The sequence below is a fragment of the Bacteroidota bacterium genome (assembly GCA_023957335.1).
In the GTDB taxonomy this organism is placed as follows: domain Bacteria; phylum Bacteroidota; class Bacteroidia; order NS11-12g; family UBA955; genus JALOAG01.
Genome location: JAMLHC010000003.1, coordinates 461,371 through 503,854, shown reverse-complemented (window position 1 = coordinate 503,854; position 42,484 = coordinate 461,371). Strand labels below are relative to the sequence as shown.

Here is a 42,484-nt window from a genome sequence, read left to right as displayed (position 1 = left end):
TCTATTTAACATTGGTGCAGGTTGACAGTTTTGTGCTTCTAAGTCCCCCACTGCGCCAAGCGCCAAAACGTTATCGGTCAGGCTAAAAGCCAACTCCAATATTATAACTTAGTAACAAGGATTAAAAAATTGAATGAAAGTACAAATTTATAAAGTCAAAAATCCTAACAGTTGCGTTTCTGAAATCGTAGAAATAAAGTCAGATCTAGCAACTGATACTTTGACACACTTTGTACCACCTTTTGGGAGTCCTGAGATTATTCTTTTCATTGGGCAGCAGCATCAAATAAAAAATGTTTCTATTACTAATGGACTAATCAAAGGAGTGTACAACATTTCTCAAAAAATTGAATTTTCACCAAATTATCATTTTATTGCTATTCGATTAAAACCCTATGGATTAAGGCAATTATTCAACATCAACACAACAGAGTTAAATAATTCCGTAATCGATATTCAATGTCTTCCAATTGGTGAAGTACTATTAAATATCACAAAATCAGAAGACAAACTGGATGTTTTTTTAGCAAAGGACTTAGTTAGTATTATAGAACAATTTTCTATCTATCCTGTATCTTCATCAACAAAAGCATTTATCAAAATTGCTTCTGAAACGAAATACACAACTATAAAAGACATAATTTTTGAAAGTGGTATTGGTCTAAGAACCTTACAACGCAATTTCAAGAAAGAAGTGGGTTTGTCACCAAAAGAATATTTGAGAATAAAACGTCTGAACGCAATTGAGCAAAAAATGTCGCAAAACTTAAATGTTTTTGAAATTATAGCCGATTTTGATTTTACAGACCAAGCCCATTTCATTAAAGATTTCAAGCAACTAAGAAATATCACACCAGCAGAAATTGTAAAAAAGAAATTATTACTCTCCGACCAATTAGCAACTCCTGGAATCATCACAATTTAATGTTGTCGCTTTTATACAATGAAATATCATCTCTTCTCTAGACCTTTGCAACAGAAAAAATAAATCATTGAAATTATGGGAAGATTTCACGCTCTTGAATGGGAAGATTTGCAGTGGTTTCCTGCAAGTTGGAGAGATTATGGCACAGACTACTTAAAGTTTATAGCCACTAAGTTTAACATATACAAACCCATTTTACCCTTAATGCAAAAGTGCATAGATAAAAGCGGTCAAAATCATTGGGTTGATTTGGCATCAGGCGGAGGTAGTGGATTGATATGTTTAGCAAAGGTTTTAAAAGAAAACAATCCAAAGTTGAAAATCACACTTACAGACTTCTATCCCAATATCAAGGCATTTGAAGGCTTAACAGCAGAAGTACCCGATACATTCTCCTATGAAAGGTCATCAGTTGATGCCACACATCCCCCTAAACATTTACAAAATTCGGTACAAACCATATTTGGAGCATTTCATCATTTTCGCCCCGATAAGGCAAAGCAAATTTTACAAAATGCGGTCAATACGAATACAACCATAGCTATATTTGAACCCGTTGGCAGAAACTTCGGCAGTTGGTTTTCTATGATTTTTGTACCTCTAAACGTGTTACTACTTACCCCATTTATTCGTCCTTTTCGTTGGTCTGTATTGCCCTTTATTTATCTGATTCCAATTATTCCTCTGTATATTTTATGGGATGGCATAGCGTCTATTTTAAGAACTTACTCAGAAAATGAATTACAAGAACTTGTTAATTCCTTAGAAAATGCTGATGGCTATGAGTGGGAAATTGGTAAAACACCAGGGGCAATGCCTATCAACTATCTAATAGGTTTCAAAAAAGACAAAAATGAATTGGGTACAAGAAATTGATAAAATAACATTGGATGCGGACTTGCTATTTAGCGAGCTAATCCATGATCAACTAAATTGGAAACCAAATTCCCAAACTTGGAGCATTGCTCAAAATTTGGAACATTTGATAAAAGTTAATGAAACTTATTATCCTGTTTTGAGTGCTTTAAAAAATGGAGTTTACAAAAAGCCCTTTTTGGGGAATTTTGATTTTATAGTTTCATTTTTGGGGAAAACAGTTTTAAATGCCGTAAATCCTGACAGAAAGAAAAAAATGAAAACTTTTTCAATTTGGGAACCAACACAAAGCAGTGTAGGAAATGACATAATATCTCGGTTTAAAAAACATCAGACCGAGTTACAAAAACAATTAAGTGATGCCAATGAACTCTTGACTAATCGAATCGTAATTTCTTCACCAGCAAATAAAAATGTCGTATACAGCTTAGAAATGGCATTTGACATTATCCTAACTCACGAACAACGTCATCTGGAACAGGCTAAAGAAATCCTAAGGGAATTAAAAAAATGAAAAACAATTTATGAAAGCCCGAACCGCTAACATATAAGAACTAAACCGTAGTGTAGCGTAGCGAAACTTCGGCTTTAGTTTCTGTTGACAATTGTGGAGCTAGCCCAGATTTTAGAAGCTATGGAGTTTTAAAGTTGTGGTGTACTTTTTCAGAAATCAGTTGAGTAGTTTTTAGTAGTTTTCATTGAGTTTAGTAGTCTTTTTTCGCTTTATTTTGTCTGTTTCAAACTGAAACATAGGTATTTCTCTCTATTTTTTGTTACAAATCAAGCATTTTTCAAAAGTTTAGGCAATAGTATTTCTGTCCTCCATTAGAAGAAATCACAAAGCATTGTTTTTCATTTGATTACGTTTGTCGTTGAGGATGATAGGTGGAGCATTTGCCCCAAATTGCATCACGATGACCATTCGCCCTGTTTTACAGCACGGACAAGCTGCAATATCAAAGCCTAATCTAGCTTTTGTGATTTCTACGTAGTCGGACTTTGAAAACCGTTGAAAGTTTTCTCTGAATTTCGGAACTAAATCCTTCGCTTTGTCAATGGTGGTATAGTATTCACCTTTCTTTTTAAATGTCATAATTTTAATTTTTAAGATTATGACTTGGTGTACGAAATTTTTTGTAATTTAGTGATGGGCTTGACTGTAGAGGCTAGCGAAGCTTTTGTTCAACAGCATATTTGCAAAAGCAGGGGTTTCGTGTACCGCAAACAGTTTTGTGCTCCGCATAAAGTTCAGTGGTAAAAATCCCGCCCATCGCAAAGCGGCAGAACGTTACAGGTAAGCGTAGAGACGAACGCACCTCAAAGATAATTACTAAAATCAAAATAGTTTTTGTTTTATTTTTTGCCACCGCTCATTTAGCACATTTGGTTTTTGCCAACGCACAAACCACTCACAAAAAACCAAAAGAGCTAAATTTTCCCTTCGCTACAAACTCACAGACACAAAGACCTTTCTATCGTATCAAATTCAAAATAAAATCCGGTATTTTTTAATTTTTCGTTGCTGACTTTTGAACCTTCTAAAATCATAACCGCCATTTCGCCAAAGAGTAAACGAATGACAAAAGCAGGAGCATTGGGTAAGAAACTTTTCTTTCCAAAAGATTTCAATAAGACTTTTGAGAAATCGTTCATTGTAATTTGTTCAGTGGCAACACCATTGAAAATTCCTTTAAGTTGAGTGTTAGAAAGAATAAAATCGTACAATTTGACCAAATCCCGAATGTCTATCCAAGGTAAATATTGTTCGCCTGAACCTAAAGAAACATTTATTCCGAGGTTGGCTAATGGGCTTAGTTTTTTAACCATTCCACCCTCTTTTCCAAGAATAACTCCTTTGCGTAAAATGATTGTCCGAATACCTAAGTCGTTAAATTTTAAAGCAGCATCTTCCCATTTCTGACAAACAGAAGCTAAAAAATCGTTTCCGTTTTCAGAAGTTTCTACAAATGTTTTATCCGTTGTTACCGCACCATAAAACCCAACAGCAGAGGACGAAATAAAGGTGTTGATGTTGAATTTATTTTCCGAAATATATTGATATAATAAGTTAATGGAATTTATGCGACTGTCAATAATTTCCTTCTTTCGTTGTTCTGTCCATCGTTTTTCGCCAATGTTTGCACCGGTCAGATTAATGAGAATTTCTACTCCTTCAAATGCTTTTTTGTCGATGTATTGTCTTTCGATTTCCCATTGAAAAAAGCGAATATTTTTTGATGAATTAGCACTTGGTTTTCGGGTTAAAACATGAATTGAATATCCTTTCTCCACTAAAAAAGGAATGAGCTGTTTTCCAACAAAACCAGTTCCGCCAGCTATTAATATTTTTTTCATTGTCTTTCTTTTACTGCTTCACCATAAACTTTTAAAGCCCTATCTCTTGCAAAACTATGCTCCACTATCGGTTTTGGATATTTTTCAGTTCCAAATTCAGCTACCCATTTTTTGATATAATCTAAATTTTTATCAAATTTTTCGGTTTGTAGTGCCGGACTAAATACCCTGAAATAAGGTGCTGCATCGCAACCACAACCTGCCGCCCATTGCCAGTTTCCATTGTTAGCAGACAAATCGTAATCATTCAACTTTTCAGCGAAATACGCTTCGCCCCAACGCCAATCTAACAGCAAATGTTTACACAAAAAACTGGCAACAATCATCCGAACCCGATTGTGCATATAACCTGTTTCGTTGAGCTGTCGCATTCCGGCATCTACAATCGGATAGCCTGTATTTCCAGTGCACCACAACTCAAATTCCTGCTCGTCATTCCGCCATTGTATAAAATCGTATTTCGTCTTAAAAGAATGACTGACCACCTTTGGAAAATGATACAAAATCTGCATAAAAAACTCCCGCCAAATCAATTCGCCTAACCAAGTTTGATTGTGTTGCAAAGCAAAATCCACACATTTACGAATACTGATGGTTCCAAATCTTAACGCAATCCCTAATTGAGTTGTTTTTTGAAGTGCTGGAAAATCTCTGTATTTATCATATTCATCAATGATTTTTGCTTCTAATTTTGGCGTTTCAAAATGAAATTCTGTTTTCTTAAATCCAATATCTTTTAAAGAATGAATTTCGGTGAAATCTTGTTTCACAAAGTGATTAAAATCTGCTTTGTGAGTGTGATAATCTTTTTCGGTTAAAATCTCTTTCCATTTTTTAGCATAAGGCGTATAAATCGTATAAGGCGTTCCGTCATTTTTTACAACTTCGTATTTATCAAAAATCACCTGGTCTTTAAATGCTTTAAAAGGAATGTTTTGGGTTTTGAAAAAGTTGTAAATTTCGGTATCTCTTTCAATGGTTTGTGGTTCATAATCTCGGTTGCAAAACACCGCTTGAATGTCATATTCTTGGGAAAGTTGTTGAAATATTTCTAAAGGTTTTCCATAAAAGGCATTCAACTTTGAATGATGATTTTTTAATGCTAAGTTAATGTCCGAAAGTGCCTGATGAATATAATCTACTCGCCTATCACTTTTATTTTCTAACGCATCTAAAATAGCTGTATCAAAAATAAAAATCGGCAATACCGGAAATTCCGCAGCCAAAGCCCGACACAATCCAGCATTATCTTCCAATCGCAAATCCCTACGAAACCAGAATATGGAAACTTTAGTTTTCATTCAAATATGGATTATCGGTTTTATCCTGTTTTACCCAAATCAATTTGGAAGTGTCATAACCGATTTCTTCCGCTATTTTCAAGTACTTTGTTTTTATATCCTCGGGAATGGTTTTTGTGCGGGATAAAATCCATAGATAATCCAAATTCTTTCCGGCAATTAAAGCATATTGGTAATTTTCGTCTAAAGCCACCACATTGTAGCCCGAATAAAAAGGCCCGAAAAAACTCACTTTTAAAGCAGCCACATTTTTATCTCCTCTAAATTTTGCCAATCCATCGGCTTTGATCCATTTCTTTTTTACGAAATTGTAACCGCTGTTCAACACAATGACATTTCCTTTTTTATCCAATTCATACTGGGCGGAAGTGTTGTCCAGATCCTTTTCAAATCGGAAATCAAATCGGGCAACTTCGTACCATGCACCTAAATAGCGATTGACATTAAAATTTTCTACTGGTTTTGCATTTTTAGGAATAGATGCACAAGAATTTAAAAGTAAAATCCCGCAAGCGATAAAAGCAGTTACTATGATTGTTTTTGTTTTCATTTTATAATTTTTTTGAAAAAATAAAGCACTAATAAAAATTGAGAGTATCCATAAACTGCATCTTCAATAGGAATGGTAAACATTCGTATTCCCAAAAAATCTTTTGGATTATAATTAACAATCGGATCTTCAATAAAACTACCGGTTAATACCCCATTAACCGGAAAAAAACCAAGCATAAGAAGCGTGAAAACCAAAGATGCTTTAGTAAGCCAATCTACTTTAGCAATAAAATGCAAATAGATCAATGTAAGTATCGTAACTATTGTTGTAATGAGTGTGTAAATTTTGTCTGTATGCAATAAGCCAACAACCGACAAAACAATAATGCTTACAAAAACCAATAAATTATTAAAAGCACTTAAGACTTCCCATTTGTAGTATTTATCAATGGTGTAATAGGTAAAAATGCACGAAAACGGAATACAAATAAAGAATAAAATTTCTTCCAAAGGCAAACCAAAAAACGAAATTCCAAGAGTATAATCTGTATTAAACCACCATACTCCATGAGCCGTAAACCATATATCCCAAGCGATAAAAGGAATAGCTACTAAAATGGCAGCTTTTAGGAATGAACCAAATTGAAGATTGAATTGAATTCTTTTGTCAAAAGATGCTATAAAGCAAATGATGATAGTGAAAAACAATATGAGGGCATAAGTATAAGCCATCATGATTTAGCCGATTTAAAATACATTTTAAAATACTTTAAAGGCACATATAAAAACCCAAAACATTCGCCTTCTTCTTTTCCTAAATGTTTGTGATGCTGCTTGTGTGCTCTGCGAAGTGCTAAAAAATAAGCGTTTTTAGTGTGTGTGAAAAACTTTATCCGTTGATGAATAAAAATATCATGTACAAAAAAATAAGCCATGCCGTAGAGCATAATTCCCAAGCCGATAAAAAACAAATAATTGAAATTTTCTAATGACCCGAAATACATCAGCGCAATAGTGGGTAGTGCGAAAATCACAAAAAACCAGTCGTTTTTTTCTAATTCACCAGCGTTGCTATGGTCATGGTGATCTCGGTGTAAAACCCATAAAAAACCGTGCATAATATACTTGTGAATAAGCCAAGTAGCTCCTTCCATCAGTATAAAAACAAGTATAACAAGTACTATTTTCATTTTAATTTTTGTTGATGAGGTTTTCTAAAACATCAAACCGATATTTAAATATTTTTTCTAATTTCTTTTTTACAAATAAAGAGTGCGCTAAATTTCCTAAAAGTCCGAAAGGCAATTCATAATCAACTTTATCTATCATGAACACACCTTTTTCGTTGGGTATAAATTCGTGGCGATGGTTCCATAATTTGTAAGGACCTTTTTCCTGAAAATCCGTAAAACTCTTATTGGGAATTACCTCTGTAATTCTAGTTTTCCACTTCAAGGGAATACCAAGCAAAGGCGAAACCGTGTAATCGATTATCATTCCTTCAAATATTTTATTTGTTTTTTGTTCAGATAACACGGTAAATGCCATATCTTTTGGGGTTATTTTTGGCAAATTCATCGGTAATGAAAAAAAATCCCAAGCGGTTTGTAAATCACAATTCAATTGTTGTTCTCTGTATAATTCATGTTTCATAACTAATTACTTTAAGAGTGTTTCAATATTTTTTTGAACAAAATCTGAATTGATGTTTTTTTTGTTTTTAACAAGAAAATCCCTGTCTTCTTTTAAGTTGTTGTTGTATCCCAAAAAAGAAGGTGCATTTTTCTGAACCGAAAACCGGATATATCTAATTTCAACATTTTCAGGTTCTTTACTAATGGCTAATTCAATGTTATTCTTTCCTTTCTTAAAAGTAGCAAGTTTACTCAATGGATTGAAAACATGATTTGCCCAGATCGTTTGATAAGCACCAAGATAGGCTAAAGCTATCACCGATTTTTCTTTGGAAAGTTCTAATTCCTCAATCATCTTTTCACACAGTTTTTTATCCAGAACGGCTTTGCTGTAACTCGACCTAACCTCGTTCAAATCTGAACTATTAAAGGAAAAATTCATAAATAAAACACATAAAAGCAACATCAAGATTTTCATTACAAAAACGCTATTTTATACCTTACATAACTTTTAAATGCCACAAAAATTTTTTGAGGATTGGAAACCCGAATCCTATTATTTAATATTTCGGAGGAAGTCTTACTTTTTATTTTCTTAAACAAAGAAATGTAATACTTATACGCCAAATACACACCGAACATAGACGAATTAGGAAGTTTTTTTATACCGATTAAAGCTTCTTTAAATTCCTCCTCTATTTCTTTTTCAATTTGGCATTTTATGTGATTATCAAAGACCGCCATATCAACATTAGGGAAATAAGTCCTACCTAAAATTTGATAATCTTCTTTCAAATCTCTTAAAAAATTTATTTTCTGAAATGCAGAACCTAATTTCATAGCATACGGTTTTAACTCTTGAAATTTCTCTTTGTTTCCTTCCGTAAAAACCTGTAAACACATCAATCCTACGACTTCGGCAGAACCAAAAATGTATTCATTGTACAATGCTGAATTATAATCTACTTTTTGTAGGTCCATTTCCATGCTATTCAGAAATTGTTCAATTAGCTTAGTGTCAATTTGATAAGTATGCACTGTTTCCTGAAAAGATTGCAAAATGGGATTCATTGAAATTCTTTCTTCTAAGGCGTTTTTAGTTTCCGTTTTCAACCTGTTTAACAGTTTTTCTTTGTCGTATTCGTGAAAACTATCTACAATTTCATCTGCTAATCTCACATAGCCGTAAATTGCGTAAATAGCGTTGCGGATAGAAGGCTTTAAAGCCAAAATTCCCAACGAAAAACTCGTGCTGTATTTTTGTGTTGTTATCTTACTTACCGAGTAAGAAAGTTCGTCAAATAGCTGTTTCATATTACTCAGTTTTAGATTTTGTTACTTCATTTGCTACTATTTTACCCGATATAATAGACGGTGGAACACCTGGGCCTGGAACGGTTAATTGTCCCGTATAAAATAGATTAGTTACTTTTTTATTTCTAATTTTCGGTTTCAAAACCGCTGTTTGATTAAGCGTGTTTGCCAATCCATACGCATTACCGCCATAGGCATTGTAATCCTGCACAAAGTCCGTTACGCAATAACTTCTTTGGTACTCAATTTTTGAAGCCAAACCAATCATTCCAGTATGTTTTTCAATTCGCGAAAGCATTTCTGCCAAGTATTTTTCCCGATTTGTTTCATCGTCTTGAATACCAATTGCCAAAGGCATCAACAAAAACAGATTTTCTTTTCCTTTTGGGGCAACACTCTTATCTGTTTTAGAAGGACAACAAGCATAGAACAGTGGGTTTTCTGGCCATTTTTTTTCTCCATAAATACAATCAATATGCTCGTCTAAATCGTTTTCAAAAAATAGTGTGTGGTGCTTGAGGTTCGGAATAGTTTGATTTATACCTAAATAAAATATCAAACTTGACGGTGCAAAAGTTCTGCTTTGCCAATATTCTTCGGTATAATTTCTTAATCGTTCCTCTAAAAGTGTTTCGGTGTGATGATAATCAGAAGAAGCGATTACGGTGTCAAATGTTATATTTTCTCCATTTATTTGCAAAGAAGTTATTTTGTTATGGCTCGTATTGATTTTCTCAACCGTTTTATTAAAATGAAAAATTGCTCCTTGTTTTTCTGCAACCTGCTGCATTGCCAATACCAATTGGTAAAATCCGCCTATCGGATAATGCGTGCCTAAAGCGTAGCCGCCATAATTCATCAAACTGTACAATGCTGGAATGTTTTTGGGCGATGCCCCCAAGAAAATCACCGGAAATTCCATCAGCTTTCGTAACTTCTCATCTTTAAAGTAGCTGTCAACATAGCTTCTGAAATTTGTGAGCAAATTTAATTTCAAGGCACTCTTCGCAATTTTGGGAGATACAAATTCTAACCAACTGTGGCTAGGTTTTGTAACGAAGTCTTTCATACCTACCTCGTATTTGTACTTTGCCGACTGCATAAATTTTTCTAATTGAACGCCTGCACCTTTTTCTTTCGTTTCAAACAGTTTTTTTAAGTCTTCGAAATTTTCAGGAATATTCATTTTCTCATCAGAAAAAATCATTTCAAACTGAGGATTTAAGGAAATTAAATCAAAATAATAGGAAGTTTTGTAGCCGAAATCAGCAAAAAAATTGTCCATAATATCAGGCATCCAATACCAACTTGGCCCCATGTCAAAAACAAAACCTTGTTCTGTGGTGAATTGCCTGGCTCTACCTCCCGGTTGATTGTGCTTTTCAAAAACATGAACTTCATGACCAGCTTTTGCCACATAAGCTGCAGCCGACAAACCAGAAAATCCTGAACCTATTATGGCTATCCTATTTTTCATCTTTTGATATTTTTAAGTGCTTCTCTTAGTAAATTATCCGTTTTAATATTTCTATCATAAATTGGTTGATGGAAATCGTTTAGTTTATTTAAGATTCGTATTAATTCTATTTTCTCTTCATCCGCCAAATCACCTGAAACAATATCTGTGGCATCTCTTACTTTTTCCATTACCGAAGCTAATGCTGTCAAACCCTTAGGAGTAATGCTTATAATCTTACTTCTTTTATCTTCATCGGATTTTTTTTCCGAAACCCAACCATTGGTAATTAACCTTTTAATGATTTGCATACCAGCAGGCTTTTCGTGAACATTTTTTTTGATTAAATCCATTTTAGTCATATTATAGCTGAATTTTAATACAATCAGATAAATCACATCATCAGGTGTTGAAAAATCAGAACCATGAATTGCCGATTTAAAATAATTTTTACCAAACCTATTCATGTGAACCACTAAGCTGGCAATAGCACTCTCAGCAGTCCTTCCTACTATTTTACCTTCCCAATACACCTCCATTTCATTAATTATTGATTGATATTTTCTTATCATCCATATCTTAAAACTTTCTATATTACTTTGATTCTCAATAGCTAATTTATTTTCCAACTCAAATTCCTGAACCAAGTCAAGCACATCTTTAATTAAACCATAATTCATTTTGCCGGATTTTAGAATGCAAATGTACTATTTATTTTTAACTAAATCGCATAATAGACTTTTATTTGAAAATTTAGTTTACTTTTGTACCAATTAATTGGTTTGTAGTATGAAGAAAATACTTTTAGGGTTGGTTTTCCTTTTGACTGGAAACGGCATTTTTGCCCAAACAACGGGTACTATCAACGGTGTAGTAAAAGACAAAAACACACAAGAAGTTTTAATTGGAGTTGTGCTTAAATTTGTCGGAAAAGACACAGTAAATACACTATCCGATGAAAACGGAAACTTTTCGGTTCAACTTCCTGTTGGAAAATATAATTTAGAAACTTCGTATATTGGTTACACATCTTTCACGCTTTACAACATTAATTTGACTTCTGGAAATGCCCAAATTCTACAGATAGAATTGGACGAGAAAAGTCAGGAATTACAGGGAGTGGTTATCAATGCCGGAAAATCGGTTAGGGCTTCGGATATGATTACACCTTTGGCTACTCAAAAATTAACAGCCGAAGAAATAAAATCCAACCCTGGTGGAAATTTTGATGTTTCAAAAGTTATTCAAGTATTGCCTGGAGTAGCAGGAGGAACAACACCTAACCGAAATGATATTATTGTTCGTGGTGGCGGCCCGAGTGAAAATGTTTATTATTTGGACGGCATAGAAATCCCTGTTTTAAATCATTTTCAAACACAAGGTGCAAGTGGCGGAGCTACCGGAATTTTGAATGTTTCTTTTATTCAAGATGTACAACTCACTTCATCGGCTTTTAACGCAAAGTATGATAATGCTTTGGCTTCTACGATTGTTATTAAACAACGAAATGGCAATCCTGACAAATTGAGTGGAAACTTTCGTTTGTCGGGAACTGAATTTGCAGCAATGTTAGAAGGTCCATTGGGAAAGAAAACCACATTTATGGCTTCGGCAAGGCGTTCATATCTGCAATTTTTATTCAAATTATTGGATTTACCCATTCGCCCTGACTACTATGATTTTCAATACAAAATCAATCACAAAATCAACAATAAAACCGAATTGACTTTTATAGGAATTGGAGCGATTGACAATTTTAAATTAGCCGTTCCGAAAAAGAGCGATGCCAATACGGAATACATCAATCGGGCAAATCCTTTAATCAATCAATGGAATTATACCGTTGGAGCAACCTTGAAACGATTGGTAAACAATGGTTTTTTTACTATTGCATTAAGCAGAAATATGTTTTTTAATGGTGCTGACCGTTATGAAAACAATGCTTCAAAAAGTGGAAATAAATTGTTTAGTTTGGGAAGTCATGAAACGGAAAATAAACTTCGTTTTGATATGAATAAATTTAAAAACGGTTGGAAATACAGTTATGGTGTAGATGCACAATATGTAAAATACGATGCCGATATTTTCAATACGATAAAAGAAGAAGTAAAGGATAATAACGGAAACGTCATTAGTCCTGCCGTTAGTTTTTCAAGTAATACAGCAATTGAATTTTTCAAATTTGGTGCGTACGGTCAAGTTGCAAAACGATTTTTTGACGATAAATTCTTAGTGTCGGGAGGTCTTCGTGCAGACATTAATACCTATACAAAAAACGGATTAAATCCATTGAGAACGCTTTCTCCAAGGGTTTCATTTTCTTATGCTTTCAACAATCAATGGAATATTTCTGCATCCGTTGGAAGTTATTACAAACTGCCTGTTTACACCATGCTTGGCTATAAAGACAATAATGGCATACTTGCCAATAAAGAGTTGAAATATACCAATTCTATACACTATACCATCGGAACGGAGTTTGTACCGAAAAACGATTTGAGGGTTACTTTTGAAGCATTTTACAAAGATTACAGAAATTATCCAACTTCCTTAACCAACGGAATTTCTTATGCCAATATCGGCACGGATTATTCGGCAGTTGGTAGCGACAAATACGCATCAACAGGACGAGGACGAGTGTATGGAATTGAAGCATACATTCAACAAAAATTGATTAAAAACCTTTTTTATGTAGCCAGTGCTACGCTTTATAAATCGGAATTTTCGGGAACCGATAATCAATTCAGACCTTCCACTTGGGATTATGGGTTTATTGTTTCGGCTACTTTTGGTTACAAATTCAAAAAGAACTGGGATATCGGCTTGAAATACCGCATTGCCGGAGGACAACCTTACACACCTTTTGACATGAGTACATCAACCGCCCAATACTTGACCTATGGAACTGGTGTTTACGATTACACACAACTCAACAGCAAACGACTTCCCTTTTTCAATCAATTGGATTTGAGAGTAGATAAAAAGTTCAATTTCAAAAAAGTAAGTTTAGATATATTTGTTGATTTCCAAAATATTCTGTTTTATAAAACTCCTTATTTACCCAAATTTACTTTTGAAAGGAATGATGACAATACTGGCTTTAAAACCAAAGACGGACAACCCATCAAAGCAGATGGAAGTAATGCCATTCCATTAATTTTAAATCAGCGTTCAGCAACCATTGTTCCTTCTATTGGATTTATATTTGAGTTTTAAGGACAATAAACCAGACATACACATTGTCAAGCCACACAAGGCACCGCTCAAAGCAAGGCTTGCCAAAGATTATGTCTTCCATTCCACACATAAAAATAAAACAAAAACAACTTTACCGAAAGAACGCCAGCCTGTTACGAGCGGGTTGAACGCAAGCAGGGGTGAATTGCACCGTTTGAACTTTTGTGCTATATTTGAAGTTCGGTTCTCACATCAACAGTAGTGCTAAAATGCCCTGCCTGCGTCAAGCCGCTAAACCGTTACCTGCAACCCTAACAAAGCGGCAGTGCAAATGTTGAACAGACAGATTTATAAATGAAAGTAACAAAACTATTTAAGGAATTTTTTGACAGCGAAAAATCAGGCGGACTCACTCTAATTGTTTGCACAATAATATCACTAATCATAGCAAATTCAACTTTTGGGGCTGACTATCAACATTTTTGGCAAACACAATTTCAAGGACACAGCTTTGAACATTGGATAAATGACGGCTTAATGACTATTTTCTTTTTGCTTATTGGTTTGGAACTTGAACGAGAAATTTATATTGGCGAACTTTCAAAACTAAAAAACGCATTATTGCCAATTTTTGCAGCAATTGGCGGAATGTTGGTGCCAGCAGGAATATTTCTATTGTTCAATTATGGAACAGCAACGCAAGCAGGTGCAGGTATTCCAATGGCAACAGACATTGCATTTGCCTTGGGCATTTTATCATTATTGGGCAACAGAGTTCCAACCTCTTTGAAAGTATTTTTGACAGCACTTGCCGTTATTGACGATTTGGGAGCAATTATCATCATTGCAATTTTTTACACCAAAACTTTACTATGGACAAATTTATTCATAGCGTTAGGAATTTTTGCCTTGCTTTTGGTTTTCAACAGAATGAAAGTAAGAAACCTAATTCCGTATTTAATTGGTGGATTTGCAATGTGGTATTTTATGCTTCATTCAGGAGTTCACGCCACAATTACAGGTGTGCTTTTGGCATTTGCACTTCCATTTGGTAACGGAGATGAAAAATCCACTTCCTATATTTTACAGCACTTTTTACATAAACCAGTTGCATTTATCATTCTACCAATCTTTGCATTAGCCAACACAGCCATAGTTTTTAGTAGCGAAATAACTCAAACTTTGACAGAGAATAACAGTTTGGGTATTGCACTTGGACTAATTGTAGGTAAACCATTGGGAATTTTCCTTTTGACATTTTTAGCCGTTTCATTTGGACTGTGCAAACTTCCGACAGACCTAAATTGGAAATCAATTTTTGGCGTAGGACTTTTGGCAGGTATTGGGTTTACAATGTCTATTTTCATTACACTACTTGCGTTTGACAACGAAACAATCATAAACAACTCAAAATTAGTAATCCTACTTTCCTCATTGACAGCAGGACTTTTGGGTTTTATAACTTTGCGACTAACACTTAAAACAACATCAAACCAATGACGAAGGAAAAAAGGGCAGCAGGTAACAAGGTATTGCCAAAAGCGGGGCTGAACAGCTTCGATTGGACATTTGTGCAAGGTTCAACATTCGTTCTTCGATTGAACTTTTGTGCTAAAAACCCCGCCTTCGGCAATACCCAAACCGTCAAACTGTCTAATAACCTCTTACTTTTTAACACACAGATTGTTAATAAGTTATATCGAAATTAGTTGCTTAACGAATTGATTGTCAGTATATTTACTGCATGAAATTTATACTTGGCAAGGACAGGAATCAAATCAGTTTCTTTTGTTTGGAGGAGCAAATTGAGCATAATCACGAAATCAGGTTGATTGAGTTGTTTGTAAACAGCATCAATTTAGCGGATGCAGGTTTTAAATTGGATTTTATTGAAAATGGGCGTCCCGCTTATCATCCCGGTGATTTGTTGAAGTTGTTTTTGTATGGCTATTTGAACCGCATACGCTCCTCGCGTCAGTTGGAAAAAGAATGTAAACGAAACATAGAATTGATGTGGCTCATGCGTGGTCTTGTTCCTGATCACAATACCATTGCCAACTTTAGAAAAGACAATCCTCAAGCCATTAAAAATGTGTTTCGTTCAACCGTCAAACTCGCACAACATTTTCAGTTGATTGGCGGTAAGTTGATTGCCGGTGACGGAACCAAACTCCGTGCACAAAACTCCAAGAAAAACAACTTTAACGAAAAAAAAATAGAGCGGCACATTGCCTATATCGATAACAAACTTGATGAGTACAACTCTATATTAGCAAGCGAAGACAAGGATTTAAGTGAGGAGAAAAAGCAAGAAATCAACAGCAAAATCAATAAGCATCAGCTGCATAAAAAACAATACCAAGATTTTCAAAAGCAATTAGAGGCAACAGGTGAAGTTCAAATTTCTACTTCTGACCCTGAATCCAGACAAATGATTGTTCGCAACAACATTACCGAGGTGGCTTATAACATCCAAAGTACCGTGGATGCCAAACTCAACATTCCAATTAATTACGAAGTTACCAATGAGAATGATTCCAAAGCCATGGGAAGCATGCTCCAGCAAGCCGTTGAAGTATTAGGAAATAATGAATTTACTGCCGTTTTTGACAAAGGCTACCACACCGGAAGTGAGTTCAAAAAAGCAGATGGACTGGGCGTAGATGTGGTGGTGGCTATTCCCGATATTTCTTCCTCTTCTATGGCTCCTGACCCTTCATACAACGTAGCCAACTTTGTTTTCAATGAAGAAGAAAACGTTTACATCTGTCCGCAGGGAAACGCACTTTCTACCAATGGTAAATGGTACAAAAAAGACCGCAATTATGAAGGAAGAAAAAAGCAGCCACCGATTTTGGTTCAGCATTACAAAACAACAGCCTGCAAAACCTGTCCACTCATCAACTCCTGCACCAAAAACACAAGAGGTAGAGGTAGGGTCATCGAGAGAACAGAATTTGCACCATACATAGAAAAAAACAAACTTCGCATGGAACAAGCCGGTGAACTCTACAGAAAACGACAAGCCATTGTGGAACACCCTTTCGGGATTATCAAACGCCAGTGGGATTTTTACTATGTCATGACCAAACAAGGAATATCAAGAGCCTCTGCCGATGTAGGCTTGATTTTCACCGCCTTTAACCTACGTAGAATCTTTAATCTTCTTGACCCAAATCTGCTTAAAAAGTTCCTCAAAGAACTTGGCTTTATTTTTTCCATTCAGAGGAGTCAATTTAAGGCGTTTTACGACACTTTCTTTTTCAAAAAGTGGGGATCATCTTCTAAAATAAATCTCATTTTAAGTTCCTGAAAGTGGAGTTATTTGCATAGTATTGCGAAAGGATTAATGAGAAATTAGGTTATTAGACAGACTGACGTTATGAATTACCCGGAAACCCCCAGCAACCGCATTCAAATGGACATAGTATAGGTGCGGAAAATGAATGTCGATGAGTATAGGAACCGCAATCACAAATAAATCCTACCGCAATCTGATATGAACAATCAATCTCAGATTGATGTTTCCAATTACATTGGGCATTGAGATTGTGAATACCGAATAAAGACCCCAGTATGAACCATATTGTAACAATATTACTTTGTAAGTTACAAAACACAAAAACAAAATAACAGAAATAAATAATAAAAAACAAATATCAGCATTGCCCAATATACAAACAATGGCATTGATAGATTGAAAAATTATTTTTTATCCAAACTTATGCGTAATGGAGTCAGTACTTGTGCGGTCATATACATAAGTAGGATTGTCTGTTTTTATGATTTTGCAACCTAAATGCAGTGCTTTGGTAAAGAGTTTTGTATCGCTACCATAGTTGATATTTTCAAAGCAGTCAAGTTTGAAAAAAACTTCTTTCTTAATACAGAATGTAGCTCCAATGACACATTCTGTCAGGCTGATTTTCATTGTGGGGTTGCGAATATCAGGCACATATTGGTCGCCAATAATTCTAACTCCGCCATGCAGCAGGTCTGTTTCGTTATTCTTTTCCAGCATTTCTTTTCTTATTTTTAAGTGCTCAGGTTCATAAAAATCATCTGAGTCCAAAAATGTAATATAACTGCCATGGGATAATTTTGCACCATTGTTCTTTGCAATTGCATCTCCCTGGTTGGGTTGTTTGACATATCTGATTTTTGGGCTGAGAAACGCTTGGACTGCTTGTTCTGTATTGTCTGTGCTGCCGTCATCCACAATCACGGCTTCCCAGTCCGTTTCTGTCTGTGCAATGAGAGAGCGCAAAGCCCTAATTAAAAGTTTCTCTCTATTGTATGTAGCAATAATTACTGAGAAAAATGGATTCATTTTATTGTTTCAAAAATAGGGCTTGTATCACTCAAAAATATTGTACTGTTTCTCAATTACTGTACTTGGAACACTGCCCGCACTCAAAATACTATGAAAAAGGAAATCTGTTCTGTATCGCTTTTCCTTATTTGCTTGCAAGGCAGCAAACTTGTTAGGATGCTTGGTAATGTATGAATCCGAGCACCAAATAATACAAGCGGGATTTCGCAAAGCCGGGTTATTACTCGCGTGCAACCAACTTCCATCTTCTCCCAAAGATTCCCCATGGTCAGAAAGATAAATCACAATAGCATTTGAGGAAACTAAGGTTGAAATGACACTGTCTAAAAAGAAATCGGTATAGAGAACCGTGTTGTCATACGAGTTCACCAACTCGTCTTTTGAGTTTTGGCTTACAATTTTACTGCGGGTTACGGGCTTATATTTTTCAAATGCGGCAGAATAATGGTTATTATAATACCAATGACTTCCAATTGTATGCAAAATGAGCAATTTGTTTGGGTAGTTAAGTTTGTGCAAGAAATGATAGCCCTGCAACAAATCCTCATCCAGCCAGCTTGAATATGTATAAACCGATTTTTCGGGATGTGCAAAAATCAGGGTGTCACATTCTTTCATAAAAGTTATATAACTTTTTGCAGGTTCTTGATTGGCTACCCATGCAGTATAGAAACCCGAAGATTTGAACAATGGCACAAAAGAGGTTTCTGACCATGCTCTGCCTGTGTTTGCACTATCCGCTCTTGTCATGATATGGGCAACGCTCGGATTGGTATAGGTATATTGGGAGTAAATATGAGGAAATGAGATGATGTTTTCTCTCTTGGAAAGTCTTGGTGTAGTGTTTCTGTGATATCCGTTCAATGCAAGGTGGTCTGCACGAAGGGATTCGCCCAAAACAAACACAATGGTCAGATTTTCATCCGAACGGTAATCGCGAATAATATCCGGTATCTTTCGCTCTACATCCTGAGCTTGATGAAGTTTGTTGTATTCGCTGAAATTATAATAAAGCGAAAACGGAAAGTGCTGATAGAATGAAGTGATAGTTCTTTCGCTAAGCGAAAACACCGCATAGAAAGCCACTATGAGCACTACCAGATGAACAAAAGGTTGTTTCATTTCAACTGTTTTGAACCTGATAATCACCGCAAAAATAGCTGCTGCCATACTCAACAGTATATACACAAACAGCAAGGCGGGCATTACATCCATTGAAGTACCGATGTCGTTGTGTAGTGCGGCATCTAAAATCATGGGTGTTAATGTGGCTTTATAGAAATAACTGTAAAAACCAATTATACTGCCCAATAAGACCAGCAATGGAAAAATTATCGCAAATACATATTTGTTGATAGCAATCGCATAAAAAATAAGGACCAAAGGCACACAAACCAAAGCCCAATGAGCCATTGTATAAAAAAAACCTTTGAAACCCTTTGTTGGGTATATCAAAAAGTCAGGTAACACAAAAAACAAACTACCCCACAACACCATTAGGATAAGGAAGAAAAAAAACGAGTTCTTTTTGTTAGAAAATAACTTCATAGCCGTTTTTAAGTAGTGCGAAGGTAGTTTTTGTAATCCAAAAAACATGCTATCACAAGCAACAAAGACTCATTTCGGATACCTTGTCAACAATTAATTTTAAATATTCTATTAAGGAAATAGCCGCAAATTACTACTAACTTTGTACCCTCATGAATGTGTTACTGAACATCATACTGCTATTGAACACTGACCCTCATAGCAATGAATTTAAAATTCTGTTAATTGCTTCTGAAATAGGAGTTACGTTCATAGTGTTTTATGGATTCTATTTGGTCTTTAATAAGTTCAACAAAAACCTCAGACAGTACAAGCAGGATAACCCTGAAATAGACCGAAAAAAGTCAACAGGCAATACGGACAAGCCGGAAGAAAAAGACAATACAAATCAATAAATGACTCTATTGTTTAATGAGTTTTCCTGATTCGAGTTTGCCGTTGATATAGATTCTATATAGATAGGCTCCTTGCGACCATCCTGCAAAACCGGGAAATTGGAGTGTATAAAGACCTTTGCTATAGTAGTCATTGGAAGTTGAAGCAATTTTCTTGCCCATAAAATCATATACTTCTAATTGTATATTGCTACTCTCATGCAGATTTAGAATAATCACAGCTTTCTCATTGTCATAGCGCAGTTCATGTATTTTTACGATTTTCTTTTCCTGTCTTACACCCGTTGCGTTACATTCAAACCCAAGAGAAAGTTTTTGATAATCTCCGCCCAACAAAGTATCAGAAGTAAGTTCGTTGACACACAGCCAATCTTGTAATACAGAAGCATACACTTCGCGAAAATCAATTTTGTATTTCAAGTTGCCAAAATTATCAAGGTCGTTCAGATTGACATCGTCACCTACGAAACCGTTTCCGTTTACAGCTGGTCCAAACATCATTAAAGGTGCGGCAGTACCATGGTCAGTTCCACGTGAGCCATTATCGTTTACACGTCTTCCGAACTCGGAGAAAGTCATGGTAAGTACGTTTTGGTCTTTGCCCGTTTTTGCCAAATCTTCATAAAAAGCTTTGATGGAATCACCAAGCGAAACAATCAAATCAGCATGTCGGGTATCTTGTTGTGCATGGGTGTCAAAGCCGTCAAGCGTGAGCATATATATTTTTGTTTCAAGTCCGCCTTTTATCAATCGCGAAACTAAGCTGAGAGACTCGCCCAGTCCTTTTGGGAAAGTAACGCTATTGTTGCCGGCATCATACGCATTTTTGATAGTTTGAGTTTGATAAAAAGTGCTGTTAATCATGCTTTTCATAAAATCAACCTGATCCTTGTAATAACAAAGTTCATTTCCGTCAACATTATAAAGTGAGCCCGTTTTGGCAATATTATATAAAGTTACCGGGTCAATCACATTCATAGCCATGTTGATGTTGTTTTCGTTAAAAAACAATAAATTACCATCACCGCCAATTTGTATAGCAAGAGGCTCTGGCGATGGATTGGTAACAAAATCAGGATTTTGGTTCCAAAGGTACCTGCCCATCCATCCTGATTTGGTTCCTGAGTCTGTTTGTGCCGAATCCCAAATATCGGTTGACTTGAAATGTGACATATCAGGGTTTTCATACCCAACATTTTGGATAATTTTCATACTGCCCGCATCCCATAGGCTTTTGAATGATGATGCATATTTGGGTACAGAATATTTGCTATTCAAAGCTGTTAAATCGGCAGTATCAATTTTGATTGAAGGGCGAAAGCCGGCATATGTTCCATAGTCAAATACCGGAATAAATGTATTCAATCCGTCATTGCCTCCTTTAAGCCTGATAATGACCAATACCCTGTCACCGGAGTCTCCCAATGCCTTTGTTACAATGGGAGATGCAAGTAACTGGTTAAAAGGAATGCTTGAAAATGCAATGGTTCCAGCACTAATCAATCCTAAATTTTTTAAAAAATCTCTTCTGCCAATACCAAGTTCGTGTTGTTCATCATGTGCACAGCCATCTTGTAAACAACTGCCTTTAGATAGGTTTTTATTTTTTTTCATATTCTATTGGGCTTTTTATTACATCAACTGAAATTCAGGTCTTCGGACTATCCATAACATCAGGTTATATACTTGTTCGGGTACATATTGAAACTGCAAATCCCACCAACCGTTATCAAAATAGTTTTGAGGTACAGAAGCTTTGAGCGCAATGGTTGCCTGTGTGTAATCTGCGGCTTTTTCTAATCCTTTTGGGATGAAGAAGTCAGTTATTTTTTGTGCTACTACAGCAACATCTTTGGAGTTGCCTGAAATGTCTATTGCCAATTGACGCAGTGATTCTCTGTCAAGTTGGGTAAGAACATATCCAAAATAATTACCCAGTATGTCCCAACGCTTGGTAATAGATGTGCTGTTAATCCATGCGCGATTGCCATTCCATCCTGATACATCAATAGGGCTAAACAATTGTTGTCCCATATCAGACGTTACATAAGCGGTGTTTGTAATAAGTAAATTGTCATAAGGGAGTGCGCTCTCGGTAAGGGCTGACACGAATAAATCAATCGGGCTTTTGATGATTACACTGATGGCATCATCTTCAAAAAAATGGTCACTTTTGAATAATTCCAAGAGTACGGGTTCTATTAGGAAATTGTTGTTGCGAAAGGTTTGTGCCATTCCATCTATGATGGTATCGTTAGGAATTGGGTGCACAAATTGCGTGTAGATTTTTGAGCAGATAAATTTGGATACTTGCAATGCTCGTTCTTGGAAAATCAAGTCGTGGACATCGTCAAAAGTGAAATTGCCGGTTTGACCATATATAGTTTTAGGGTCGGCATCAAATTTTGTAATATCAAAACTGATAGCTGCACAATTTTCAGATATAGTTACCCATCCTGTGAACGCCCTTGCAGCTTCTGTGATATCTTGTTGCGTGTATCCATTGTTTACACCCATGGTAAAGAGTTCCATTAATTCACGCGCATAGTTTTCGTTTGGATGTCCCTTCACATTATGTCTTGCATCCAAGAATGTCAGCATAGCCGAAGATTTGCCCATTTCTTTCAAGAATACTTTAAAATCACCGAATGCATGTAGTTGGAGTAACTTGTGGTATTCATACATATAACTTGGGCATAGATAATCCAGATATCTCGTCACAAAATGATTGTGCCAAAAAAGAGCAAACTTTTCTCTTGCCCCAACTGTTAACATCTCTTTTATCCATTGTAAATACCATTCAACATACTGACTTACAGACTGGTTGTTGAAATCGGAGTAATTGGATGCAGTCCAATTGTACCAAGTTGGAGGGGTAGGTAAAGGTGCTGCCTTAGAATCACTGATTATTTTGTCCACTAACTGTCCTGGAGTCATCAACAATCCGGCTTGTATTTGAGCATAGTTGGCACCAAAAGCCATACGTTTGTATAAATGAGCTACGCGCAAACTGTTCCATGGTTTGCCTACACTTGGTACATAGGGGGCAAGCGTTCCGCCTGCACAATTATCTGACATAACATTTAGAGTTTAGAATTTCAAAAATAAGTGGTCTATTGATAAGTTGTTTCTCTAAAGTTGTGTTTTTTTAACAATAAATTGATTATTATTAAAAACACAAGGTGTTTGATTAAATAATAAATTTCTGTGTCATACTTACTCTGACTTACAAATAATAATACCTTTGCTATTGAAATTCAATCAAAAAAACGAAATGGAATATAGAGTAGAAAGTGACTTGTTGGGTGAACTGAAAGTGCCTAAAGAGGCGTATTACGGTGTCCAAACGCAAAGAGCCATACACAATTTTAAGATTTCCAATCAGTATCTTTTTTCTTTTCCGGCAATGATAAAGGCTTTGGGATATGTTAAAAAAGCAGCAGCACAAACCAATTACGAATTAGGAGTACTTGACAAAACTGTCTATGAAGCCATGATTCAAGCATGTGATGAGGTAATTGCAGGCAAAATGGATAAAGAGTTTCCCGTTGATATGATACAAGGTGGTGCGGGTACTTCTGTCAATATGAATGCCAATGAGGTTATTGCCAACAGAGCCATTGAAATTCTCGGACACACAAAAGGGGAGTATCAATATTGCTCTCCAAATGACCATGTTAACTTGTCACAATCCACCAATGATGCCTATCCGACTGCAATCAAAACAGCCCTGATTATTATGAATCAAACGCTGGTTCAAACACTCAGCCTGATTATAGCTTCTTTCAGACAAAAAGGTAAAGAGTTTTCAGATGTAATAAAGATGGGCAGGACACAATTGCAGGATGCAGTACCAATGACCTTAGGACAAGAGTTTGAAGCTTTTGCGGATAATCTGGAAGAAGATATAGAGAAACTAAACAACAACTCCAAACTATTTGTAGAAATCAATATGGGTGCAACTGCCATCGGAACCGGTCTGAATGCACCGAAAGGCTATGCCAAACTATGCGCAGAAAAACTTGCACACATCACAGGCTTCCCGTTTGTTTCAGCGCCTAACCTTGTAGAAGCAACACCGGACACCGGTTCTTATGTTATTTATTCTTCAGCTTTAAAAAGGTTGGCGGTCAAACTATCCAAGATTTGCAACGATTTAAGACTTTTGTCTTCCGGTCCCAGAGCGGGTTTGTATGAAATTAACCTGCCTCCTATGCAGCCGGGTTCTTCCATTATGCCCGGCAAGGTGAATCCGGTTATCCCCGAAGTGGTGAATCAAGTTTGTTATAAAGTCATTGGCAATGACCTTACCGTTACATTCGCAGCAGAGGCAGGTCAGTTACAACTCAATGTGATGGAGCCGGTCTTGTGTCATGCTATCATGGAAAATATTAATTTCATGTGCAATGCCCTTAATACTTTGAGAGAAAAGTGTGTGATAGGAATTACAGCCAACAAAGAAGTGTGCCTGAATATGGTAAAGCACAGCATAGGAATTGTAACTGCCCTCAACCCATATATTGGATACAAACAATCTACACTCATTGCCAAGCAAGCTTTGGAAACGGGAAAAAGTGTGTACAATTTGGTACTGGAACAAGGGCTGCTTACACAAGAGAAGCTTGATGAAATATTAGACCCGAAAAACATGCTCCATTCCCATTAAAATAACGGTGGATTTGTACACCTTTTCTCTTTAGGTTTTTATTCTATTCTCCTTCTTCAGGCAATTCTTCAAAAACATAGTTTTTGCCCGACATATAGTGCTTTTCAAAGTTACACCAGTGGCAGTCTTTGTCTCCACATCCATTTTGAAAATCCTTTGCTTTGATGCTCGCATCCACCATTTTGATTTGTTCCTTCACAATTTCTACATCGTTAGGACCTATAAAAAGCTTGTGTGTGTCTGCATCATCTTCGTCAACTTCAATAAATTCTATTTCTGCCGAATCAATTATCCAGTTGAAGCCGGAATTTTCCACTAAAATTTTATAAAATACCAACTGTCTCCAGTAATCACCGCCATATTGGGCGGTTAGTGTTGTGCCGGAAGCAGCTCCTTCTATCGGAGGAAGTAACTTTTTCTTGCCATTTATAATACTACCGGTTTTGTAGTCAATCAAATGAGCGGTATTGTCTGTAAAATCAAGCCTGTCAGCAATTCCATTAATCTTAATTCCTTCAATTTCTGTGTAAATACGTTGCTCTGTGAGTATTTTAGGAACCTTACGGATATAGTCAATCTTTCGCTTGTAGAAATAGATAAGTTTTTCTTTTCCATATTCCAGCATGTGTTTGAAACCCTCGTCAGTAAATGCGTCACGCTGATATCCCATCTGTTCTTCGAACTTATTGCACAGCCATTCTGCGTTCCAAAATTCATGATTTGGGTTATTGTTGGCTTCTTTTATCCAATCGTCCAATGTGTCGTGTATTGCACTTCCAAAACCCGTGTATTTGTTTTTGGCAGTAGGGATTTTTAGTATTTTTTCATAATAAAAAGCCAGCGGACATTGTAAGTATTTATTGAGGTACGAAACCGACATACTGTAATTGTTTACAAAACTGTCCAACCAAGCATCTTCCACTTTTCTTGATTGCGTATTTTCCGGTTGAGCAAATTGTGCCGCAATAAAATCATTGGTTAAAGTGATGGTGCTTTGGTTTAAGTCATCCGATTTATGTTCAGCTTTTCGTTCTACCGTCCCCGAACTAATGAGTTCGGTAATAAACTGTGTTTCATTGTCATGTTCAGAGGAATAGCTAATCTGTATTGACTTTTTGGCGCGAGTGAGTGCAACAAAAAACAGCCTTCTGCTTTCTTCAACCATAGCTCCTTTGTCATTGCTAACATTGCCATAAGGGTTATTGTGTAGCAGTATTCGGCTCAATTCAAAAGGCAGCTTATTATCTCTTGAGACCCAAGTTTTCTCATTGCAACCAATCATGAATACATGGTCAAATTCCAATCCTTTGGAAGCGTGCGCTGTGAGCAGGTTAACACCATTTGTACTTCCATAAATTCTTTTAATCTCAATGCTTAAATTCAACTCTCTCATCAATTTGATTGCATCCAAAAACTCGGAAAGTTTGAGGTAGGGATTGCGTTCAGTCTCATTTTTCACATAATCAAAGAAAGTTTTGAGTACTTGCATATTCCAATTCTTCTGTTCAGAAGACAAGGCGTGTGACAGGAAGCCGCCCTTGGCAATTATTTTTTCTATCAACTCAGCTACGGTAACATTGAACGACTGTTTTATCCAATATTCAAGATTCTCGTGAACACGTCTCAACTTGTTAATAAAGTTATTGTTTTCGAAAAGTTCTGACTGAGAAGGTCTTTTGGCTTTTTCTGCAATTTCGGAACGCCAGTTTTTCTGTTTCTTAGGGGCTATTTCAAGTGCAAATTTGGCAATATCAAGTGCGTCAAGTTCGAAGCAATCAAAATGTAGAATCTCAAAGACTAAGTGGTCGCCCAAGAAAGATTTCTTACTCTCAAGTTGAATATATTCAAGCAGTTTGAGTATATTCTGAATCATAGACTCTTCCAGAATATTAACAGGGCGGGCAGTATAAATTGGAATACCTTTTGAGACTAAATAGTTTGAAATTTCGATTGCTTGTTTATGCATTCGATATATTACAGCAATGTTTTCAGGTTCTACATTCTGTTCTCGAATCAGCTTTTCGATTTCACCTGCCACCATCACAGTTTCTTCGTTATCAACCGAATACTCTACAATGAGTGGTGTTGTTGGCAAATCTTTATAATTAGGATTGCTTGCAATGAGTTCCTTGATAAGCCCCGATTTTTTGCTCACCAATCTTTGTGTATTATTCTCTATCAATGCTTTTGAAGCATCAAGGATTTTTTGTGATGAACGATAGTTCATATCCAACACAACCGTTGTAGGGTGATAATCCTTGTCAAAATTTAACATAATTTCATAGTTGGCACCCTGAAAGCTGAATATACTTTGGTCATCATCACCCACAACAAAGACGTTCGGTTGTTCTTCTGCACTTGCTAACAAATTCAGAATCTGAGTTTGAATCCCATTATTATCCTGAAATTCATCCACCAAAATATATAAATATCTTTCGCGGTATGATAAAAGTAAATTAGGATATTTTTCAAACGCATCTCGCACCCAGATTAGCATATCTGCAAAGTCAAAGCGGCTTTTTTGCGCCATTTTGTCGAGGTAAACGTTGTACAAGGAAACTGCTTGTTTGAGATAGTTTAGTGTAGTTTCTGTCTTTGCAATGCGACCTATGTTTGGGTCGCCTGCCTTATTATCACCTCTTTTTATTTTATATCTAAATTCATCTAACAGAGGCATTTCTGCAATATAATCATCAATGTCTTTGAGCAATTTTGCCGGCTTTAATCCTTGTGTTTTAATGACAGCAAATATTTCTTTCAAAGATTTAGCATGATAGGTGTATTCTTTGTTTGATTTAAGCACGCTGGAAGAGGACAATTCATTGAGAATTTCTCTTAAAATCTGCTCATTTTCTAATGCTGACAGTGGTTGCAACGCTCTGTTGCCAAAAAGACTTTCATTTTCTCTGATAACCTGAGCCCCAAAAGAGTGAAATGTCTGAACGCTGACATTATATGCCTCTGTACCAATCATTTCTATCAATCTTTTTTGCATTGCCTTCGCCCCGGCTTCCGTATAGGTTAAACACAAAATACTTTGTGCCCCCACATCGGTGCTCATAAGAATATTGGCAATCCTTGCAGACAGGATTTGGGTTTTGCCTGTACCCGGACCTGCTACCACCATAACCGGTCCGTCAATCTGGTCAACTGCCTTGCGTTGATTGGGGTTAAGGCTGTCAAGTATTCTTTGAAAGTTAACTTTATTATCGTTTTGCATGTTATGTATTGACGTGTAGTTTGAAAATATAATTTTAGTATAAGGAACTAAATTCGACAGGTTCAAAATACCTTAAAAAAATCTTCACATACAAGATGAAATAATTTAGTATAAATTTGCACCTTGTTTTAATGTAAATTTTTAAAACACATTGAAACAGAAAATAAAATCATCAATATGGACCCTGAGCCCTCGGTACTAAACATACTGCTATTTGCAACACACCCTGAGACGGTATCTCTCCCACTTTTACTTCTAACCGTATTCTTAGTTTTCCTCAACGGATTTTTCGTTGCGGCAGAGTTTGCTATTGTGAAAGTTCGTACTTCACAAATTCACATTCGTTCCAAATCCAATAAACATTTAGCCGGAGTTGCCAAGAACATTGTGCATCATTTGGATTCATATCTGGCTGCTACCCAGTTGGGTATTACCCTTGCCAGTCTGGGTCTGGGTTGGGTTGGAGAAGGAGCACTGACGCCTGTTATTATTAAATTTTTTGGAATTTTCGGGTTGTCCGATCCCTATTGGTTAAATATAGCTCATCAAGCTTCTTTCCCGACAGCCTTTGTGATTATTACTGTTTTGCATATTGTATTTGGCGAATTAGCGCCTAAATCCATTGCTATTCGCAAACCAACCGCTACCACTTTTTTTGTGGCTATGCCACTCAAAGCATTTTATTTTACTTTCAAACCGGTTATATGGTTCATGAATGGTTTTGCTAACTTGATGCTTAAAACTATTGGAGTCAATATAGTGCAAGGCATACATGATGTACACTCTGAAGAAGAATTGAAGATGATTATTTCTGAAAGTCAGGAAGGGGGTGCTATCGAAGAAACAGAACGCAATTTGATTCAAAATGTGTTTAAGTTTGATGATAGAACTGTTGCACAGATTCAAACACAGCGAAAAAATGTATCTGCAATTGATATTAGTTTTAGCGTAAAGGAGGCATTGGAATATGCAATTAAAGAGGGCTATTCGCGCTATCCGGTATATGACGAAGATTTAGATGATATCAAAGGTATTTTATACACCAAAGATCTTGTCAAATATGTATTGAATAAGCCCGAAACTACCCAAATAAAAAACATATTGCGTGAGCCGGAGTTTGTTTCGGAAAATGCAAGGATTAAGAATGTGCTTAAAACCTTTCAGCAAAAACGTATTCAAATGGCGATTGTTACTAACGAGGTAGGCGAATTAACGGGTATTATCAGTATGGAGGATATTTTGGAAGAGTTGGTGGGCGAAATTCAAGATGAATATGACAACGAAGACCCGGTGGTGATAAAAATTGGGGAAAATGCTTTTGTTGTGAATGCCCACTTTAATATTTCCGATATCAATAACTACTTGCCTGTTCATTTCAATGAAAGCGAGGATTATGATACTCTTGCGGGATTAATCACCGAACAATATCCCGAAATTGAAATAAAACAAGGTGATATTCTCGACTTGGGTGCATATCAAGCAAAAATATTAAAGATGTATCGTAATTCGGTAGAGAAGGTGAAGTTGAGTGTTCAAACCGACAAAGGTTAATTTTGTTCGGGTATCCCAATCCCATTTGCTATAAACAAATAAAGCTCCCTAGGGAGCTTTATGACCGGAATAAAGAGGTGTTATGCTAATTTAACGTTGACAGCATTAAGCCCTTTCTTGCCTTGCTGTATTTCATACGTTACGCTGTCTTTTTCTCTGATTTTGTCTTTCAAACCACTCACATGAACAAAGACATCTTCTGTCCCGTCATTAGGCGTGATAAATCCAAAACCTTTTGATTCATTAAAGAATTTTACTGTTCCTTCTTGCATTGTATTATGTATTAATATGGATAAAAAATTTATTTGATTTTTTTGACATTGATTGCCGCAAACCCTTTGGGAGTCTTTTCTTTTTCAAACGATACTTTATCGTTTTCAACTATGGGTTCAAGAAAATTGTTGCTGTGAACAAAAACGCTCTCTTTGCTTTTACTGTCAGTAATAAAGCCATAGCCTTTTTCGGGGAAAAATAGAGAAAGAATTCCGCTAAATGTCTTTTCTTGTATGACGGGTGCCGCACCTAATTGGATATCTTCAATGTTGATTTCTATCCTGTTTTGTTTGTCCGGTGGTACATCTGTAATATTACCAAATTCATCAATATAGGCAATCATGTCTTCGAGTTTTTTGCCTTTTTCGTTATTAGCCCTACGTTCTTCCTTTCGCTCTAACTTTTCCTTTTTTTTCTTTGCTTTTTTCTGTTCTAAATTTTTTTTGTTAAATGTGTCTGCCATTCGTTGTTATGTTAATTAGGTTTTGAGTCATTTTGCATTAAAAAATAAGTGGCACAAACCTAAGAGCAAAAACTGAAAAAGCAACAGAACAGGTACTAATGTCAAGTGATGCGCAGGTAGAAACCCGATGATTTTAATGCTGCAAAGATATGATTATTACATAAGGTTTGAGCGATTGTAATAAAAAAAGCCGCACATTGACAGATAAGCGGTTCAATAATTTAGCATAAAATGTAGCTGCTTATTAAACCTTTAAAACCTATACCGGCTTAAGCTTTATATGAAAACAAAAACTTGTACGGAAATAGAATTTGGTTTAGTATTGCGTATGTTTATGAGTTGGTAGTCAATGGTAAAACGACACTGCAAACATAGAACTGACAACCAAAACATAAACAGAAAGTAACCCATTTTGACAAGTGAACACGGACATAGAAACGACATAACAATTGGACAACGAGTAAGCCGAAACTCATTGCCGATTCTTGCAAAATATGGAGCATTCACAAAGACCCTTAAATAATTTAAAATATTAGCAGTATAAATGGCGAAACAGAAGAAACAACCCGTTCGACAAGCTCAAGGTAAATTAAAAGAAAAAGCAATTGAAGTTACCCTTTGGGAAGCTGCAAATAAATTGAGAGGAAGCGTGGAGCCTGCCGAATACAAACACGTTGTGTTAGGACTGATTTTCTTAAAGTTTGCCAGCGACAAGTTTGAAGAACATAGAGCAAAACTGATTGCCGAAGGCAAAGAGAAATACATTGAAATGCCCGAGTTCTACAATATGAACAATGTGTTCTTTTTGGAAGAAACCAGCCGTTGGAGTTATCTGATAAAAAGAGCCAAGCAAAACGACATTGCCTTGCTCATTGACACTGCCCTGCACACCATTGAGAAAAACAACAAAGCCCTGAAAGGTGCCTTGCCCGACAATTACTTTTCTCGTTTGGGTTTAGATGTAACCAAACTGGCTTCGCTGCTCGATACCATCAACGACATTGACACCACCAAAGACCCGAAGCAAGATTTAGTTGGCAAAGTGTATGAATACTTTCTTTCCAAATTTGCATTGGCAGAAGGAAAAGGCAAAGGAGAATTCTATACGCCAAAGACAATTGTAAACCTGATTGCCGAAATGATTGAACCTTACAAGGGCATTATCTATGACCCTGCCTGTGGTTCGGGCGGTATGTTTGTGCAGAGTATCAAGTTTATTGAAGCACACCACGGCAATAAAAAGGAAATTTCTATTTACGGACAAGAGTATACCAATACCACTTACAAACTGGCTAAAATGAATCTTGCCATACGAGGCATAAGTGGAAACTTAGGCGAAAAAGCAGCCGATACCTTTGCAGACGACCAACACAAAGACCTGAAAGCCGATTACATAATGGCAAACCCACCTTTTAACCAAAAAGATTGGAGAGGCGAAAATGAATTGATTGACGACCCACGTTGGAGAGGTTATGATGTGCCACCCAAAAGCAACGCCAACTATGGTTGGATTTTGAATATGGTGAGCAAACTTTCTGAAAACGGAGTTGCAGGTTTTATCTTGGCAAATGGTGCACTGAGCGGTGGTGGCGAAGAATATAAAATACGCAGAAAGCTGATTGAAAATAATTTGGTGGAAGCCATTTTGGTATTGCCACAAGATATGTTTTATACCACCAATATTAGCGTTACGTTGTGGATTGTAAACAAAAACAAAAAAGCACAGAGCAAAAAAGTAGGTAACGAAACCCGCAACTACCGAGACCGTTCAACAGAAATCCTGTTTATGGACTTGCGACAAATGGGTATTCCGTTTGAGAAAAAATACATACAGTTTTCCGAAGAAGATATTTTAAAAATTACAAGCACTTACCACCAATGGCAATGCAAAGAAATTGAGAATGTCCCTGAGTTCTGCTATGCTGCTTCGTTGGATGAAGTAGCCAAAAAAGATTTCTCACTGGTGCCGAGCAAATACATTGTATTTGTAAACAGGGATGAGAACATTGACTTTGACGAGAAAATGCAAATGCTAAAAAGCGAATTTGCTGACCTGTTAAAAGCCGAAGAACAATCGAAAGGTGATTTACTTAAAGTATTTGAGGAATTGGGCTATAAAATCAGTCTTGAACCATGATTGTAAAGGATTATTCGATGACTTGATTATGAAACATGAGGATTTAACATATAAAATTATTGGTTGTGCAATGGAAGTTCATAAGCACCTAGGTAATGGATTTCAGGAAGTGGTGTATCAGAGAGCTTTAGCCATTGAAATGCAGATGCAGGGCATTGAGTTTAGCAGGGAACATGAAATGCTTCTACAATATAAGGGTTATGATATCGGCACACGAAGAGTTGATTTTTTTGTTGAAGATAAAGTAATGGTAGAAATAAAAGCCATTATTAATCTTGAAGATGTTCATCTCGCACAAGCAATGAATTATGTGGAAGCGTATAACCTTGAAATCGGTTTACTCATAAATTTCGGAGCAAAAAGTTTGCAACACAAACGAGTTCATAATAACAACCACAAACAATGAACAGAAAAAATCAAGCAATCAAGTCAATCTTGAAGTTCAAGGTTCAGACAATATTTAAAGAATTGGGTTATGAAGTCAAATTATAGACGGATTGGCGAAAATATCAGACTTGTTGATGAACGAAACAAGGGTTTGCAAGTGCAACAGCTTTTGGGATTGAGTATTTCAAAGCAGTTTATTCCTTCTGTTGCCAACATCATTGGAACAGATATGGAAAACTATAAAATCATTCGTAAAAATCAATTTGCTTGTAGCACAATGCAGGTAAGGCGAGATAAAAAAATGCCTGTTGCTTTGTTGAAAGATTTAGATGAAGCGATTATTTCTCAAGCCTATCCAATATTTGAAGTAAAAGACGTAAAAGAACTTTTACCCGAATATTTAATGATGTGGTTTACTCGTAGTGAGTTTGACCGTGAAGCTTGCTTTCACGCAGTGGGTGGCGTAAGAGGCAGTTTGGAATGGGAAGATTTTGAAAACTTGCAACTCCCCATTCCCCACATTGACAAACAACGAGAAATCGTAAAAGAATACAACACCATCCAAAACCGCATAGCCCTTAACCAACAACTGATACAAAAACTGGAAGAAACCGCACAGGCGATTTATAGGGAGTGGTTTGTGGAGGGGATTGATTTCGAGAATCTGCCGGAAGGGTGGCGAGTTGGGCAGCTTGAAGATATTAAGCTTTCAACATTAGGTGGAGATTGGGGTAAGGATATCGCAATTGATAATTACAATAAAGAAGTTTTTTGCATAAGAGGAACTGATATTCCTACATCAAATATTGGGCAAATAGGAAATTTACCTACACGGTTTATTTTGTCTAAAAATCTAATAAATCGCAAGTTAGAACCATTCGATATAGTAACTGAAATTTCAGGAGGAAGTCCAACTCAATCAACTGGTAGGAGTGTTTTACTTACATCTGAATATCTTGAATATTTGAATAAGGATATTATCTGTTCGAACTTTTGTAGAGTAATAAAGGCAAAAGACAATTTTTCAATTTTTCTATTCTCAAGCATTGTGCATTTGTATAACTCGAATGTGTTATTTACATACGAGAATAGCTCAAATGGAGTAAAAAACTTGGCAATAGATGATCTATTTAAAGAACAATTGATACCAATACCTGATACAGAAACTTTAGAAAGGTATAACAATTCTTTTCTAAGAATTTATCGTCACATTGGTATTCTCGGAAAAGAAAACGAAAAGCTAACGGAACTGAAAGAATTGTTGCTTTCTAAGTTGGCGACAGTGGAATAATGGTTAATGATAAATTGTTAATGGTTAATGATGATGAATAAATATAATCCCAATATCCACCACCGCAGGTCTATCCGATTAAAAGGATACGATTATTCGCAGGCGGGTTTGTTTTTTATTACCATTTGTTGTCAGAATAGAATTTGTCGTTTTGGGGATGTGGTCGATGGGGAAATGAAATTGAATGAATATGGACAAATTGCAAATGATGAATGGGTAAAAACCCCCGAAATACGACCGAATGTCGAATTGGGCGAATTCATCATAATGCCCAACCATATGCACGGCATCATCCGGTTGTACGGTAGGGGCGAATTGCATTCGCCCCAAATGACAAACGAATTGAATGTATCCGATATTTTGGGCGTTTGCAAAACGCCCCTACGGTCACCTTCGCAAACAATTGGGGCTCTTGTTCGTGGTTATAAATCATCGGTTACCAAACAATTGGGATTATTGGGTTTTGATGAAAAATTATGGCAACGCAATTATTGGGAACATATCATTCGCAATGAACAATCGTATCAAACCATATCGGAATACATAATAAATAATCCTGCAAAATGGGCAGATGACAAATTTTACATCAAATGAAATTCACCGAAGAAAAATTAGAGAAAGCGTTTACCGAGTTGTTGGGGCAAGAAGGATTTCCCCACCACTTAGGCATTACGATAACTCGTAAGCCCGAAGAAGTATTGATAGAAGAAGATTTGCAAAACTTTCTGTTAACTCAATACGCAGGTCAAGGCATTACCTTAAACGAAATCAAATCTATCATTCTTCAACTCAAATCTCTTTCATCTTCTGACCTTTACGAAAGCAACAAAACATTTTTAAAAATGCTTTCAGACGGTTTCATCCTAAAACGTGAAGACCGCAATCAAAAAGACATTTACATTCAGTTAATCAATTACGCAGGTTTAAATAAACACCGCCAACCCAATGAAGATGAAGTAATTTCCATAGCAGCCGAACCTGAAGAACAATATCCTGCTTCGACAGGCTCAGCACAAGCTGACAACAACATTTACAAGTTTGTCAACCAATTGGAAATTATTGGTTCAGAAAAACGCATACCGGACGGCATAGTGTATATCAATGGTTTGCCTTTGGTGGTATTTGAATTCAAATCGGCCATTCGTGAAGAAGCCACCATTTATGATGCTTACAAGCAGTTAACTGTTCGCTACCATAGAGACATTCCTGAACTCTTCAAATACAATGCTTTTTGTGTAATTAGTGATGGTGTAAACAACAAAGCAGGTTCATTCTTTGCACCGTATGAATTTTTCTATGCCTGGAGACGTGTTGCAGGACTTGCCAAAGATGTTGATGGCATAGATTCAATGTTCACCTTGATTCAAGGAATGTTCAATAAAAACCGTTTGCGTGACATTATCCGCAACTTCATTTACATTCCTGATAGTTCTAAGAAAAATGAGAAAATAGTTTGTCGCTATCCGCAATATTATGCTGCAAGGGCATTGTATGACAATATCAAGAAAGCCCAAAAGCCCGAAGGAAACGGAAAAGGCGGAACATACTTTGGTGCCACAGGTTGCGGAAAGAGTTTTACAATGCTTTATCTGACAAGGCTTTTAATGAAAAGCGAATACTTTGAAAGCCCGACCATTGTATTAATTACAGACAGAACCGACTTAGACGACCAACTTTCGGGGCAATTTACCAATGCCAAAAATTTCATTGGAGATAACACAGTAGTAAGTGTTGAAAGCAGAGCACATTTGAGAGAATTAATTCAAGGCAGACAAAGCGGAGGCGTTTTCTTAACTACCATTCACAAGTTTACAGAAGATACCGAACTGCTTACGGACAGAACCAATGTAATTTGCATTTCAGACGAAGCACACCGTAGCCAAGTAAACCTTGACCAAAAAGTAAAAGTGACCGAAAAGGGCGTTACCAAAACCTATGGTTTCGCAAAGTATTTACACGATTCGTTACCCAATGCCACATTCGTTGGTTTTACTGGAACACCAATAGATGCAACGCTTGATGTTTTCGGAAAAGTCGTGGATGCCTACACAATGACGGAATCGGTGAAAGATGAAATCACCGTTCGGATTGTGTATGAAGGCAGAGCAGCAAAAGTATTGCTGAATAATTCCAAACTCAAAGAGATTGAAGAATATTATGCTAAGTGTGCCGAGATTGGAAGCAACGAAAATCAGATTGAGCAAAGCAAAAAAGAAATGGCTCAGATGTATGCCATTATTGGCGACCCTGACCGATTGAAAGCCGTTGCCGAAGATTTTGTAAACCATTACGAAAACAGAATTTCAGAAGGTGCAACCGTAAAAGGCAAAGCAATGTTTGTGTGCAGCACTCGTGAAATTGCATATGAGTTGTATAAAAACATTTTGGAATTACGACCTGATTGGAACGAAATACGAGCAGCAGAAGAAGGTGCCATACTTACCGACAAAGACAAACGAGAACTGAAACCTATTGAACGCATCAAACTAATTGCTACCAGAGGACAAGATGATCCGAGGGAAATGTATGATTTGTTGGGAACAAAAGACCAACGCAAAGAATTAGACAGACAATTCAAAAATGAAAAATCGAATTTCAAAATTGCCATTGTGGTGGATATGTGGCTGACTGGTTTTGATGTTCCTTTCTTAGATAGCATTTACATTGACAAACCCATTCAACGACACAATTTAATACAGACCATTTCCAGAGTAAACCGCAAGTTTGAAGGGAAAAACAAAGGTTTGGTTGTAGATTATATCGGCATCAAAAACCAAATGAATTTGGCGTTGAAGCAATACAGCGAAGGCGACAAAGACAATTTTGAAGACATTGCAGAATCCATCATCATTGTAAGAAATCATTTAGACCTTTTGGCTAAACTGTTTCACACTTTTGACAATTCAAAATATTTCAAAGGCACAACCATTCAGCAATTAAACACCTTGAATTTGGCTGCGGAATATGTTCAGCAGACTAAAGAGATTGAAACCCGATTTATGGGCTTGGTGAAGCGACTGAAAGCCGCTTATGATATTTGTGCAGGAAGCGAACAATTAACACAAGCAGAAAGAGATTACACCCATTTTTATTTAGCAGTTCGTTCCATTGTTTTCAAACTGACCAAAGGCAATGCACCTGACACAGCACAGATGAATGCTAAAGTTCGGGAAATGATAAAAGAAGCATTGCAAAGTGATGGAGTAGAAGAAATCTTCAAACTCGGAGAAGAAGCAGAAACCGAACAAGACATTTTTGACGAAGACTATTTAGCTAAGATTGAAAAAATCAAATTGCCAAACACGAAAATCAAATTGCTTCAACAGTTATTGGCAAAAGTAATTGGAGAAATAAGAAAAGTAAACAAGGTAAAAGGCATTGACTTTTCAAAGAAAATGCAAGCCTTGGTGGAACGATACAACAACCGAGATGCAAACGACATTTTGAGAAGTGAAGTGTATGAAGAAATGGCAAACGCTTTGACAGACTTAATTTGGGAAGTTCACAAAGAATTTTCGGCAGGTGACGAATTGGGAATTGACTTTCAGGAAAAAGCATTTTACGACATTCTGAAAGAGCTTTGCATTAAATACGACTTCAAATATCCAGACAACAAAATGATTGAATTGGCAAAAGCCGTAAAAGACCTTGTTGACGGTCAAGCCAAATTCCCTGACTGGAACAAACGAGACGACATCAAATCGGCTTTAAAAGTTGGACTAATTCTCCTGCTTGACGAGTTTGGCTATCCACCAGTTGAGAGAGACGAAGTATATGTGGAGATATTTGAACAAGCAGAAAACTTTAAGAAAAATCAGAACTAATGAATTCCCACACGGCAGTCACGTAATTACTCACAAGTTTTCTATTTTCAATGGTATTCGTGAACAGCAAGCGGTATAACTACACACCTGACCGAAGACGAAATAAAAATTATAGATGAAAATGGATGAATCCATTTTATAAATATTGTAAAACATTATAGCCCACGGTTTAAACCGTGGGCTATAAAAATACGGAATCGTACGCAAGCAAAACACGTGCTTTGAGGGATTGTAATAAAAAAAGCCGCACATGGCTGTACGGCTTTTTTGATAATGCTCTTTGAATGTTATTTCTTTTCAGAAGTACAACAAGATTTTTTCTTTTTCTCTTTTTTCTTTTTACTGCTGCAACAACCGTCTTTTTTTGTTTTGTCGTCTTTTTTGCAATGTGCATTGTTGGTTTTATCCTCAGGTTTTACATTGTTTTCTCCGGTTGCAGGAGTTGTGGTTGCTTCAACTTTGCTGTCTTTTTTAGTGTCTTTAGGCGGTTCTTGTGCATTGACTGCAACGGCAAAGAACAAAAATAAGGCTGCTGAAATGATGATCTTTTTCATAATATGATTTATTTGGTTCGTGTTTATGCAGGCAAAGATAATACCAAGAATCCGATTTATCAAGTCAAATAAGCTAATGAGGTGATTCCGCCTTGTACAGTATCTCCGATTTTGACATTTATCTTAGCATCAGTAGGTAAATACAGGTCAACTCTTGAACCGAACTTAATGAAGCCCATTTCCTGAGATTGATTGACTTTTTGTCCTTCTTGAATATACCATTTGATTCGCTTTGCCAAAGCACCTGCAATTTGTCTAAAAAGAATCTCTTTCCCGTTATCAGTTTTGATTACGAAAGTGGTTCTCTCATTCTCGGTAGAAGATTTGGGATGCCACGCAACTAAGTATTTGCCGGGATGATATTTTGCATAAGTTACGGTTCCTCCTACGGGATTGCGATTAATATGCACATTAAAAGGTGACATGAATACGCTCACTTGCAATCTTTTACCTTTAAAATATTCTGTTTCTTCTACCTCTTCTATGACCACCACTTTGCCGTCTGCGGGGCTAACTACTGCACTTGTATCTGTAGTCAGTGTTCTGATGGGGTTTCTGAAAAACTGTAATACAATTACAAAGAAAACCAGTGAAATAACCTGAACTGATTTTTCAAGCCAAACCGGAATTCCTAAATAATGCAAACCAATATTGAGTACCAATAGGACAATGGTTGTAATCAACAAAATTGTAAAGCCTTCTCTGTGTATGCGCATGGATTTCTGTATTTTTTTAAAGAGGGACAAAAATAGTCAATTTGCTTGGAGTACAAGGGAAATTACAATAAGGTAAAATTGTTTTTGAAAATCTTCATCGCTATTGCCAGCAGGATGATTCCAAAAAATTTCCTTACAACCATCAAACCACCCTTGCCCAGTAATTTTTCAATCTTTCGGGTGGACTTTAGTACTATATAGATGACTAATAGGTTGATTGTAATTCCAATCAAAATACTGTAAAAACTGAAATCGGCTTTTAATGACATAACAGTAGTTAATGTGCCTGAACCCGCAATTAACGGAAAAGCAATAGGGACAATACTGCCCGTCTTGGCATCTGCATCATTTTTAAACAATTCAATTCCTAATACCATTTCCAGCCCAATGATGAAAATAACAATTGACCCTGCTAATGCAAAAGAATGTATGTCCACACTCAATAAAGCCAGAAACTGTTCTCCAAAAAACAAAAAAGCAAACATCAATAAGCCTGAAACCAAGGTTGCAACTTCGCTTTGAATATGACCTAATTTCTCACGAAGGTTAATTATTACCGGCACAGAGCCCACTACGTCAATTACCGCAAAAAGCGTGAAGGTAACAGTTAGAATTTCTTTGTAGTCAAACATTACAACCTTTTTGAATGAAGATTGCAAAACAAGGTTATTTTGTGATATGTTGGTGTAGCCAAATTCAACGCTAACTTGATTACAGTTTGTTTTTAGTTTGGCTTTAAATATAGGATGTCAATTTCTTATGGATATAAAACTATATTGAATGTGGGTTTTTTCCCGCTTGACGGCATTTTGACAATCACTTTATCACCCATTATTTGGACCTTGTTCAAAGAATCAGAAGAATAAAAAATAGCTGGGTTGAAGTAAACATTCAATACTTGGCGCTGAAATAATTGCTAAATAAAACTCTTATTTTGCACCAATGTTATCGAACGAAGTCATAGTCGCCTTATCTACTGCTGCCAACAGAGCAGCATTGCATGTTGTGCGATTGTCCGGAAGCGGTTGTTTTGAGATGCTGGATATAATATTTGTTGGAAGAAAAATTGCAGCAATTCAGTCGAATTCATTGGTATATGGCAAAATTCGTTTTCGTGACGAAGAAATTGACGAAGTTGTTTTAGCTGTTTTCAAAGCTCCCCATTCGTTTACCAAAGAAGATGTAATAGAAATCAGTTGTCATGGTTCTCCGCTAATCAGCCAACGAATCATGAATATTCTTATAGAATCAGGTGCCAGACCTGCACTTGCCGGTGAGTTTACTCAAAGAGCTTATTTGAACGGACGTTTTGATTTGGCACAAGCCGAAGCCGTAGCTGATTTGATTAATGCCGAGTCCGAACAAGCAAGAAAAATTGCCTTTTCACAACTCAAAGGAGGTGTGTCCAATCAAATTGAGCTTATTCGTGAAAAAATGTTGGAGTTTTTGTCTTTACTGGAATTGGAGCTTGATTTTGGAGAAGAAGATGTTGAGTTTGCCAATCGTTCAGAATTGATGCACCGAATTGAAAAAGCTGAAGAATACGTGCAAAAACTCATTCATTCATTTGGTTCAGGAAATGCAATCAAAAAAGGAATTCCATTAGTAATTGCAGGACGTCCAAATGCGGGCAAATCCACTTTGTTGAATTGTTTGCTGAATGAAGAGCGCGCCATTGTGTCCGACATTGCCGGAACTACACGCGACACAATTGAAGAGAGTTTTCTGTTCAATGATTTGCTTTTTAGGCTGATAGATACAGCCGGAATTCGACACCAGACCGATTCTCAAATAGAGCAGTTGGGTATAGAACGTAGTTTTGATAAAATATCAAAAGCCGAAATCGTGCTTTATTTGATTGATGCACAACATATTCACGAAGCAAAGGAAGATTTTGAAAGGTTTGCCACCCACCAAGACAAGATAATATGGGTGATAAACAAGAGTGAGCTATTGACAGGAGCTAAACTTGATTTGCCTTTTACACCTGTTTTTATTTCTGCTAAAAAAGGAGAAATTGCTTCTTTATTGACAAAACTTAAAGAAATAACTACACAGCGTTATCTGAGCCATGATGTGAGTATCAGCAATACACGTCATTTGTTTGCGCTCAAAGAATCCTTAGTTTCTATTCAAAAAGCCAAAGAAAGTTTGCATGAAGGATTGTCTGGCGAAATTGTTGTTTTTGAACTCAAATCAGCATTGGAGCAATTAGGCTCTATCACCGGGAAAATCACTAATAACGAGGTATTAGGTACTATCTTTTCCAAATTTTGTATAGGCAAATGAGTTATTCACAGCCAAAAGGATAAACTCTTGTAGAAAGTGTAAAACTCAAAGATATTAGTCCCGACTTTTGCCTGCGAAGTGAGATTAAAAGGGAAAACCAAGTTTGATTATATTCTGGAAGTTTTGTCCATGTTGGACAAACAGCCTCAATTGCGACAAGACTTGGATGAGGTTGCAAGATTACTTCATATTAGTCCAAAGGAGCTGAATCATTTGTTTATTGATTGGTGCGGAACGCCTCCTGCGGGGTTCTTGCAGTTTACTTCACCGGAATATGCGCGGTTTGTGTTGAAAAGCAATCCGGCACAAGGATTCTTATTTGACCATCCCTTTAAACGCAAAAAGGAACTATCAAAGCCTGTGATTAATATAATTCCAATGTCAGTGGAGCAAATTCAAAGCGACCGGTTAATCATTCATTATTCTATGGCAAATAGCATATTTGGCACTTTATTTATTGCTTCAACATCTCTGGGAATATGCTATATGGTTTTCAGTGAAGATGAAGACAAAGAAATCATGATGTTAAAGCAGAATTTTCCGCATGCGCATATACGTCATCAGCCGGAAGAGATACAAGAACGTGCCTTAGCTGCATTTCATCCGGGCAAATCCACAGACCATCCTATTCCGTTGCACGTAAAAGGTACAGATTTTCAGATTCAGGTTTGGCGTGCCTTGCTTACTATACCTTTGGGCACACTGACCACCTATCAAAATATAGCCAAGAAGATAGGCAGTCCTCGCTCCGCGCGGGCTGCCGGCACCGCCATTGGCGATAATCCCGTAACCTATCTTGTGCCGTGCCATAGGGTTGTCAGAACATCAGGAGAATATGGAAATTATATGTGGGGAAGCGAGCGAAAACTTGCAATGATAGCTTGGGAAGGTGCAATTACCAGAGGCAAAGATTAGTTTATTCAATATTTGAAAAGAAGTCTCTTACTTGACAGGTGGTGTTTCACATTCATCTGCCAGTGTTTTGATAATTTTAGTTGCATGACTATAGTCTTCGGGGTCGTGTGTGTATATCATTAATCGGTCTTTGGATAGTATTTCGGTTGAACCACCGGGGCGAATATATTCCCCATTCCTTTTAATAACAGCAATAAACGTAGATTCGGGGAGATGAAGTTGTTTGATTGTTTTACCCACCGCGCAATAGCTTGGCTGTATGTCAATTTCCCTCAAAACTGATTTAGGCGAAGATGCTACCATTTCGTCCACTTCTTTCAAAACCGGCTGAAAATCCTTTGGCAACACCATGCCCAGCCATTTTGCTACAATAGGAAGTGTAGTGCCTTGTA

39 protein-coding genes (1 of these 39 cut by a window edge) are annotated in these 42,484 nt (G+C 36.6%); 17 read left to right on the top strand and 22 right to left on the bottom strand.

Annotated features, from left to right (window positions below):
• The first annotated feature begins 133 nt into the window (after positions 1-133).
• The 3 genes from M9892_08235 (at position 134) to M9892_08225 (ending at position 2,315) form a co-directional block, all read left to right on the top strand.
• Positions 134-925, top strand: a complete 792-nt coding sequence (locus tag M9892_08235) for an AraC family transcriptional regulator (protein MCO5254334.1) — start codon at positions 134-136, stop codon at positions 923-925.
• Positions 926-1,000: 75 nt separating this feature from the next.
• Positions 1,001-1,801, top strand: coding sequence for a hypothetical protein (locus M9892_08230; GenBank protein ID MCO5254333.1), 801 nt, complete (start codon positions 1,001-1,003; stop codon positions 1,799-1,801).
• Positions 1,779-2,315 carry a DinB family protein gene (locus M9892_08225; GenBank protein MCO5254332.1) on the top strand — a complete coding sequence of 179 codons (537 nt, stop codon included), beginning with the start codon at positions 1,779-1,781 and terminating at the stop codon, positions 2,313-2,315. Before M9892_08230 ends, M9892_08225 begins: the two co-directional genes overlap by 23 nt.
• A gap of 321 nt (positions 2,316-2,636) precedes the next feature.
• On the opposite strand, the gene M9892_08220 is transcribed toward M9892_08225, so the two are convergent.
• The 11 genes from M9892_08220 to M9892_08170 all read right to left on the bottom strand — a co-directional run bounded on the left by M9892_08220 (position 2,637) and on the right by M9892_08170 (position 11,033).
• On the bottom strand, positions 2,637-2,894 hold the full coding sequence (locus tag M9892_08220) for a hypothetical protein (GenBank protein MCO5254331.1): 258 nt from the start codon (positions 2,892-2,894) through the stop codon (positions 2,637-2,639).
• Between the two features lie 359 nt (positions 2,895-3,253).
• Positions 3,254-4,156: a TIGR01777 family oxidoreductase gene (locus M9892_08215; GenBank protein MCO5254330.1), complete on the bottom strand. Its 903-nt coding sequence runs from the start codon at positions 4,154-4,156 to the stop codon at positions 3,254-3,256.
• Positions 4,153-5,457: a DNA photolyase family protein gene (locus M9892_08210; GenBank protein MCO5254329.1), complete on the bottom strand. Its 1,305-nt coding sequence runs from the start codon at positions 5,455-5,457 to the stop codon at positions 4,153-4,155. The genes M9892_08215 and M9892_08210 overlap by 4 nt, the downstream gene beginning before the upstream one ends.
• Positions 5,447-6,007 carry a lipocalin family protein gene (locus tag M9892_08205; GenBank protein MCO5254328.1) on the bottom strand — a complete coding sequence of 187 codons (561 nt, stop codon included), beginning with the start codon at positions 6,005-6,007 and terminating at the stop codon, positions 5,447-5,449. The genes M9892_08210 and M9892_08205 overlap by 11 nt, the downstream gene beginning before the upstream one ends.
• Entirely contained in the window at positions 6,004-6,684 is a 681-nt protein-coding gene (locus M9892_08200; protein ID MCO5254327.1) for a lycopene cyclase domain-containing protein, read from the bottom strand. The genes M9892_08205 and M9892_08200 overlap by 4 nt, the downstream gene beginning before the upstream one ends.
• Complete coding sequence (locus M9892_08195) at positions 6,681-7,139, bottom strand: sterol desaturase family protein (GenBank protein MCO5254326.1); 459 nt, start codon at positions 7,137-7,139, stop codon at positions 6,681-6,683. Before M9892_08195 ends, M9892_08200 begins: the two co-directional genes overlap by 4 nt.
• A 1-nt stretch (position 7,140) precedes the next feature.
• Positions 7,141-7,602, bottom strand: coding sequence for an SRPBCC family protein (locus M9892_08190; protein ID MCO5254325.1), 462 nt, complete (start codon positions 7,600-7,602; stop codon positions 7,141-7,143).
• Positions 7,603-7,608: 6 nt separating this feature from the next.
• Positions 7,609-8,025 carry a hypothetical protein gene (locus tag M9892_08185; GenBank protein ID MCO5254324.1) on the bottom strand — a complete coding sequence of 139 codons (417 nt, stop codon included), beginning with the start codon at positions 8,023-8,025 and terminating at the stop codon, positions 7,609-7,611.
• A 35-nt stretch (positions 8,026-8,060) separates the two neighbouring features.
• A complete protein-coding gene (locus M9892_08180) occupies positions 8,061-8,897 on the bottom strand; it encodes a phytoene/squalene synthase family protein (GenBank protein MCO5254323.1) in 837 nt (278 codons plus the stop codon).
• Position 8,898: 1 nt separating this feature from the next.
• The gene (gene crtI, locus M9892_08175; protein MCO5254322.1) at positions 8,899-10,374 is read right to left on the bottom strand and encodes a phytoene desaturase family protein; all 1,476 of its coding nucleotides are present in this window, start codon (positions 10,372-10,374) and stop codon (positions 8,899-8,901) included.
• Positions 10,371-11,033: a MarR family winged helix-turn-helix transcriptional regulator gene (locus M9892_08170; GenBank protein ID MCO5254321.1), complete on the bottom strand. Its 663-nt coding sequence runs from the start codon at positions 11,031-11,033 to the stop codon at positions 10,371-10,373. The genes crtI and M9892_08170 overlap by 4 nt, the downstream gene beginning before the upstream one ends.
• Positions 11,034-11,142: 109 nt before the next feature.
• Here M9892_08170 and M9892_08165 point away from each other — a divergent pair, with 109 nt between their 5' ends.
• From M9892_08165 to M9892_08150, 4 genes are all read left to right on the top strand, one after another.
• Entirely contained in the window at positions 11,143-13,569 is a 2,427-nt protein-coding gene (locus M9892_08165) for a TonB-dependent receptor (GenBank protein ID MCO5254320.1), read from the top strand.
• A gap of 315 nt (positions 13,570-13,884) precedes the next feature.
• Positions 13,885-15,030 (top strand): Na+/H+ antiporter NhaA, encoded by a 1,146-nt coding sequence (gene nhaA / locus M9892_08160; protein ID MCO5254319.1) that lies wholly within the window; start codon positions 13,885-13,887, stop codon positions 15,028-15,030.
• Positions 15,027-15,239 carry a hypothetical protein gene (locus M9892_08155; protein MCO5254318.1) on the top strand — a complete coding sequence of 71 codons (213 nt, stop codon included), beginning with the start codon at positions 15,027-15,029 and terminating at the stop codon, positions 15,237-15,239. The genes nhaA and M9892_08155 overlap by 4 nt, the downstream gene beginning before the upstream one ends.
• A gap of 35 nt (positions 15,240-15,274) precedes the next feature.
• Positions 15,275-16,843, top strand: coding sequence for an IS1182 family transposase (locus tag M9892_08150; GenBank protein ID MCO5254317.1), 1,569 nt, complete (start codon positions 15,275-15,277; stop codon positions 16,841-16,843).
• Positions 16,844-17,242: 399 nt separating this feature from the next.
• Here M9892_08150 and M9892_08145 read toward each other — a convergent pair whose 3' ends face one another.
• Both M9892_08145 and M9892_08140 read right to left on the bottom strand, forming a co-directional pair.
• Positions 17,243-17,860 (bottom strand): glycosyltransferase family 2 protein, encoded by a 618-nt coding sequence (locus M9892_08145; GenBank protein ID MCO5254316.1) that lies wholly within the window; start codon positions 17,858-17,860, stop codon positions 17,243-17,245.
• Between the two features lie 27 nt (positions 17,861-17,887).
• Positions 17,888-19,411 carry a sulfatase-like hydrolase/transferase gene (locus tag M9892_08140; GenBank protein MCO5254315.1) on the bottom strand — a complete coding sequence of 508 codons (1,524 nt, stop codon included), beginning with the start codon at positions 19,409-19,411 and terminating at the stop codon, positions 17,888-17,890.
• 152 nt (positions 19,412-19,563) lie between these two features.
• Here M9892_08140 and M9892_08135 point away from each other — a divergent pair, with 152 nt between their 5' ends.
• Entirely contained in the window at positions 19,564-19,806 is a 243-nt protein-coding gene (locus M9892_08135) for a hypothetical protein (protein MCO5254314.1), read from the top strand.
• Positions 19,807-19,812: 6 nt separating this feature from the next.
• Here M9892_08135 and M9892_08130 read toward each other — a convergent pair whose 3' ends face one another.
• Positions 19,813-21,420: a DUF1501 domain-containing protein gene (locus M9892_08130; protein MCO5254313.1), complete on the bottom strand. Its 1,608-nt coding sequence runs from the start codon at positions 21,418-21,420 to the stop codon at positions 19,813-19,815.
• An 18-nt stretch (positions 21,421-21,438) separates the two neighbouring features.
• A complete protein-coding gene (locus tag M9892_08125; protein ID MCO5254312.1) occupies positions 21,439-22,884 on the bottom strand; it encodes a DUF1800 domain-containing protein in 1,446 nt (481 codons plus the stop codon).
• A gap of 196 nt (positions 22,885-23,080) precedes the next feature.
• Between M9892_08125 and aspA the strand changes: the two genes are divergently transcribed.
• Complete coding sequence (gene aspA, locus M9892_08120) at positions 23,081-24,472, top strand: aspartate ammonia-lyase (protein ID MCO5254311.1); 1,392 nt, start codon at positions 23,081-23,083, stop codon at positions 24,470-24,472.
• A 43-nt stretch (positions 24,473-24,515) separates the two neighbouring features.
• Here aspA and M9892_08115 read toward each other — a convergent pair whose 3' ends face one another.
• Entirely contained in the window at positions 24,516-27,692 is a 3,177-nt protein-coding gene (locus M9892_08115; protein MCO5254310.1) for an ATP-dependent helicase, read from the bottom strand.
• Between the two features lie 177 nt (positions 27,693-27,869).
• On the opposite strand from M9892_08115, the gene M9892_08110 reads away from it, so the two are divergent.
• Positions 27,870-29,243 (top strand): hemolysin family protein, encoded by a 1,374-nt coding sequence (locus tag M9892_08110; protein MCO5254309.1) that lies wholly within the window; start codon positions 27,870-27,872, stop codon positions 29,241-29,243.
• Between the two features lie 80 nt (positions 29,244-29,323).
• On the opposite strand, the gene M9892_08105 is transcribed toward M9892_08110, so the two are convergent.
• Both M9892_08105 and M9892_08100 read right to left on the bottom strand, forming a co-directional pair.
• The gene (locus M9892_08105) at positions 29,324-29,515 is read right to left on the bottom strand and encodes a cold shock domain-containing protein (GenBank protein MCO5254308.1); all 192 of its coding nucleotides are present in this window, start codon (positions 29,513-29,515) and stop codon (positions 29,324-29,326) included.
• Positions 29,516-29,544: 29 nt separating this feature from the next.
• Positions 29,545-29,979 carry a cold shock domain-containing protein gene (locus tag M9892_08100; GenBank protein MCO5254307.1) on the bottom strand — a complete coding sequence of 145 codons (435 nt, stop codon included), beginning with the start codon at positions 29,977-29,979 and terminating at the stop codon, positions 29,545-29,547.
• A 544-nt stretch (positions 29,980-30,523) separates the two neighbouring features.
• Here M9892_08100 and M9892_08095 point away from each other — a divergent pair.
• From M9892_08095 to M9892_08075, 5 genes are all read left to right on the top strand, one after another.
• A complete protein-coding gene (locus M9892_08095; protein ID MCO5254306.1) occupies positions 30,524-32,116 on the top strand; it encodes a type I restriction-modification system subunit M in 1,593 nt (530 codons plus the stop codon).
• Positions 32,117-32,144: 28 nt separating this feature from the next.
• Positions 32,145-32,522: a GxxExxY protein gene (locus M9892_08090; protein ID MCO5254305.1), complete on the top strand. Its 378-nt coding sequence runs from the start codon at positions 32,145-32,147 to the stop codon at positions 32,520-32,522.
• 210 nt (positions 32,523-32,732) lie between these two features.
• On the top strand, positions 32,733-33,794 hold the full coding sequence (locus M9892_08085) for a restriction endonuclease subunit S (protein ID MCO5254304.1): 1,062 nt from the start codon (positions 32,733-32,735) through the stop codon (positions 33,792-33,794).
• 33 nt (positions 33,795-33,827) lie between these two features.
• Complete coding sequence (locus tag M9892_08080) at positions 33,828-34,388, top strand: hypothetical protein (protein MCO5254303.1); 561 nt, start codon at positions 33,828-33,830, stop codon at positions 34,386-34,388.
• Positions 34,385-37,618 (top strand): type I restriction endonuclease subunit R, encoded by a 3,234-nt coding sequence (locus M9892_08075; GenBank protein ID MCO5254302.1) that lies wholly within the window; start codon positions 34,385-34,387, stop codon positions 37,616-37,618. Before M9892_08080 ends, M9892_08075 begins: the two co-directional genes overlap by 4 nt.
• 287 nt (positions 37,619-37,905) lie before the next feature.
• On the opposite strand, the gene M9892_08070 is transcribed toward M9892_08075, so the two are convergent.
• The 3 genes from M9892_08070 to M9892_08060 all read right to left on the bottom strand — a co-directional run bounded on the left by M9892_08070 (position 37,906) and on the right by M9892_08060 (position 39,520).
• Positions 37,906-38,172: a hypothetical protein gene (locus M9892_08070; GenBank protein ID MCO5254301.1), complete on the bottom strand. Its 267-nt coding sequence runs from the start codon at positions 38,170-38,172 to the stop codon at positions 37,906-37,908.
• Positions 38,173-38,231: 59 nt separating this feature from the next.
• The gene (locus tag M9892_08065; GenBank protein ID MCO5254300.1) at positions 38,232-38,888 is read right to left on the bottom strand and encodes a phosphatidylserine decarboxylase family protein; all 657 of its coding nucleotides are present in this window, start codon (positions 38,886-38,888) and stop codon (positions 38,232-38,234) included.
• A 62-nt stretch (positions 38,889-38,950) separates the two neighbouring features.
• Positions 38,951-39,520: a MarC family protein gene (locus M9892_08060; GenBank protein MCO5254299.1), complete on the bottom strand. Its 570-nt coding sequence runs from the start codon at positions 39,518-39,520 to the stop codon at positions 38,951-38,953.
• Positions 39,521-39,830: 310 nt separating this feature from the next.
• Between M9892_08060 and mnmE the strand changes: the two genes are divergently transcribed.
• Together mnmE and M9892_08050 are read left to right on the top strand one after the other, a co-directional pair.
• The gene (gene mnmE, locus M9892_08055; GenBank protein ID MCO5254298.1) at positions 39,831-41,177 is read left to right on the top strand and encodes a tRNA uridine-5-carboxymethylaminomethyl(34) synthesis GTPase MnmE; all 1,347 of its coding nucleotides are present in this window, start codon (positions 39,831-39,833) and stop codon (positions 41,175-41,177) included.
• A gap of 78 nt (positions 41,178-41,255) precedes the next feature.
• Positions 41,256-42,092 (top strand): methylated-DNA--[protein]-cysteine S-methyltransferase, encoded by an 837-nt coding sequence (locus M9892_08050; protein ID MCO5254297.1) that lies wholly within the window; start codon positions 41,256-41,258, stop codon positions 42,090-42,092.
• Between the two features lie 27 nt (positions 42,093-42,119).
• Here the strand turns inward: M9892_08050 and M9892_08045 are convergent, their stop codons facing one another.
• On the bottom strand, positions 42,120-42,484 hold the final stretch of the coding sequence (locus M9892_08045; GenBank protein ID MCO5254296.1) for a potassium/proton antiporter. It continues 1,135 nt past the right edge of the window; the window shows 365 of its 1,500 coding nt (coding positions 1,136-1,500); its start codon lies beyond the right edge, outside the window; its stop codon occupies positions 42,120-42,122.

Coding starts and splice junctions, on each gene's coding strand:
- M9892_08235 (MCO5254334.1), top strand. CDS start 134: ATGAAAGTACAAATTTATAAAGTCAAAAATCCTAACAGTTGCGTTTCT.
- M9892_08230 (MCO5254333.1), top strand. CDS start 1,001: ATGGGAAGATTTCACGCTCTTGAATGGGAAGATTTGCAGTGGTTTCCT.
- M9892_08225 (MCO5254332.1), top strand. CDS start 1,779: ATGAATTGGGTACAAGAAATTGATAAAATAACATTGGATGCGGACTTG.
- M9892_08220 (MCO5254331.1), bottom strand. CDS start 2,894: ATGACATTTAAAAAGAAAGGTGAATACTATACCACCATTGACAAAGCG.
- M9892_08215 (MCO5254330.1), bottom strand. CDS start 4,156: ATGAAAAAAATATTAATAGCTGGCGGAACTGGTTTTGTTGGAAAACAG.
- M9892_08210 (MCO5254329.1), bottom strand. CDS start 5,457: ATGAAAACTAAAGTTTCCATATTCTGGTTTCGTAGGGATTTGCGATTG.
- M9892_08205 (MCO5254328.1), bottom strand. CDS start 6,007: ATGAAAACAAAAACAATCATAGTAACTGCTTTTATCGCTTGCGGGATT.
- M9892_08200 (MCO5254327.1), bottom strand. CDS start 6,684: ATGATGGCTTATACTTATGCCCTCATATTGTTTTTCACTATCATCATT.
- M9892_08195 (MCO5254326.1), bottom strand. CDS start 7,139: ATGAAAATAGTACTTGTTATACTTGTTTTTATACTGATGGAAGGAGCT.
- M9892_08190 (MCO5254325.1), bottom strand. CDS start 7,602: ATGAAACATGAATTATACAGAGAACAACAATTGAATTGTGATTTACAA.
- M9892_08185 (MCO5254324.1), bottom strand. CDS start 8,025: ATGAATTTTTCCTTTAATAGTTCAGATTTGAACGAGGTTAGGTCGAGT.
- M9892_08180 (MCO5254323.1), bottom strand. CDS start 8,897: ATGAAACAGCTATTTGACGAACTTTCTTACTCGGTAAGTAAGATAACA.
- crtI (MCO5254322.1), bottom strand. CDS start 10,374: ATGAAAAATAGGATAGCCATAATAGGTTCAGGATTTTCTGGTTTGTCG.
- M9892_08170 (MCO5254321.1), bottom strand. CDS start 11,033: ATGAATTATGGTTTAATTAAAGATGTGCTTGACTTGGTTCAGGAATTT.
- M9892_08165 (MCO5254320.1), top strand. CDS start 11,143: ATGAAGAAAATACTTTTAGGGTTGGTTTTCCTTTTGACTGGAAACGGC.
- nhaA (MCO5254319.1), top strand. CDS start 13,885: ATGAAAGTAACAAAACTATTTAAGGAATTTTTTGACAGCGAAAAATCA.
- M9892_08155 (MCO5254318.1), top strand. CDS start 15,027: ATGACGAAGGAAAAAAGGGCAGCAGGTAACAAGGTATTGCCAAAAGCG.
- M9892_08150 (MCO5254317.1), top strand. CDS start 15,275: ATGAAATTTATACTTGGCAAGGACAGGAATCAAATCAGTTTCTTTTGT.
- M9892_08145 (MCO5254316.1), bottom strand. CDS start 17,860: ATGAATCCATTTTTCTCAGTAATTATTGCTACATACAATAGAGAGAAA.
- M9892_08140 (MCO5254315.1), bottom strand. CDS start 19,411: ATGAAGTTATTTTCTAACAAAAAGAACTCGTTTTTTTTCTTCCTTATC.
- M9892_08135 (MCO5254314.1), top strand. CDS start 19,564: ATGAATGTGTTACTGAACATCATACTGCTATTGAACACTGACCCTCAT.
- M9892_08130 (MCO5254313.1), bottom strand. CDS start 21,420: ATGAAAAAAAATAAAAACCTATCTAAAGGCAGTTGTTTACAAGATGGC.
- M9892_08125 (MCO5254312.1), bottom strand. CDS start 22,884: ATGTCAGATAATTGTGCAGGCGGAACGCTTGCCCCCTATGTACCAAGT.
- aspA (MCO5254311.1), top strand. CDS start 23,081: ATGGAATATAGAGTAGAAAGTGACTTGTTGGGTGAACTGAAAGTGCCT.
- M9892_08115 (MCO5254310.1), bottom strand. CDS start 27,692: ATGCAAAACGATAATAAAGTTAACTTTCAAAGAATACTTGACAGCCTT.
- M9892_08110 (MCO5254309.1), top strand. CDS start 27,870: ATGGACCCTGAGCCCTCGGTACTAAACATACTGCTATTTGCAACACAC.
- M9892_08105 (MCO5254308.1), bottom strand. CDS start 29,515: ATGCAAGAAGGAACAGTAAAATTCTTTAATGAATCAAAAGGTTTTGGA.
- M9892_08100 (MCO5254307.1), bottom strand. CDS start 29,979: ATGGCAGACACATTTAACAAAAAAAATTTAGAACAGAAAAAAGCAAAG.
- M9892_08095 (MCO5254306.1), top strand. CDS start 30,524: ATGGCGAAACAGAAGAAACAACCCGTTCGACAAGCTCAAGGTAAATTA.
- M9892_08090 (MCO5254305.1), top strand. CDS start 32,145: ATGAAACATGAGGATTTAACATATAAAATTATTGGTTGTGCAATGGAA.
- M9892_08085 (MCO5254304.1), top strand. CDS start 32,733: ATGGAAAACTATAAAATCATTCGTAAAAATCAATTTGCTTGTAGCACA.
- M9892_08080 (MCO5254303.1), top strand. CDS start 33,828: ATGAATAAATATAATCCCAATATCCACCACCGCAGGTCTATCCGATTA.
- M9892_08075 (MCO5254302.1), top strand. CDS start 34,385: ATGAAATTCACCGAAGAAAAATTAGAGAAAGCGTTTACCGAGTTGTTG.
- M9892_08070 (MCO5254301.1), bottom strand. CDS start 38,172: ATGAAAAAGATCATCATTTCAGCAGCCTTATTTTTGTTCTTTGCCGTT.
- M9892_08065 (MCO5254300.1), bottom strand. CDS start 38,888: ATGCGCATACACAGAGAAGGCTTTACAATTTTGTTGATTACAACCATT.
- M9892_08060 (MCO5254299.1), bottom strand. CDS start 39,520: ATGTTTGACTACAAAGAAATTCTAACTGTTACCTTCACGCTTTTTGCG.
- mnmE (MCO5254298.1), top strand. CDS start 39,831: ATGTTATCGAACGAAGTCATAGTCGCCTTATCTACTGCTGCCAACAGA.